This window comes from Methylorubrum thiocyanatum, from assembly GCA_014138645.1.
Lineage (GTDB): Bacteria > Pseudomonadota > Alphaproteobacteria > Rhizobiales > Beijerinckiaceae > Methylobacterium > Methylobacterium thiocyanatum.
The window spans coordinates 330,536-384,448 of the sequence record JACJIB010000007.1 but is presented as its reverse complement, the minus strand read 5'-3'; the positions used below and the strand labels follow the sequence as shown (position 1 = coordinate 384,448).

Here is a 53,913-nt window from a genome sequence, read left to right as displayed (position 1 = left end):
CTTCGCAGGTGGGACGCGCTACGCATCGTATGCAGCGGCCGCGGATCGCAGGGCAATCTTCTTCTCGACCGGGACCTTCCCGACCCCTGCGCCAACACCCCTTGTTGGCCAGCTGGAACACCGGCCGCCGCCGGCGCCTTTCATCGTGGGGACACCTCCGCGGGCAAGGACGGGCACGATGAAGGATTACACGACATCCTTCGGGATCGGCTTCGTGGCGGGAATGCGCACCATGACGGCCTGCGCGGCCTTGACGTGGGCAGCCTCGACCGGCCGGACGCGGGGCGGCTTCATTCCGTCGAGCCCCGAGGCACGCACGCTCGCCACTGCGGCGGCCCTGGCCGAGATGGCGGGGGACAAGATGCCTTCCGCTCCTGACCGCCGTATCCCGCCCTCGTTCGCGGCGCGGCTCGTGATCGGCGCGGTCGGTGGCTTGGCGCTCGCCGGTCAGCCCGCGTCACCCGAGCACGGTGCCTTGGCCGGTGTGGCGGGTGCGCTTGCCGGCACGCTCCTGGGCCGGGCGGTTCGGGGACCGGACTCGCGCACGGCCTCCGGTCGCGCCTGGGGGCTCGCCGAGGATGTCGCTGCTGTCTGCCTCGCTGCGGCGCTGGTCAATGCCGCGGAACCACAGCGGCAGAGCTAGCTCCCGTCAATGCATGGTCCGCTTAGTCTCTCGACATGGCTGGACGCACACCCCGACACCGGAGAAGTCGGAGGTAGATGATCAAGGCCGCGAGGGCAGCGCCTCAACGCCCTCGGCCTCAACCGCCTGCGTCTGGAGGTATGCGATGACATCCGCCCGGTCGAGCGGGTCCGGAAGTCCGCGGAAACTCATGCTTGTGCCCGGCACGAACTTCGCAGGGGCAGCAAGCCAGACGTCCAGCCTCTCCGGCGTCCAGACGCCGCCCAATGACCGGAGCGACCCGGTGTAGCCGAAGCGACGGCTATTGGTGGCGACGGGCTTGCCAACTACGTCGTAAAGGCCGGGGCCGCTTCGGTCGCCGGCCCCCATCCTGACCGTGTGACAGGCGGCGCACTGGCCGAACAATCGGCCGCCTCGCCCAGCGTCGGCCACCCGCATGAAGTCGCCGAAGCTCGGGGTGTCGCCCAGCGAACGGCGGCGCTCTTGGCTATCATCCGAGCAGGCCGTGACGAGGAAGGCCAGTGCGAGCAGCATGGCGTGCTGGCTGTGTGAGGGAAGGCGGAAGGGGCGCGTCACCCGTTCGATCATGTGAACCAACGTCAATCGTAGACATCCGTCCGCCTTCAGAGAGGTCGGACCGGCAAGAGCTTGCCGCGCAGCAGCAGGCTCAGCGTCCTGAGCGCGATCCAGCCGATGATGAGGTTGGCGGCGGCGAACAGCGGGACGGCGAGAGACGCGCTCGGGCCTTCCAGCCCTCGCTCCGTCAGGCGCAACGCCGCGAGCGGAAGGGCCGAGACGCCGAACGTGTAGGCCCAAGCCGCGGGCGAGAACGGCTGCTGCCGCAGCCAGGGCACCAGCCGCACCATGACCAAGGCGTGCAGCAGCGCGTAGCCGAACAGGATCTGGGCCAGCCGGTCGGGCGGTCCGTCGGTGACCGCCAGGTAGGCGACGCAGGCCACCGCGGGCGGCGCCAGGTGCAGCCCGAGCGAGGCCCGCAACGATACGGGCAGGGTCTGCAGAATCAGCCTATGAACGACGACCGATTCGAGCGTCAGCCATGAGAGGAGGCCGGCGCCGAAGAAGAGCAGGCCGAGTTCCTTCATGCCGAACGCGGCGCAGGTGATGGCTGCTACGAAGCCCCCGCCAACCGTAGGCATGTAGAGGATCGGCGTCGTCGCCTCGAAGGCCCGGTCGCCCATCCAGAGGCCTCCCACGCCCCAGACGGCGAAGAGGGTCGTCCCGATGAGCCCTGCCAAAGCCATTGCCCACGCGGCGCCCGGCCAGTGCGGCGCGAGACCCACGCTCGCGATCATGGTGGCGACGGGAGCCAGCGAGGCGAAGAACGACGACGTCGGGTCGCGCACCTCGAACAGGGCCGTATCCCGGTCGTTCAGCCACCGAGCGGCGTAGAAGACCAGCCACGCCGCCCAGACCGCCACGCCGAGGAGCGAGAGCGCCTCGCCCACCCAGGCAGGCGCCAACCCGAGGCGCGCGGCGGCGCGCCAGCCGTTGCCCAGGCCGCAGATCCCCAGGACCATCCCGAAGAAGGTGGCCGGCACCCTGGTCCACCGAAGCCAGGTGAACTCCCGCCGGAGTTTGGCCGAGCTTTCCTCCTCACCGGATGCGCTCACCACGTCCGCCATGTCAGACGACCGTCGAGATCGCGCCGGGCGGATGCGTCAGCAACGTCGCCAGAAGGCTGAGGCCATAGCGCAGCGTCTCGGCGTCCGGTGCCGCGCCAAGGGAGACTCGGATGGCTTCGGGAGCAGGTCCGACAGCGAAGGCATCGCTCAGGATGACCGACAGCCCGAGCTGACGCGCATGCGCCCCGAACTCGCCGCGACGCCAGGGCTCGGGAAGCCGGAGCCAGAGGTGGTGCCCGCAGGAATGGGCCTGGAGGTCGAGGCCCTGCAGGGCCTCGCGGGCGACCGCCTGACGGCGGCCGTTCTCATGCCGAATGGCCGCGACGACCGCGTCGAGCTCGCCCTCGGCGATCCACTGCGAGGCGAGCGCGGCCGTAAGCGGTGAGGCCATCATGTTGATGGCCCGCAGCTCGGCGGCGAGCCGCACCGCCTCGTTCGTCCCAGGCACGGCGACGTAGGCGACGCGGAGGCCCGGGCTGACGCACTTGGACAGCGTCGCGATGTGCCAAGTGATGTCTGCCGCCAGGGAGGCAATGGGAGGTGGGGCGTCGGGCGGCAGCGCGCCGTAGGCGTCGTCCTCGATGACTGCGACGCCGTGCGAACGCGCGACCTCGGCGATTCGTTCGCGGCGCGTCGGCGGCAGCGTCGCGGTCGTCGGGTTGTCGAGCGTCGGCACAAGGTACAAGGCCCGCGGCCGCTCGGCCTTGCAGCTCTCCAAGAATGCGTCCGGGTCGAGCCCGTCGGCGTCGCAAGGCACCGGAACGAGGCGAATGCCGCGGCGCTCGGCGGCCATGCGCAGACCCGGGTAGGTCAGGGCTGGCACGCAGAGCGCATCGCCCGGCCTGAGGGTGGCGGCGAGCACGGCGGCGAGCACGACCTGGGCGCCGCCTGCCACGAGGACGCGGTGCACCGGAAGCGGCCCGAGCCGGCCACCGAGCCAATGCGCCGCCGCAGTACGGTCGGCCATGTTCCCGGCGCTGTCCTGGTACTGCATGCGGTCGAGGAAGCCCGGCGAGCGGGCAAGTCGCGACAAGCCTGCCTCCATACGCTCGGCCAGACGCGCCGTGACCGGCTGAGGCGGCATGTTCATGCTGAAGTCGACGCTTCCGGAGGGGTCCGGCCTGCGCATCTCCTTAGGCGGCGTGGGTCCGCGAACGAAGCTGCCCCTACCGGCTGTGGCATCGATCAAGCCTGTCCGGCGCGCCTCGTTGAAGGCGCGCGTGACCGTGGTGAGGTCAACGTTGAGGTGCTTGGCAAGGGCGCGCTGCGGCGGCAGGCGCACGCCCGGCGGGAGCCGGCCGGCGCGAATGTCCTCGGCCAGCGCCTTCACGATAGCCAGGTACTTCGGGCCTGCGTCGCCAGCGATTGTCGGGTTCCAAGATTCCATCATTGACCCCTGTTCTCGCATCGGTGTATGCATACATACATCATACAGGCAAGGCGAGACGTGGCTTTGTCTAGGAAAGCGCCTCAGAAGCCGCCAGCTTCCACCACGAATGTATGGAAATGTAAGCCATACATTCGGGCCGCGCAAGGCGAACCTTCATGCCGCTGTACGGCAAGCGGTTCAGGAACGTGGACGATGCAAAGGACGACGGATCAATCAATGCTTTCCGTTGGGCTGCGCTGCCGCTGCCCTCGCTGTGGCGAGGGGCGCCTGTTTGACGGCTTCATCACCCTGAAGCCACGCTGCGAGGCGTGCGGCCTTGATTATGGCTTCGCCGACCCGGCCGATGGACCCGCCTTCTTCATCATGATGACGATGGCCTTCCCAGTCACAGCCTTCGGCATTTGGCTGGAGCTCGCCTACGAACCGCCGCTGTGGATCCATGCGCTCATAACGCTTCCGCTTCTCTTGCTGGCCTGCGTTCCGGTCATCCGGCCGCTGAAGGGGCTCTTCATCGCCAGCCAGTACATCAACAAAGCGGGAGAAGGCCGCCTAGCGACTTCGCCAGCGCCAAACACGGGTCCTACGTCCGGGGACTGACCCTGACGCTCCGCCGCGCGGTCCCGGGCGGACACGCGCCGGCGGCACCGCCCGCTGCTGGGCTTGATGTGACTTCATCCTACCTCACGAGGACCGGGACGATGCTCCCCTATGCCGACGTGTTCGAGACCTCCCTCCGGAAGCTGCGCGAGGACGGCCGTTACCGGACGTTCATCGAGCTTGAGCGTAATGTCGGCACATTCCCGGCCGCCGTCTGGAGGCATCCGGACGGCAGCCCCCGGCCGGTCACGGTCTGGTGCAGCAACGATTACCTCGGAATGGGACACAGCCCCGAGGTCATCAACGCCATGCATGCGGCCCTGGACCGCTATGGCGCCGGTGCGGGCGGCACCCGCAACATCTCCGGCACGGCCCATGAGCACGTACTGCTGGAGCGCGACCTGGCCGACCTGCACGGGAAGGAGGCCGCCCTCCTGTTCACCTCGGGCTACGTTTCGAACCTCGCGGCTCTGAGCGTGCTCGGCCAGGTGCTGCCGGACAGCGTGATCCTCTCGGACGCGGGCAACCACAACTCGATGATCGAGGGCATCCGGCGCTCGGGAGTCTCGAAGGCGATCTTCCCGCACAACGACGTCGCCGCGCTCGACAGGCTGCTCGCGCAGTTCGATCCGGAACGGCCCAAGATCGTCGCGTTCGAGAGCGTCTACAGCATGGACGGCGACGTGGCGCCCATCGCCGAAATATGCGACGTCGCGGAGCGCCACGGGGCGCTCACCTACCTCGACGAGGTGCACGCGGTCGGCATGTACGGCCCGCACGGCGCCGGCATTGCGGAGCGCGAGGGCGTTGGCCATCGCATCACGCTGATTGAGGCGACGCTCGGCAAGGCCTTCGGCGTCATGGGCGGCTACGTCGCCGGGCCATCCACGGTCGTCGACGTCATCCGCAGCCATGCGGCGGGCTTCATCTTCACGACCTCGCTGTGCCCGCACCTGGCCGCCGGCGCACGGGCGGCGGTGCGGCACCTCAGGGATAGCCAAGCGGAACGGGCTGCGCAGCAACGAGCCGCGGCGATCTTGATGGCCATGCTGCGCAAGGCTGGCCTGCCGGTCCTGCCGAGCCAGAGCCATATCCTGCCGGTGATGGTCGGCGACGCCCACCTCTGCCGGCGGATCAGCGAGGAACTGCTGGAGCGCCATGGTATCTACGTCCAGCCCATCAACTATCCAACCGTACCGCGCGGCGGCGAGCGGCTGAGGATCACCCCGACTCCCCTTCACACGGATAAGCACATGCGGGCGCTCGTGGGGGCGCTCGTCGAGGTTCGCTCACGTCTGGGGTGGGGCGAGGTCTCGCTGGCCGCCTGACCGCGGGTCCCCTCAGCCTCATCGACATACGCAAGAGATGACCGACATGCTGGCAAACGTTGACGCCCTGCTGCTTGCAAGGTGGCAGTTCGGGTTCACGGTGGCCTTCCACATCGTGTTCCCGGCTTTCTCCATCGGCCTCGCTAGCTACCTGGCAGTGCTGGAGGGTCTCTGGTTAGCTACCGGACGGCAAGTGTTCATCGATCTGTTCCGGTACTGGATCAAGATCTTCGCCATCGCCTTCGCGATGGGCGTCGTATCTGGCCTAGTCATGTCCTACCAGTTCGGCACGAACTGGTCCGTCTATGCCGACAAAACGGGGCCTGTTCTCGGTCCGCTGATGGCCTACGAGGTGCTCTCGGCCTTCTTCCTGGAAGCCGGCTTCCTCGGCGTCATGCTTTTCGGCATGAGCAAGGTTGGCCCGCGCCTGCACTTCCTCGCCACCCTGATGGTGGCCATTGGGACCTTCTTTTCGGCGTTCTGGATCCTGTCCGTGAACTCCTGGATGCAGACGCCGCAGGGTCACACGGTCAACGCGGCCGGCCAGTTCGTGCCGGCCGATTGGTGGGCCATCGTTTTCAATCCGTCCTTCCCCTATCGTCTCGTCCACATGGTCCTTGCCGCCTACCTGACCACCGCCCTCGTCGTTGGCGCGGTCGGCGCCTGGCACCTGCTACGCGACCGCGCGAACGAAGGCGCGCGGACGATGTTCTCGATGGCGATGTGGATGCTCGCTGTCGTGGCTCCCATTCAGATCCTGGCTGGCGACGCCCACGGCCTGAACACACTGGAGCACCAGCCGATTAAGGTCATGGCCATGGAAGGCCACTTCCAGAGCCATCCGGACGGCGCCCCGCTAATCCTGTTCGGCCTGCCCGACCAAGCGGCCGGCACGGTCCGCTACGCGGTCGAGGTGCCGAAGCTGTCCTCGCTGATCCTGAAGCACGGCCTGAACGAGCCGCTGAAGGGTCTCGACAGCGTGCCGCGGGAGAACTGGCCGCCGGTCCCCGTGGTGTTCTGGTCCTTCCGGGTGATGGTCAGCCTCGGCATGCTGATGCTGCTGCTCGGCGTGGCTAGCCTGCTCGCCCGCTACAAGGGCAAGCTCTACGACTGGGCGACATTGCACCGCTTCGCCCTCGCTATGGGACCGGCCGGCTTCGTCGCCGTCGTCGCCGGCTGGATCACCACCGAGGTGGGGCGCCAGCCCTTCACCGTCTACGGCCTCCTGCGCACGGCGGAGTCGGCCTCGCCGCTTCACGCACCCGCCGTCGCCGCATCGCTCATCGCCTTTGTGCTGGTCTACTTCGCCGTGTTCGGGATGGGCATCCTCTACATCCTGCACCTGATGGCGAAGTCGCCGCACCGTGGCGAACACGGGATTGAGCCCGGCGCGCCGATCCGCACCGCTGGCATAACACCCGCGCCGTCGGTCGACCTCGACCGCACCCTCAGCCCGGCCGAGTAAGGAGCCCGTCATGCTCGCCAACATCGACCTGACGGTCGTTTGGGCGCTCATCATCGCCTTCGCCGTTTTCGCCTACATCGTGATGGACGGCTTCGACCTCGGCATCGGCATCCTGTTCCCGGCCTTCCGACCGGGGCACGAGCGCGACACGGCGATGAACTCCATCGCGCCAGTCTGGGACGGCAACGAGACCTGGCTGGTCCTCGGCGGCGGCGGCCTGTTTGCGGTCTTCCCGCTGGCCTACGCGGTCATCATGCCGGCCCTCTACGCGCCAATCATCGCGATGCTGCTCGGGCTGATCTTCCGCGGCGTCGCCTTCGAGTTCCGCTGGCGCGATCCCGGCCACCGGGCGCTCTGGGACGTCGCCTTCACCGGGGGCTCCGTCGTCGCCGCGCTTGCCCAGGGCATCACCCTCGGCGCCCTCCTGCAGGGCATCAAGGTGGAGGGCCGCGCCTATGCGGGCGGCTGGTGGGACTGGCTCACGCCATTCAGCCTGCTCGTCGGTCTCGGCATCGTCTGCGGCTACGCTCTGCTCGGCGCCACCTGGCTGGTGATGCGGACAGAGGGGAGCCTGCAGGAGCGGTCGCGCGCCTTCTCGCTCTGGCTTGGCGCGGCCACGGTCGCCGTCATCGCCGCCGTCAGCGCGGCGACGCCCCTCCTGGAAGGCAAATATTGGGAGCGCTGGTTTTCGATGCCAAGCGTGCTGCTCACTGCCCAGGTTCCGCTCCTCGTAGCGGTGGCGTCGTTCCTGTTCTTCCGCTCGCTACGCGGTGGGGCGGAGAGAACGCCGTTCCTGCTGGCGCTCGGTCTGTTCCTTCTGTCCTTCGTCGGTCTGGGGATCAGCATCTTCCCCGACGTCGTGCCGGGCCGGATCACGATCTGGGAGGCGGCGGCACCGCATTCGAGCCAGGTCTTCCTGCTCGTGGGCGCGTCCGTCCTGATCCCGGTCATCCTGGCCTACACGGCCTACTCGTACTGGGTCTTCCGCGGGAAGGTCGACGCAACGGGGTATCACTGATGGGCATTACCTCCGCTCCCCGACACCCCACACCCCTACCCCTGTGGCGCCGCCTCGTCTGGTTCGCCTCGCTGTGGGCCGGCAGCGTCCTCTCACTCGGAATTGTCGCCGGCATCCTGAGAACTTGGCTGAAGGCGAGCTGACGCACCGCTCTTCGATCCCGGCCTCTCCTCATTCAGAGTTGAACTTCTCATGTCGTCGAAGCCCGTTGTCATGGCCGCCGTGGTGCAGGCCGGGTCGATTCTGTTCGACACCGCGCGGACGTTGGAAAAGCTCGGGGACCTCGCCAGCGACGCCTCCGCGCGCGGGGCCGACCTAGCAGTATTCCCCGAGGCGTTCGTCGGCGGCTACCCGAAGGGGCTCGACTTTGGCGCCACGGTCGGCTCCCGCACGCCGGCGGGCCGGGACGACTTCCTTCGCTATCACGCAAACGCCATCGACGTGCCGGGTCCGGCCACCGAGGCCATCGCCGCCGTCGCCCGCGCCGGGCACCTGTACATCGTCGTTGGCGTGATCGAACGGGCCGGCGGCACCCTCTACTGCAGCGCCCTGACGTTCGGGCCCGACGGCGCCCTTCTGGCACGCCGCCGCAAGCTGATGCCCACCGCCTCGGAGCGGCTCGTATGGGGCTTTGGTGACGGCTCGACGCTGGATGTCGCCAGCACTCCCCTCGGCCGAATCGGGACCGCGATCTGCTGGGAGAATTACATGCCGCTCCTGCGCACGACGCTGTACGCCAAGGGCGTCGAGATCTACTGCGCGCCTACGGTCGACGACCGCGTCACGTGGCTACCGACGATGCAGACCATCGCCCTTGAGGGCCGGTGCTTCGTCGTGTCGGCCAGTCAATACCTCGTCCGGAAGGATTGTCCGGCCGATTACGGTGCGGTCCAGGGCGACAATCCGGCAACGGTCTTGATCCGGGGCGGCTCGTGCATCGTGGGTCCCCTGGGGAACGTCCTGATAGAGCCCGACTTCGAGGGCGAGAGCGTGCGCTTGGCCGAACTGGACCGGGCGGACATCGTCCGCGGCAAGTTCGATTTCGACGTGGTCGGCCACTACGCACGCCCGGACATCTTCAGCCTCAGCGTAAACGAGCGACCGCTCGAACCCGTGACTGTGACGGACTCCGGCGCCCACGCGGCTCGTCCCTAGAAGCCAAGGCCCCCGATTGAAGTCCGCGCAACCGAGAACGGCAACGATGACGACACGGCTTCTCCCCCGCCACGCCCCTTTCGAGAACGATGCCCTTGCCGCGCTCGACCAAGTGCTGGCGGTCGCTTCCCGGGTACAGCGCACGTGGCTCTCGGATTACCTGGCGGCCGGCATCAACCTCCCGGCCCAAAGCACGAGGGATGCGGACGTGTCCGTTGGGGAAGTCGTCGAGTACGTCAATCTCAACTCGTCCCGCTCGGATCATTCGACGATGCACGTGGCGGTCGCCTTCTCAGACGGCGCACCTCCCTACAGGCCGGGATCCGTCCTCGACCTCATCGGCATCGACGGCGAGAGCGTACCCGCGCGCGTCCTGCCGGTCGCGTCCTCGCGCAGGGAGGTCGTCGACGAGGTACACGCGTTGATGCCGGTCGGTGCCGGTGACGCCGCCATTGTGGAGCGCCTTCGCCTCGGCTCGCAGGTGACAGTCAGGATCCGGGAGGACGCCGGGTTCCGCTTGCCGGCCGAGCTGGAAACCGACGTCATCATGATCGGCGTCGAGGCGGGTGTTGCCCCATACCGGGCACTCATCCAGGAGCGGCGCGCGCTCGGGGCAGGCGGGCGCTCATGGCTGTTCTTTGGTGGCCGGCGCTTCACCCATGACTTCCTCTACCAACTCGAATGGCAGGCCGCCCTCGCGGATGGGTCCCTGACCCGGATGGACGTTGCCTTCTCTTATGACCAGCCGGAGCGGATTGGCGTCGAGGACCATCTCCTCGACCGACGGGAAGAACTCGTCGAGTGGATCGAAAACGGCGCGAGCCTCTCAATCTGCGCCGCCCCGAAGAGCGCGAACCGGGCCCACTTCGGGCTCCTGAAGGCTATCGCCGACACTAAGGCCTGCTCGTTGGAGTTGGCCGTCGATCACGTGGCGGATCTGGCGAGCCAGGGCCGCTTCAGCCAGCGGCACCCCTAGCCGCCAAATCTCCCGCAGATTTCTGCATCGTCGCCCCCGATGCTTCTCTAAACCGGTAAAGCCCATGAAAGACGACCGTCAGGTTCTGCCGCCGCCATCCGCGACGGATGGCGGGGGAGACCTTATTCAAGCCGAGCGTGACCAGCTCTCGCGCAACGAGCACATTAAGGAAGCCAGTGGCTACCTGCGCGGCAAGCTCGCTGAGGCCCTCCTGATGCCCGCGAGCGGCGCCGTTTCCGAAGACGACGGCCAGCTCGTCAAATTCCACGGCATGTACCTCCAGGACGACCGGGACCTTAGGCCCGAGCGGATGCGCAAGAAGCTCGACCGTGCCTACGCCTTCATGATCCGGTTGCGGATTCCCGGCGGCGTGCTGACCTCCAAGCAGTGGCTTGTCCTCGACGAGATCGCCCGCTCCTACGCCAACGGCTCCCTGCGGGCGACGACGCGGCAGACCTTCCAGTACCACGGCATCATCAAGTCAAACCTTAAGCGGACGATGAAGGCCATCGACGGGGCGTTGCTCGACACCATCGCGGCCTGTGGGGACGTCAACCGCAACGTGCTCTCCGCTTCCAACCCCTACCAGTCCAAGGCGCATGCGGCCGCCTACGACCTTGCCAAGGCCATCTCGGATCACCTGCTGCCCAGGACGGGCGCTTGGCGCGAAATTTGGCTCGACGGCGAGAAGGTGGTCGGGGGCGAGGATGAGACGGTCGAGCCGATCTATGGCAAGACCTACCTGCCTCGGAAGTTCAAGGTGGTCGTCGCCGTACCGCCTTCGAACGACGTCGACATCTTCGCGCACGACCTCGGCTTCATCGCCATCCTCGACGAGGCAGGCGCTCTGGCGGGCTGGAACGTCACGGTGGGCGGCGGCATGGGCATGACCCATGGCGAAGTTGATACCTTCCCCCGGACGGCCGACGTGATGTGCTTCTGCGAGCCAGGGGACGCGTTGAAGGTCGCCGAGGCGGTGATGACGGTCCAGCGCGACTGGGGCAACCGCAAGAGCCGCAAGAACGCCCGCCTGAAGTATACCATCGAGCGGTTCGGCCTCGACGCCTTCCGCGCGGAGGTCGAGCGGCGCGTCGGCAAGGCTTTCGCCGAGCCCAAGCCCTTCAGGTTCGAGAACAACGGCGACCGCTACGGCTGGACCGAAGGGGAGGACGGTCGCCACCACCTCACCTTGTTCATCCAGAACGGGCGCGTGCGGGACTTCGAGGGAGGCCCGCAGTTGCTGACCGGACTGCGTCGCATCGCCGAGGTCCACCAGGGCGAGTTCCGCCTGACGGCTAACCAGAACGTGCTCGTCGCAAACGTCCCGGTCGAGAAGCGCGCCGAGATCGAGGCGCTCGTGGCCGAGCACGGTCTTACCGCCCATGCCGGGACGCTTCGGCGCAACAGCATGGCCTGCGTGGCGCTTCCGACCTGCGGCCTCGCCCTGGCCGAGAGCGAGCGTTACCTGCCAACGCTCATCGATGAGCTGGAAGCCTGCTTGGTCGGGCACGGCCTCGCGGGGGATGATATCACGATCCGCATGACGGGCTGTCCGAATGGCTGCGCGCGCCCCTACATCGCCGAGATTGGCCTCGTGGGTAAGGGACCGGAGCGCTACAATCTCTATCTCGGCGCGGCCTTCGACGGATCGCGACTGGGCAAGCTCTACGCCGAGGATGTCCACGCCTCAGCCATCGTCGCAACGCTTGACCCGCTCCTGGGCGCTTACAAGGCGGAGCGGGCTGACGGCGAACGCTTTGGAGACTTCCTGCTGCGCGCTAGGCACGTAGCCAGCACGACGAATGGGCCGGATTTCCATGAGCGAACAGGGTCCATGCTCGGTGCCGCTGCCCAGGCGGGATAGCCCTTGGCCTGGGCCCGTCCTTCCACGGATTGGGCGGGCCAGGACCCGCGCTGCGGCCCGAAGAACACAGTTGCGGCTCCGGCGACGTTCGAGGCCGGTACAAGCCGAACCATGTTGCCCTGCTTCACGCGGCAGCCTGCCGGAAGGCGGCCGGCGTGAGTGCTGGGTGTGTCAGATGTAGGTAGAGGCGAGTGCTGGCGACCCTTCGAGGGCATGGGCAAGCACTTCCAGGCCGTGCGTGATCTGCTGCCGGGTCGAGGGGCCGCCGAGGCAGAGACGTACTGCTTCCGGCGGTGTCCCGGCCACGCAGAAGGGGTCGCTGCCGACAACGCCGAGCCCGGCCGACCGTCCCTGGCTGGCGAAGGCCGAGCGCGTCCAGCCCTCAGGCAGCGTGATCCAGACGTGGAAGCCGTGCGGATCGGCGGTGTAGGTCCCAGCCGGAAGCAACGAGGCCACGATGCGCTGGCGGGCGGCCGATTCCTCGCGGACGAACTGGACGATGGCATCCGCCGTGCCGTCCATGATCCAGCGCGTCGTCAGGGCCGTCGAGATCGGCGAGGCCATAACGGTCGCGGCCCGCAGTGCACCCGCGAGCGGCAGGGCGGAACGGGCGCTCGGGGCGACTAGGAAGGCAAGGCGAAGGCCGGCGCCCAGGCACTTGGCCACCCCTGCCACGTAGTAGGTGATCTCGGGCGCGAGTTCGGCAAAACTCGGCGGCGGCGTCGGGCAGATGCGTGCGTAGGCATCGTCCTCGATGATGGTGACGGCATAGCGCCGCGCTACCGCGATGATGGCCTCCCGCCGCGTGCGGGACAGGGTCGCGGTGGTCGGGTTCTGCAGCAGCGGGTTTAGGTAGATGGCCTTCGGCGCGACCTTGGTGCAGGCCGCTGCGAAGGCGTCGGGATCGACCCCGTGGCGGTCCATGGGAAGGTCGACGAGGCGCAGCCCCAGATGCGCGGCGAGCGCGCGGATGCCCGGGTAGGTGATGCGCTCCGCGCAGACGGTGTCACCTGGCCGGGCCACCTGGCCCAGCACGCTGAACAGGGCGCTGTGGGCCCCGGGGCAAATCAGCAGGCGCTCCCGCGTCGTCTCGACCCCGCGGCCCTTCAGCCACCGCAGCGCCGCTTCCTTGTCGTCGTCGGTCCCGCCGAAGCCCTGGTAGCGCAGCATGTTGGCGAGGTCGCCGGAGAGTTCGGCGAACGAGGCCTGCATGCGCGCCCGCAGCGCCGGTGCGTCGGGCTCCGGAGGAAGGTTCATGGTGAAGTCGACCGGTCCGACCCGTGGCGCACCGGCGGCACCCCCTGAGCGGGCAGAGAGGGCCGGATCGATCACGAAGGTGCCCTGGCCGACGCGCCCCTCAATCAGGCCGCGCTTATGAGCCTCGACATAGCCGCGCGACACTGTCGTGAAGTTCAGGTCGAGCGCCTCGGCCAGTGCCCGCTGGGTCGGCAGACGCGTGCCCGGCGTCAGGCGCCCCGTCCGGATGTCATCCGCCAAGGCCTCGGCGATGGCCAGGTAGTGCGGCTTGCCCCAGCGCTTCAGGTCCGGCGTCCAACCCCCGGTCATACCATCCTGGGAGCTCGTCGGCCCTCCCCACTTCATCGCCTTCATCCGCTCTGCGCCTGCACCATCAACATGCGATCAATGTTCGATTGTATGGCTAGCAAGCGTCATACCGCAACAATACCAGAGGATGATGTTCATGGTATCCATACAATGTCAGCAATGGTTGCGCCTCGAACGTGCATATCGTGGCGATGAAATGCGCAGATGCTGCTTCCAGAATGGGCTCCATTCGGTCGATGCGCAACAGCGAAATCGGAATTATTGCTAGCATTATTGTATGCATATTACTTCGGTGCATTGACTGGTGCATTGATCGGCGGGGTTTTGGCACACCGCTTGCCATGAAGGTCCTGTGACCGCTCGCAGCTCTGCCTGTCGCGGCCCATCCTTCAAGGAGCGAGATCAATGCCTGCCGTGAACCGCGAACCCCACAAGAAGGGCGATTTCCTGGTCGACTACGAGGAGAAAGTCTTCGAGGACGTGAAGGCCGAGCCGGGACAGAAGGCGCTGGTCACCTTCCACACCGTCGCGTTCGAGGGATCGATCGGTCTCGTGAACCTGCTCCAGGCCACCCGCCTGCAGCGCAAGGGCTTCGACACTTCTATCCTGCTCTACGGCCCTGGCATCACGCTGGGCGTCCAGCGCGGCTTCCCGCGCCTCGGCGACGAGGCCTTCCCGGGCCACCTCAACTTCAACAACCAGCTTGAGAAGTTCATGGCCGAGGGCGGCAAGGTCTATGCGTGCCGGTTCTCGACCCAGGCCCTGTACGGGCACGGCGAGGCAGCCTTCATCGAGGGCATCCGCATGATCAACCCCCTCGACGTCCTCGACTGCATCCTCCTGCACAAGCGCGACAACGCGGTGATCATCGACACCTGGACCGTCTGAGCGGGCCTTCGAGTCCGTCGACCGGGACGTCGCATCCGGCGGCCGCGCGCGACGCGGCCGCCGTCACAGCCGGAGGATCATCCATGTCAGAGAACCGGATCGTGCGGGCCGCCGCCGTCCAGATCGCGCCGGACCTCGACCGGCCGGACGGCACCCTGGAGCGCGTGCTCAACGCCATCGACGAGGCCGCCGCCAAGGGCGCTCGCTTCATGGTCTTTCCCGAGACCTTCGTGCCCTACTACCCGTACTTCTCCTTCGTGCTGCCGCCGGCGATGCAGGGCGCGGAGCACCTCAAGCTCTACGAGCGGGCGCCCACTGTCCCGGGCCCGTTGACCCAGGCGGTTGCGGCCGCAGCCCGCCGCCACGGCGCCGTGGTGGTGCTCGGCGTGAACGAGCGCGACCACGGCTCGCTCTACAACACGCAGCTGATCTTCGACGCGGACGGGAGCCTGAAGCTCAAGCGCCGCAAGATCACGCCCACCTACCACGAGCGCATGATCTGGGGTCAGGGCGACGGCGCCGGCCTCGACGTGGTCGAGACCGCGGTCGGCCGCGTCGGGGCGCTCGCCTGCTGGGAGCACTACAACCCGCTGGCCCGCTACGCCCTGATGGCGCGCCACGAGGAGATCCACGCGGCCCAGTTCCCGGGCTCGCTGGTCGGCCAGATCTTCGCCGACCAGATGGAGGTGACGATCCGCCACCATGCCCTGGAGGCGGCCTGCTTCGTGGTCAACGCCACCGGCTGGCTCACGGACGAGCAGGTGGCGCAGGTCTGCCCGGACGAGCGCCTGCGCGGCGCCTGCCGCGGCGGCAACTGCACCGCCATCGTCTCGCCCGAGGGCAAGCACCTCGCCGACCCGCTCGGCCCCGGCGAGGGCATCCTGATCGCCGACATGGACCTCGCGCTGGTGACGAAACGCAAGCGGATGATGGACGCGGTCGGCCACTACGCGCGCCCTGAGCTCCTCAGCCTCCTCCACGACGACCGTCCGGCCTCGTTCGTGCACCAGCCGATCCGTTCCCAGTCCGTTTCCCGGAGCCTCGACCATGAGCAGCAGCCCGCTTCCGACGAGCCTTCCCTCGCTCCCGCCGGTCGTGGCGGGCCTGGTCGGGATGCCGACGGAGCGGCTGATCAACGCGTTGCAGTCCTACGGCGTTAGGCTTGCCGACAGCCGCGCCGGGGCGCCGAGCCGCCGCGGCGGGGCGGGCCCCTCCGACCACAAGGCGATGACCATCGCGGGCCGCACCGTGATGGTGCCGGTCCATACCGAGACCGCCTTCGAGTCGCCCTTCCTGGTGCGCCGCCCGGACGCCAACGGGGTCTCGGTGATCGAGCACGACGGCGTGGTGATCGGGCAGGCGACCTTCCCGGGCAAGCCGCGCTTCTACGCGCTCTCTACTTTCGACGGCGTGCCCTACTCGAAGATCGCGGTGCTGCACGGGCGGGACGTGCTGGCGACGACCGTGCTGCAGACCTGCATCCGGTACGCGAGCCGCGCCAAGACCTGCCAGTTTTGCTCCATCGGCCAGTCGCTCGCCGCCGGTCGCACCGTCGCGCGCAAAACGCCCGAGCAACTGGCCGAGGTCGCCCGCGCGGCGGTGCTGCTCGACGGCGTCAAGCACATGGTCATGACCACCGGGACGCCGAACGCCACCGACCGGGGCGCCGCCGTGCTCTGCGAGAGCGCCTTCGCGGTAAAGGCGGCGGTCGACCTGCCGATCCAGGCCCAGTGCGAGCCGCCCGACGACGACCGCTGGTTCGAGCGGATGAAAGCGTCCGGGATCGACGCCCTCGGCATGCACCTGGAGGCCGTCACTCCGGAGGTCCGCGCCCGGATCATGCCCGGCAAGGCAAGCGTGCCGCTGGAGCGGTACTACGAGGCCTTCGCGGCCGCCGTGCCGGTCTTCGGTCGCGGCCAGGTCTCGACCTACATCCTCGCCGGCCTCGGCGACGCCCCCGAGGCCATCTTGGAGATGGCCGAGCGGCTCGTCGGGATGGGCGTCTACCCCTTCGTGGTGCCCTTCGTGCCGATCTCGGGCACGCCGCTGGAGAGCCACCCGGCACCGGGCCCGGACTTCATGCACGCCATTCTCAAGCCGCTGGCGGACATGCTCGCCGGCGCGAACCTGCGCTCGACCGACATCAAGGCCGGCTGCGGTCGCTGCGGCGCCTGCTCGGCGCTCTCTACCTACGAGCGCGCGGGGGCGGCGGCATGATCCTCGAACCCGTCCCGCCGTACCGGCCGAGCCACTTCCGCGTGAAGTTCGCGGTCGCGCCGTGGGAGCGGCGCGCCTGCGCGGCGCTGCGCCGACAGGTCTTCTGCGCCGAGCAGGGCATCTTCGAAGGTGACGACCGCGACGCCATCGACGCGCACGCCATCCCGATCTGCGCCCTCTCGACGCTGGGCGGCGACGCCGACGCCGTCGTCGGCACGGTGCGCATTCACGAGGTCGCGGACCGTCCCGGCGAGTGGTGGGGCTCGCGCCTTGCCGTCGCCAGGGCATTCCGCGGGACCGCCGCCCTGGGGGCCGGGCTCATCCAGGTCGCGGTCTCCTCCGCCCATGCGCGGGGCTGCACGCGCTTCCTCGCCCACGTGCAGGAGCGCAACGTACCGCTGTTCGAGTCCCTGCACTGGAAGAGCCGCGACACGGTAGAGCTTCACGGCCGCCCGCACAGCCTGATGCAGGCGGACCTCGCGGCCTACCCGCCGATGCACGATCCCGAGCACGGGCTCGTCACCTTCCGGCGGGCCGCGTGATGAGCGCGGGCTTCGACCTCCAGGCGCTGGCCCGCCAGATTCGGGACGCGCGCGGCGTCGCCCACAAGCGCGACATCGACGCCGTGGTGGCGCGGCTCGGGCTGGGCAGCCGCCGTTCCGCGGTCCCGGTCGGCGACGATTGCGCCGCCATCCCGGACGGCGACGGCCACTTGCTCTTCGCCATCGAGGGCTTCCTCGACGGCTTCGTCGCCGCCGACCCGTACTTCGCGGGCTATTGCGGGATCATGGTCAACCTGAGCGACGTCGCCGCCATGGGCGGTCGCCCGCTCGCCGTCGTCGACGCCCTCTGGAGCCGGGATGCCGCGTCGGCGGACCCGATCCTGGCCGGGCTGTCCGACGCCGCCGCGCTCTACGGCGTGCCGGTGGTCGGCGGCCACACAAACACCCGCGCGTCTGCCGGCAACCTCGCGGTCGCCGTGCTCGGCCGGGCGGGCCCACGCCTCCTGACGAGCTTCGACGCGGCTCCGGGCGACGACCTCGTGGCGGCCATCGACCTGCGCGGGCGCTTCCGCGAGCCGCACCCGTACTGGGACGCCTCGACCGGCAGCCCGGGCGAGCGCCTGCGTGGCGATCTCGCGCTGCTGCCCGGGCTCGCCGAGGAAGGGCTCGCCTGCGCCGCCAAGGACATCAGCATGGCCGGCGTCGTCGGCACGGCGCTGATGCTGCTCGAATGCTCGGGGGTGGGCGGGCTCATCGACCTCGACGCGATCCCGCGCCCCGACGACGTCCCGCTCGCGCGCTGGCTGACCGCCTTCCCGAGCTTCGGCTACCTCGTGAGCGTCCGCCCCGGCCGCACGCCGGCCGTTCTCGCGCGCTTCGCGGAGCGCGGCATCGCCGCGGCCTCCATCGGCAGGCTGGACGCGAGCCGTGTCGCCAGGGTTCGGCAGGGCGTGGGCGAAGAGGCCGTGGTCTGGGACTTCGTGGCCAGCCCGCTGATCGGCTGCGGCCGGGACGGAGCGGAGGCCACGTCGTGAGCGGCCTGCGCATCGCCATCCTGACCCACTCCACCAACCCCCGCGGCGGCGTGGCCCACTGCCTCGCCCTGGCGGAGGCCCTGTGCGCCCTCGGCCAAGAGGCGGTGGTCCACGCGCCCGACCCCGCAGGCCGCGGCTTCTTCCGGGATGCGGCCTGCCCGACCGTGACGGTGGCCGCCAAGGCCGTCGCCGGCGGGACCGTCGCCCTCGTGCGGGCTCGCATCAACGATTACCTGCGCCACTTCTCGACACCGGCCGCCTGCGACTTCGACGTCTTCCACGCCCATGACGGCATCGGCGGCAACGCGCTCGCGACCCTGAGGCACCGGCGCCTGATCCCGAACTTCGTCCGCACCGTGCACCACGTCGAAAACTTTTCCGACCCGCCGCTCGCGGAGTGGCAAGACCGCTCGATCCGCGAGGCCGCCCGCCTGCTCTGCGTTAGCCGCACCTGGGCCGACTGGGTCGGGCACGAGTTCGGCGCCGGGGCCGACGTGGTCGGGAACGGGGTGGACCTGTCGGCCTATCGCACCGAGCCGACCAAGGCGGACGCGGCCGTGCGAGAGCGCTGGGGTCTCGGCCCCGGGCCGGTAATCCTCTCCGTTGGCGGATTCGAAGAGCGCAAGAACACGCTGGGCATCATCGAGGCCTTCGCCCGCCTCCGTGCGCACCATCCTGAGGCGCAGCTCGTCGTCGCCGGTGGGGCCTCGCTGCTCGACCATGCCAGCTACCGTGCCCGGTGCCGCGCGGCCCTGGCGTCCGCGGGCCTGGTCGTCGACAGGGGCTCGGCCGTCATCGAGACGGGCCCCCTCCCGCAGGCCGACATGCCGGCACTCTACCGGGTCGCTGACGTCCTGGCCTTCCCCTCCTGGAAGGAGGGCTTCGGCCTGTGCGTGCTGGAGGCGATGGCCTGCGGCACGCCCGCCATCGTGTCTCGCCAGCCGCCCTTCACCGAGTACCTGGCGCCGGCCGACGCCCTCTTCGTTGATCCCGCAGACTCGGACGACATCGCCGGCGCGATGGCTGCGGCCCTGTCGCCGGACACCCGAACCCGCCTGCGCGCCTCCGGCCTCGCGCGGGCCGCCGCCCATTCCTGGCGCACCTGCGCGGTGCGCCACCTCGACGCCTACGCGGCCTGCGCCCGTACCCGACAGGATTTGATCCATGCCTGAGATGCGCTTCCATGTCCGCTGGCCCGACGGGCGGCGCGAGGCCTGCTACTCGCCCTCCCTAGTGGTGAAGGACTTCCTCACCCCGGGCGAGAGCTACGCCGTCGACGACTTCGTCGAGAAGACCCGCACGGCCCTCAACATCGCGAGCGAGCGGGTGCGCGAGAAGTATGGCTTCGCCTGCTCGTCCGCCATGGACCAGCTCGTCCGCATCGAGGCCGCCGCGCAGCGGCAGGAGCCCGGCGGCCGCGTCACGGTCGAGTCCTTCGAACCCTGAGCCGAAGCCTTTCCCTTCCCCTCAAGGAGCCAGAGCCATGACCTCCACGACCCCCCACGTCCCCGTCGTCATCGTCGGCGGTGGCCAGGCCGGCCTCTCGGTCAGCTACCACCTCAAGCAGCGCGGCATCGAGCACCTCGTCTTCGAGAAGAAGACCGCCGCGCATACCTGGGCGACGCAGCGCTGGGACACCTTCTGCCTCGTCACGCCGAACTGGCAGTGCGACCTGCCGGGCCACCGCTACGACGGTCCGGACCCGGACGGGTTCATGAGGAAGGACGAGATCGTCGCCTACCTCAAGGCTTTCGTCGCCAAGGTGGACCCGCCGATCCATGAGGGCGTGGCGGTTACGCGGGTCGAGCGGCGCGCGGACGGCCTCTTCTCGGTCCAGACTTCCGAGGGCGGCTACACCACGAACGAGGTCGTGGTGGCCTCCGGCGGCTATCACACCCCGATCATCCCGCGCATGGCCGAGAAGCTGCCGGGCTCGATCACGCAGATCCACTCGAACCAGTATCGCAACCCGGACCAGCTGCCCGAGGGCGAGGTGCTGGTGGTGGGCTCGGGGCAGTCCGGCGCGCAGATCGCCGAGGATCTGCACCTCGCCGGCCGCAAGGTGCACCTCGCGGTCGGTGACGCGCCCCGCTGCGCCCGCTTCTACCGCGGTCGCGACGTCGTCACGTGGCTCGCCGACATGGGCTACTACGAGATGACCGTCGACAACCATCCGCTGCGCGACGGCGTCCGCGACAACACCAACCACTACGTGACGGGCCGCGACGGCGGTCGCGACATCGACCTACGCCGCTTCGCCATCGAAGGCATGAAGCTATACGGCCTGATGGAGGACTACCAGGACGGCGCCCTGCGCTTCCGGGACGACCTCAAGCGCTCGCTCGATGGGGCCGACCGGACCTACAACGGCATCAACGCGGCCATCGACAGGTACATCGCCGAGAAGGGCATTGATGCCCCGGCGCAGGAGCACTACACCCCGGTCTGGGAGCCGGGCGAGCCGGTCACGAGCCTGCCCCTCGAAGGCTCCGGCATTACCAGCATCGTCTGGTGCATCGGCTTCACGCCCGATTTCCGCTGGCTCGACGCCTCGGTGTTCAACGGCGCGGGCAACCCGAAGCACAAGCGCGGCGTCACGAATGAGGACGGCGTCTACTTCATCGGCCTGCCCTGGCTGAACACCTGGGGCTCGGGGCGCTTCGGGGCGGTCGGTCGCGACGCCGAGCATATCGTGCAGGTGATCCAGAAGCGCCTCGGCGCCGACCGGTTCACCCTGAAGTTCGCGGTCTGACCCGACCGACGCTCAAGCCTTGGTTACCCCGCGGCCGGCATCTGTACTCCGGCCCGCAAGCCCGATCCGCGGCGGCACCGTCTCGATAGGCCCGGGCCATCCGAAGCCTGTGCCGTTCCTGCAACAAGCTAGCCATCCAAGCATCATCCAAGGATTCTGCAGTAGACTCTTCTTTATTGCAGTGCAGAATATAAGCATTGATGGAAATACATACAGATTGTACGCATTTCCATGCAATCAAGATCATTCGACTGAACTTTCCATTTAGATGCCGCCGGCGCCGATGCATTTCGGTGAACGCTGGCGGCTGGCCAAAACGAAGACCAAGAAGGGGACCGATGATGCTGATGAAATTCGCGGCCGTGGCGGGAGCGTTCGCCGCGGTCACCCTGAGCGCGACCGCCTCGTTCGCCCAGGCCACCACCATCCCGGGCGAGCAGGTCGGCCTCGCCGTCGGCGCCCCGCTGCCCGAGGGCATCTACGCCATCGACACCTTCATCTACCGGCGAAACGATACCCGCTTCTCGACCGACACGGCGATCAACGTGCCGGTCCTGGTCTGGTCGACCGGCTTCAAGTTCCTGGGCGCCAACATCCAGCCCCTGCTCGCTCAGCCGACCGTGTTCGGGTTCCCCAACAACCCTGCGGGCGTGCCGAACCGCGACTTCTCGGTCAACGTCGGTACCCTGGTCGGGTCGATCTTCGCCTGGGATCTCGGTAACGGCTTCGGCGTCAGCTACCTCGCGGCAGTCCACCTCAACGACCTCGACGCCGGCCGCGGGCTGCCGCAGTTCTCCTCCAACACCTACCGCCAGGGCTTCGCCGCCAGCTACACCGCCGACGGGTGGAACCTCACGGCCAATCTGACCCATAACTTCTACGACTCCCCCGGCCGGTTCGAGGGTGCCGTCGGTCGGGCGATTGGCCCGCTCTACCTCGCGGACGCCCTCCTGCTCGACCTCACCGCGACGAAGAAGTTCGGCAAGTTCGAGATCGGCGCCGTGGCCTACGGGGTGACGGACCTGCCGCTCGGCGGCCGCGACTTCGCGCGCGCCTCCGCGCAAGGCTATACCCGGGCCGGACGCTTCGCGGTCGGCGGCCTGATCGGCTACGACTTCGGGCCGTTCACCGCGCAGCTGATGGTTGCCCGCGACGTCGCGGTCCGGACCCGTGGCACGGAGTCGACCGACGGCTTCATCCGCCTCATCGCGCCGCTCTACTCCGCGCCGAAGGCCGCCGAGCCCGTGCCCGTCAGCCTCGTGCGCAAGTATTGAGGAACGTTCCCGCGGCCCGGCGTCCCGTTTGGAGGTGACGCCGGAGGCGCGGCCGAGATCGAAGTGCACTCCTTCCCAAGGATCACGCTTCGACAGGGACCGGGTGGCCAAGTCTCAACAGCTACCACCACCCGGTCCCGCCCTTTCCCGAAGGAGAAGGCCGTTGGGTCTGCACATGAGGCTCGAAGGGGCCGACACGCCCCTGACGGATGCCTGCCGCCATGTCCTGGGCATGCCGCATCTCTGCCCGAGCGGGCTTTCCGAGAACTGGCTCTGGAAGGAGCTGGGACACAGGCACTGGGGTTTGATCGCCAAGGCGCTCGGCAGGGCCGAGGCCGGGTTCGGGCCGGTGGGCGAGCCGCCCGTCTACGCGGCGTTCCGGAGGATCTCCCTGCAGAGGGGCGACCTTGGCAGCGTTCGGGAGAACGACGCGTTGGAGGTGCGCTCGACGGTCACGTACCTTTCGGAGACCCGGGTCGTAAGCCGGCACGTCGCGGCGTGCCGAGACCGGCTGGTCGCGGACGTGGAGATGACCTCCGTCTTCGTGAGGCGCCAGGCCGAGGGCGTGAACCGTTCCATCGCCCGGGTGAGGATCGAGGGCCGGGGGCACGCCAAGCCCGTTCTCGCGGCCATGCCCATTCAGCCGTCCATCACCGAGCACGAGTTTCTGGAAGCTGTCGCGGCGCCGGAAGAGCGCGAGCTCGGAACGATGGTCGTCGAGCCATGTCCTCACCTAGACTTCAACGGGGCCGGCCTCCTGTACTTCAGCAGCTTCGTGGCCGCCGTTGATCGGGCCGAGTGGCGCTTCCTCGGGAGCCGCTCAGGCAACTACGCCACCCGTGTTCGTCGAGCTTTGTTCCACGCGAACGTCGAAATGGGTGACAGTCTTTTGGTGCGGATGCTGGCTTCGGGCCACGAGGCGAGTTGCTGCCATCGTGCGCTTCTGTCAACGGAGGATGGTAAGCTACTGGCGGAGATAGTAACGCGCCGCATCACCCTTTAAATGATACAAGAGTCTGTTGGTGTCACGCTGATTTGAACCGGACTATATGGCGGGCGTACAGGGTGAATCAAGATTGGCGAGTAGATAGTTGGCTCCTGGGCATTGCCAACCTCCGGCGCGTTGTTGTCAAGTTCTGCTACTACGTCGATAGCGGACCTTCGCGTACGAAGAGTCGGATGTCTGCTAATGGCGCGTAGCTGACCAGTCGGCATGCTAACTCCTGACCCCTTTCGGACCTTCCTCCCTGCCTCTTCGGACGTCCGCTCTGAAGAGAAAAGCGGATCTGAAAGCGGCGGCCATGACATCAGCATGTCATGGCCCATTTTCCTCCCGTGCCATCGCCCTCGTCCAGATCCCGTCAGGTCTTTGTCTCCTTTGCAGCGGTCGCCGGCGCCGGCAAACGTACCTCGTCGCGGTACGACCGCACTCGGAGACGGTATGGATGCGTGCCGGCGCCTCCGTGAGCTTGCCGGCCAGGGCCGGGTTCGTTGCCTCCGCCCCTTACCCCTTCGTGTCGCGCTTCGGGTCGACGTTGCCGGGTGCGGCGCCTTCCGCCGGCGGAAGGTTATTCTTTACCAGGTACTTCACCCCGTGCTGGAAGGAGAGGTCGTTGTTGCCTCGGATGTCGACGCTGTAGGCCTTCTCGGGAGCGTCGCTCCGGAGGTCCTTCACGTAGACATTGATGTTGAGGATGAGGTTCGAGACCTTCTGGATCTCGCCGGTGATGGCGACGTCCGCGCCGAGCCTGCGGGCGTAGTCCTCGGCGCAGCCCCCGCACTTGCGCAGGTCGGCCCCCTTGGCGACCTCCTCCTTCACCGGGTCCGTCGAGACAAGCCTGTAGCGGCCGGAATCCTTGAGTTGGGCCCGCAACAGGTCGCTGATCGGGCCCAGCCTGGCCACGTCCTCGTCGGTGGGTCCCTGGGCGCCGAGGTTGGCCAACTGGAAGTCGAAGACCGCCGCCCTCGGCGGCTCGGCCTGCGCGGCGGTGGCACCGAGCAGCGCCGACAGCGGGACGGCGAGGCGTGCGAGAGCCCTCATGGGCGTTCCTTCCGTAGGGTTGCCTTGATCGCGCGAGACGCGATCTCGTGTTCGTGGACCAAGGCTATCGCCCCTCAGGGAAACTCGACACAGCGGATTGCCCGCCGATCCTTGGGCAAATCGCACGAGATGCCCCGCCCGCCTATGCGGGCCGCCCATCCCGCCCTTATGCTTCCGCTGACGGGAGGATGGGAATGGCCGAGGTCGGTGGGGGGACGGCGTCGCCCGCGAGGGGGCGACGCGAACTGAACCTCAAATGGGCCCTCGTCCGCCGGATCCTCACCGTCGGGCTGCTCTGCGTGGTTGGTGCGACCGCGGTCGTCATGAACAACGTCGCCGCCGGGGCCCGGCTGCGGAACGAGGAGGTCGCGGCGACGGTCGAGAAGCAGCTCCGGCTGCAGCTCTTCCGCATCGACACGGCGCTGGACCGCGCCGAACGCTTCCCCGACTGGCAGGCGGTCACCAGCCATCCACTGAGCTCGGGCCAGTGCGTTTCCCTGATCCAGGCCGACCCGCCGCGCACCAACTCGAACTGCGTCGGCGTCGACGAGCGCGGCACGGCGCCTTCTTGGTTCGTCCATGCCTACCGGCTGCTCTTCCTGAGCCAATCGAACATCGAACGGCCGCTCCTGCATCGCGGCGTCGATAGGGGGCGCATCGTGGTGACAACCGACCCCGACGCCGTCACCCGGCAGGCGTGGGGCGAGCTCTCCCGTCTGCTCGGGCTGCTGGCGGCCCTCGTCGCGGTGCTCTGCCTGCTCGTCTTCGTCGTCGTGGGGCATGCCCTGCGCCCGACGGGGCAGATCCTCGCCGGCATCAATCGCCTCGCCGACGGCGACCTGTCGAGCCGGTTGCCGCCCTTCGACCTGAGCGAACTCCAACGCATCTCGGAGGTGTTCAACGGGATGGCCGAGCGCCTGCAGACCACGACACGGGAGCGGGCCGAGCTTGCCCGGAGGCTCGTCGACGCGCAGGAGCGGGAGCGCGGCCACATCGCGCGCGAGTTGCACGACGACGTCGCCCAGCGCCTGACCGCGCTCACCTTCCTGGCCCGCTCGATCAAGGACGGCGTCGGCGCGACGAACCCGGGCGTCGCGGCCGAAAGCGCCGAACTGGCCGCGATGGCGGCCGGCACGATGAGGTCGCTGCGCGACGCCTTGGTCCATCTCCGCCCCCCGGAGATCGACGACCTCGGCCTCGCGGTAAGCCTGCAGGAACTGGTCGCCGAGCATAACCGCCGGCACGCGGGACGGATGGTCTTCGCCCTGCGCACGGACGGGGACCTCGACGCGCTGCCGGCCGAGACGGCGGCGCATGTCTACCGGATCGTTCAGGAAGGTCTCACCAACGCGGTTCGCCACGCCGAGGCCCGCAACGTCGAGGTCGCCCTTGCTACGGCCCCGACCGGCGAGGTCCACCTGACGGTCACCGACGACGGGCGCGGCGCGGCGCCGGAGGACCTGCGCCGGCTTGGGACGGGTTTCGGTCTGATCGGTATGCGCGAGCGCGTCTACGCCCTGAGTGGCCGGATGACGACTGAGGCCGGCCCCGCGAGCGGACTGCGATTGCGCATCAGCTTCCCGACTGAGCTTAAGACGAGGGCCGTGCCATGACGGGGAAGCGCATCCGGGTGCTGGTCGTCGACGACCACGCCGTCGTCCGGGAGGGCTACCGGCGCCTCCTTGAGAAACAGCCCGACATCGAGGTCGTCGCCGAGGCCGAGGACGCGGGCGCAGCCTACCTCCGGTTCCGGGAGACCGCGCCGGACGTCGTGATCATGGACATCAGCATGCCGGGCCGGGGCGGCATCGATGCCATACGCCAGATCCGGCAGTTGGATTCCGAGGCCCGCATCCTCGTCTTCAGCATGCACGCCACGGTCAGCTATGCCGTCCAGGCAATCCGTGCCGGCGCGCGCGGCTACATCACGAAGAGCAGCGCCTCGGACCTGATGGTCGAGGCGGTGCGGAACGTGTTCCGGAACAAGCTGACCCTCTGCGCAGAGATCTCGGAAGCCCTGGCGACCAGCCGCCTGGAGGACCAAGCGTCCGCCCTCGATCAGCTGTCGCCCCGGGAGTTCGAGGTGCTGCGCATGATCGTCGACGCGAGGTCGACCGAGGAGATCGCGGTCGCCTTCCACCTCACGCCCAAGACCGTCGCCAACTACCACTACGCCATCAAGTCCAAGCTCGGCGTCTCGTCAGACATCGACTTGGTGTACTTCTGCATGCGGCACGGCATGGTCACGCCCCTGGGAGCCCGATGAGATGATGCGCGGCGCTGGCCCCCGCGCCTCGGTGCGACGGCCTGCACCAAGTGCCCGTTATCCGGCGGCGTCGACCAGTTCGGTCGGAGTTGCCTCGGGCGGTTTGGGCAGGCTCGGGACCTCGCAGCCCGTGGCGCAGCAGCGCCCGGGTTGTTTGGAGACGCGCTGGCCCTGGTCGAGGACGCCGCGGTCGAGCAGGCTCTCGACGAGTGCGACCTTCTCCATGACCGGGTAGTTGCGCCAGATCTCCCGCTTCATCGCCTCGGGCGAGCCGCCCCCGTGCAGCGAGATCACCGAGTACCAGCCGGCCTGGTTCGACACGGTCAGGTCCTCGATGAAGCGCGCAACCTCCAGGCGCCGGTCGGCCGGGATGTCGGCGCGCCCGCCCAGCACCTCGGCCAGCGAGGCGGCCGTCTCCGGGTTGTGGTCCTCGTCGGGCCCCGGCAGCGCCACGATCAGGCCGCCCGAGACGGCGTGGGCGAGCTTGTGCATGTCGTAGATCTTGGTGGCGAGCAGGAGCTTGCCGATGTTCGAGAACACGGCGTCGGGCATGACGGAGCCCGCCGGATCCTTCGCGCAGTAGACCGAGGCGGCGACGCCGCAGGCGTAGAAGCCCTCCGTGATGGTGATGAGCTCGACCATCGCGTCGCGGATGTGCCCGTGGCGGTCGGGGTCGAGGCCGTTCGCCTCAATCATCAGGGCGCCGGCCCCGATCAGCAGGTCGCCGAAGCCCGCGCGCGCGCCGATGCAGGAATGGCGGTGGTGGGTGGCGTAGGCGGTGGTGAGAAGGCCGCCCTCCTCGGTCTCCCCGGCCAGGAAGACGCGGTCGTGGGGTACGAACACATCATCGAAGATCACCACCCCGGTCGACTGCCCGTACTTGGCCGAGAACTTGGCTGCCGCCTCGCCGGGGCGTCCGGCCGGTCGGGCCACGATGGTGACGCCGGGCGCGTCAACCGGCACGGCGCAGCAGACCGCGAAATCCGCATCCTCCGGCATGTGGGTGCGGCAGGGCATGACGAGGAACTCGTGCATGTAGGGGGCACCGGTCACGATGGCCTTGGTGCCGCGGATGACGATGCCGTCCGGTCGCCGCTCCGTGATGTGGACGTAGGCGTCCCGGTTGGCCTGCTGACCCGGACGCTTCGCGCGGTCGCCCTTGGCGTCCGTCATGGCGATGCCGAGGGTCAGGTCCCGGTCCTGCACGTCGTGCAGGTAGGCCAGGAAGCGCGGGCCGTAATCGGTGCCGCGAGCCGCGTCGGTCCTCCGGGTCGCCTGATAGAGGCCATTGAGGGCGTCATGGGCGAGGTAGCGCTGGGCGCAGCCCGAAACCTTGCAGACGAGGCGGACCGCTTCGAGCTTGGCGAGCAGGTCGGTCGACGTCTCGTCGATGTGCAGCATCCGGTTGACGGTCTTGCCCGAGGTGCCCTGGCGTGCGGTCATCAGCGCAGCGTGCTCGGACCGATGGGCGAAGTCGTAGGTCACGCCGACGCCGTTGATGCCGGGCGCGAGCAAGGGCTCGTCGGCCACGCTCTCGACCCGTCGGCCATTGACGAAGACCCGAGGTTTGTAGGCGCGCAGGGACTCTCGGTATGCGGCGGCGTCCATCAGCATGGCTTCCTCCTTCGCCTTATGTTTTAATTGTCGAACGGTGTTAGATTTTCTGTCAAGGCTCATTTGCAAGTGGAAGGTCCGACATGGCGGTGCGACGGGCGGAGCGACGGCAGGCGGTCAGCGAGCACAAGCGTGCGCTGATCCTGGAGGCGGCCCGCGAGGTGTTCGCGGCCGAGGGGCTCGAAGGTGCGAGCCTGCGCGCCATCGCGACGCGGGCCGGCTACACGCCTGCGGCGCTGTACTTCCACTTCGACTCGAAGGAGACGATCTACGCGGAGGTGCTGCGGGGCTCGCTCGCCGCGCTCGGTCGGCACGTCGACGAGGCGGTGCAGAAGGCGCGGGGCGCCGATAGTAGGCTGCGCGCCGCCGCGATGGCCTTCTTCCGTTTCTACGCGGAGCGACCGCGCGATCTCGACCTGGGCTTCTATCTCCTCCGCGGCGGCATGAGGCCGAAGGGGCTCGGCCGGGAGCGCGACGAGGCCCTCAACGCCAACCTTGAAGCGGCGCTGCGGCCCATCGCCGACGCGGCTCAGGCGCTCGGCGCCCCGCGATCGGAGGCGGAGCTTCTGATGGTCGACACATTCGCGCACGCTACGGGGGTGCTGCTCCTGCTTCACACCGGACGCATCCGGATGTTCGGCGCGTCAGCGTCCGAGCGCATGGAAACCTATGTCGACGACAGCATCGGCCGGCTGACCCGGGGAGGCCGGTGATGCTCACCCTTGACCGCGAGAGCTCAGCCCTCCTCGTCATCGACTTCCAGGGCCGGCTGATGCCGCATATCGCGGATGGCCCCGCCGCCGTCGCCAACGCTCGCCGCCTCCTCGACGCCGCGGCGCTGCTGAAGGTCCCCGTGCTGTTCACGGAGCAGAACCCGGCCGGGCTTGGGCCCACGGTGCCGGAACTCGGGCCGACGGGTCCGACCGCGCATAAGATGACCTTCGACGCCGTTCGCGAGCACGGCTTCCTGGATGCCCTGCCGGCCGAGAAGACTCTCGTGGTGGCCGGCTGCGAGGCGCATGTCTGCGTGCTGCAGACCGTGCTCGGGCTCCTGGCGCAGGGTCGGCGGGTCTTCGTCGTCCGCGACGCTCTCGGGGCGCGCCGGGCGGAGAGCAAGGAGACGGCGCTCCGCCGGATGGAGCGGCACGGGGCCGAGACCGTCACCACCGAGATGGTGGTGTTCGAGTGGCTCGCCACCTGCGAGCATCCCCGGTTCCGCGAGGCCGTCGCGCTGATCAAGTGACGGCCGCATTGGGGCTGAGGGCCGTTGGACTTCCGAGGTCCGGCCTTGAGGCCCAACCAGAAGCCTCGCTATCGTCGCAAGCGGTCGGATCGCACCCCGATCAAACGGGACTGTCGCACAGCTTCTTCCAGGGTTCAGGTCCTACATCTGGGACCAGCGGCCGGCCGCAAGCTTGGGCGTTCTGAGGTCATGCTATCACCGTCAGGTCCGACCACGGATCAACAGCAGACCAGCCGCTGCGCAAGAGTGAAAGTCTGCATGTGGCGCATAGCCGAACCGGCGGCATGCGAACACCTGACCCGTTCTGGACCTTCCATCCTTCGATCTGGATGGCAGGACGTCGACCTCGGCGGCTGGCTGCTGCGCCCCGGGCTTGGCCTTGCGCATCCTGATGCCGCGCAGCGTGTAGGGCGCCAAGTCGTTGATGCTGTCCACGGGCGCGACCTGCAGGTCGACGGGCGTGAGCTCGTCCCGGCCGACCGACTCTGTCACGACGGTGATCCTGAAAGCCATGCCCGGCAGGGTGCCTCAGACCCCTGCAACCGGCGAGCCGCGTCCGAGGGCGACTTTTTCGGGTGCCCTGGCTCTCCCCCCGTTACTCCTACGCGCGGCAACGTAGATCCACAGGCAGGCAACGCTTTTCCAATGACGTGACGCGTCGCGGTTTTGGCCCGGTTTTCCACAGCGCCCAGGACTTCGTTGACGCTACGCACAGCCTGCCGTTGCGGAGGCGGGGTGGAACTGAATCTATGGGGGCGAGACAGAGGGGAGACGGGTCATGGGCCATGCACGCGCAGCCACGGGCGAGATCGGCTTCGGCCTTGGCGCGGCCCTGCTGGCGGTCGACGGCGCCTTCCGGCAGGCCCGCGAGGCGCAGGCATGGGCCCGTGCCGACGCCGCGGCAGAGCAGGCCGTCCACGCCCTCGGCCAGCGCCTGCTCCGCTCCCAGGCGAGCGAGCGCGCCCTGATCGCCCGCATCGCCGAGCTTGAGGCCGAGGTCCAGGCCCAGCGCGCCCGTGCCTGCCGGGCCGAGGGGCAGCTTCTCGGGCTCCGGCGCCGGGCCGCGGCCTGACGGAGGACGCACGTCGGCCCCGCTGCGTCCTCGCGCGGCCGCACAGGGCAAGGGACGAGACAAAAGAGAGGGCCCGCCGGGAGGTTCCGGCGGGCCCGTTTACGTCCGGGGGATGTGAGGGGGGATCAGGCGACCCGGCGGCGATGCTGCCTCTCCACGTGCGCGAGGAGATCCCGCATCGCCGCGTCCCCGCGCTGGTCGCGGTAGGGCCAGACGTACGCCGGCTCCGCCTCCTCGGACGCGTCCTCCTCTAGCCGCGTCACAGATTCCTGCCCCGCCGCGTCCGCGCGGAGGGGCGGCAGGCCGGGCAGGTCGGCGCCGCCGCTGGCGAAGGCCTGGGCCTCGTACGGCATCGTCTTCGCCAGCACGGCGAGCTCGTCGCGCCCGAGGCTCGCGAGCCAGACCTGGACCTCGTCGCTCAGGCCGGACACGTCGATGGCCGGGCCGGCGCCAGTGAGGTGGCGGGCGTGCATGACGAGCGCGACGCCCGTGGGATGCAGCGCCCGGCTGCCTCCGACATGCGGCACGGCCTGGGCCGCGGCGGGGGCGGCCGCTGCGCTGGCGTCGAGGTAATCGGCGGCGGTGGCGGTCGCCGGTAGCACGGGATCCGGCCGGGCGACGGAGCGGAGGATCCACCGACCCGCCTCGAACACGAGGACGGGCACGAGGACGACCGCGCGGAGGGCGGAGGCGAGGACGGCGAGGAGGCGCATGACGGGATCCTTGTGGCTGTTGCCGTCCCGATGATCACGCCGCCGGCGAAAGGGACAACGCGGCCTGCCCCGGGGGGCGCGGCGAGAAGATCTGCAGGAGCAGCCGGTTCGGGAGCTGGCGCTGGTGCACGCGCAGCAAGCGGAGCGCGTGCGAGGTCTGCTCCACGGTGAGGCGGTCGAGCCCGGCCAGCACGTGCCCGTCGCATGTGGTCGACTTGGACCACCCGACCCCGTTCTGGAGCAAGGCCCAGTCGGCGTCGAACCCTGTGATGTGGCGGACCCCTGCCAACGCGGCCGCCTGGATCTCGGGATCCTCCGCCCGGCCCATCTCGGGCTTGTGGAGGGCGGCGGTCCGCTGCTCCGACCGGGCGACGTTCCGGGCCGCCTGATCGACGAGATCGAGGAGCCGGACCGCGTCGGCACGGTCGAGATCGGGCCGGGCGAGGAGCCCTTCCGCCTCGTCGATCAATACGGCCTTGCCCCAGCTCCACCGCCGGTCGCGAAGCGAGACCCTGGCGGCGACCCGCGCGGCTTCGATGTAGAGCCTGTCCCGCTCCGTACGCTCGGCCTCCTCGCGCGCCTGGCGCTCGCGGCGCTCCTCCTCCAGGCGCGCGGCCTCGACCTGCGCCTGGGCGGCGCGCTCGGGCAGCGAATCGATCAGGCTCTGCAGCGCGTCCCGGTCGAGGTCCCGCCGCTCCCAGAACAGGACGCTCCCCCTCTCCCACGCGTAGCCCGCCTCGGAGAGTTCATCCGTCGCGAGGCTCCAGGCCCTCTCGAATGCACGCGTCGGGGCGGCCGCTCTGGAGAGCTGGCGCTCGCCTCGGCGCGTGACGACGATCCGCGGCGGCCCCCACCGCAGGCCGAAATGCTCGGGCGGCCCCTCGAAGGCCGGCTCCACCGCGACCTCGTCCTCGATCCCATCAGGCATAACGATCTCCACAACTCGGCTGAACTGCTGCCAGTATAATCCCGCACGCGGCGCCGACAACACCCGTATTTACCTCACGATTTCCTCAACATGGTGCGGTAATAAGCGTTGTTGAAATGGCGCCTACCTGTTTGATGCAGCAATATGCACCCAGAAGGACTGATTGCCATGAACAGTGTTCAGAAAAACATTTAACCTTAGGGGGCCTGACCCCCTGGAAATCTTCGAGCCTCCGATCCATCATCTCATCAGCCGAGTTGCGGAGAAGAAGAGCAGTGGTCGTGGAGCTCACACAGGCGGAGGTGATCGAGCGCCTCAAGAGCAGGGTCGCGGAGCGCGTCTCGCAGCAGGCCGTCGCCGTGGAGGCCGGCGTCTCGCCACAGCACCTGAATGACGTCCTGCACGGCAAGCGGGACATCGGGCCGGCGATGCTGGCTCTGCTGGGGGTCCAGAGGGACGTGCGGTTCGTCGCTGCGGAGGCGCTGTCGTGAACCGGGATCCGGGCGGCCGTCCGCCCTGCCGCATCCCGAGAGCACGCTGCGAGCGCTACATCGCGGAGGGGCTGACGCTTGCCCAGATGGCCGCGCGCGAAGGCTGGTCGGTCTCGACCGTGCAGAAGCACTTGCTCGCCCTCGGGCTGCGCATGCCGTCTCGCGCCCGAGTGCGGGTCGAGGACCTCCTCTCGATCATGGCCGGTGACGAGACTGTCCGTGACGTCTGCGAGCGCCTCGGCGTCACCCGCGCCGCCGTCCATCAGCGGGCCCACCGCCACGGCCTGGACCTCGGCGTTCGCCGCGGTCGCCCCTGCACCCGCCAGCTTACCTTCTTCTTCCGCGAGGCCGCATGAGCGCGACGCATCCCCTCCTCGAAGGCCTCGACGCCCTCACCGGCGCTCCGCTCCGGGACCGCCTCGTCAAGGCGCGCGAGCTCGCGCTGGCGGCGGCCGCCGGCGACACGGCGCACCCGGTCTACGTCACCCTGATCGAGCAGCAGGCCCTCGTCGTCGCGGCGATGCGCGCAGCCGTCGGAGCGGTGGTCGCCGCGCTGCCGGAGACGGCCGCTCCCGCCCCGGTGCAGCCCGCCGCGGCTCCCGCGCCCCACCCGGCGCCGATGCCCCCGGTGCCCACCCCGCGGCCGGCGGCCGCCGCGCCCGCGCCGAGCCGGCTGAGTGCCCTGAAGCGAAAGCCCGTCGAGGACGGCCCGCCCGAGCAGCCCGAGCCGGCGAAGGCCGCCTGGCAGTCACCCCCGCCGCCCAAGCCCCAGCTAGGCTGGTCCACGATCCAGATACCGGATGACGGGGCGCCGCGCCGGCGGATCGAGCCCGGGACCAAGCTGCCGCACAAGTTGGACACGCCCCCGCCGCTGCTCGATCCGGGGGACGCGGACATCCCGTGGTGACCCCGCCGCGCAGGGCGCGGCCTCCCCGGACACAACCGCTCGCGGCCAGGCCACGGCCGTAACCCCATCTCAGGATCTGCCGTGAAGACCGAAGCCCCCCAGATCGACCCCCGAGCCCTCGCCGTCCGCGACTGTGTGGAGGCGAGCCGCCTTTCGTACCGCGCCGCCCGTGTCCTCGGGCACGAGGCGGTCTCCGAGCTCCTCTCGTCCCTCGATCCGCCCGCCTACGATGAGGAGGACGAACGCGCCCAGACGGACGAGGAAGCGGCCGCCGCTCACCTCGCCGGCCTGGAGGAGCTCGCCCGCGAGGCGGCGCCGGACGCGGACGGGCCCGACGACATCGAGGAGATGGAGGACGGCACGATCCGGGTCACGTCCACCGGCTTCGCCGAGATCGCCGGAATGACCTACGGCACCGCTTGCTGGTGGTTCCGCACGACCGGCCTCAAGGGGCAGGTGGACCTCGAAATGATCGAGCAGGTGCTGGCTGGCCAGGAGGCGAGGTGGCGGCGCCACGCCGGCACCGAGGCGACAGAGCTCGCGCGCATCCTGAAGGGCGTCCGCCGTTACCTAGCCGAGTATGCTGGCAAGCGCGCTGCGGAGGCCGCGGCCCGCTATGGCCTGATGAAGGCCCTGGCGAAGGCCAGGGTGACGCTCGCCGCGGACGAGATCTCCGCCCTCGTGTCGCAGGTCGTCGATACCCGGGGGAACGCCTGATGCGCGCCTTCCTGCAGACGACCGCCGGGACCGTGGGCGCGAGCATGGTCACCGCCGCCGCCCTCACCCTGATCGCCGCCGTCGTCGCCGAATACGGCGGCGTCCTCCTCTGGGCGGGCGCCGTCATGGCCGCGGTCGGGCTGGCCTGGTGGGCCGTGTTCTTCCTCGTGCTCGTCGTCGGCCACGCCGCCGGCGTCCTCGAAGCCGACCGCCCGGAGGCCGCCTGCGGAGACCCCTGAGAAGCCGGACCTCACGCCGACGGAGGCGGCCGCCGTCCGCAAGGGGGCATGCCAGGCCGTCCAGGAAATCGGAGCTCGCGGACGTCGGGACGCTCGCGCCCGTGGGGGCCGAGCTCCGCGAGTTGGCGAGGAAAATCGACACCATGCACCAGGAGGATCCCGCCCATGGCTAGGCCGACATCCCTCACGGCGCGCGCCCGCGAGGCGATCCTCGACGCGTGGGCCGCCGGCCGGACCGCGGTGCAGATCGCGGTCACCCTGGGCCTGCCGGCGTGGCAGGTCCGGAACGCCGTCTCGCTCGCCCGGCGCCGGGGCGCCCCCCGCGCCGCGCTCCGGAACGCGGGCGCGGCGTGGGGGTCGGAGCCCGTCGTCTACTCCTCGTCGCGCGCGTACCTCGACGCCTCCCTGGCGAGGATCCGCCGGCGGACGCAGGAATGGCAGCAGTCCGAGATGGGGCGGCGCATGGCGGCCGTCGCGGTGCCGCCGGCGGAGGCTCCCGATGCGTGACGCTTCCCCGGCGGTCTCGCCCGACCTCCTTCCCAACCTCACTGGCCTCAATGGTACCGACGCAGCCGCCGAGCTCCCGGCGCTGCGGGCGGGCGAGCCGTGGCTCGACACGTCCATCGCCGGCCTGCAGTTCTACGACTACGGCCTGACGGACGAGCTCACGGGCGAGCCCCTGATCCCGGTCGCCGGCGACCACCTCCACCTCGTGCGCGAGCCGGCGAACCCGTACGATCTGAACGCCGTGGAGGTGTGGCGGCGGAACGGGATCCGCCTCGGGCACCTGCCGCGATTCGTGGCGGCCGAGGTGGCGGGTCCGCTCGACGCCGGCGTCGCGCTGCGGACCTACGTCGCGAACGGGGGCGACGGCGAGGCCTGGTCCGCCAGGGAGCTGCTCGTCGGGCCCGCGGCGGCCGCCCTGCACGGCAAGCACATCGACCGCGTGCGGCGGGAGGCGTTCGCCGCCTGGGAGGACGAGGAGCGCGCTCGCCGTGTCCGCCAGGACCGGCCGTCCCGGGAGCGCGGCCGGGCGTTCGCCAGCGAGCAGGCCGGGCGGCGGCAGGCGCGGCTGCTGCAGGCTGTCAACGCGTTCGCCCGGCTGCCCCTGGAGATCGAGCCGCCTGAGGTCGGCGCGGTCCGCGAGGTCTACGCCATCCAGGAGGCCCTCGGGTGCTCGCGGTCGACCGCGTTCCGGCTCGCCCGGGCCGCCGGCGTCGAACCGAAGCTCCACTATCGGGGTTGGTACTGCGACGGCGCCACGGTCACGGTGACGTCCGAGCTCGTGGAGGCCATGAAGGCATGGGCGGCCGCGCCGCGGACCCGGCTCACCCGTTACACCCTTCGGTCCGCACGGTGAACGCGGTAAACGGGACGTGAAAGGCGCGACCGGCATTTGACGCGATTCGCGCCGGGTCGATTCATGCGGCCCTGATACGCCTGTCCTCCTGGAAGAGGAGGACAGGATGGCGCGGATTTCATTTGCACCGGCGCGGGCGACGTCTGTCGAGATCGCCGGCCAGAGGGTCAAGATCCCGGTCTGGGGGGATCCGCGGTGCCATGAGAACTGGATCAATCACCCTCTGTACAAGCCCATTCTCAGGCATATGGACAGTGAACGGGATCACACGCACGGCTGGGAGGTCATCCTGATAGGCTCCGGCACCGACAAGCCGTGGCTGATCTCCAAGTGGCCGTTGGGGCCTAGAGTGCGGGGGATCGGCCCCCACATCCTCGGCCCGCACCGGCCGTGGATGCTCGTCGCGCCCCCGGGGCACGATACCCGGCTCTACGTCTACCCATCGCTGCAGGAGGCCGTGAACGTCATCCTCAACCCGCCCGAGGAGCGGGCCCGCGGGCGCCTCGGGCGGTTCGCCGAGTATGGCGATGACGCGCCTGCGATGGAGGGGATCTAGCCACGGTCCTCGATGCCCTGGAGTTCCTCGGGCCACGTGTTCGCGAGCGCCATGGCGTCGAGGATCTCGGTCAGCGTCACCGGCCGGAAGTCCCAGACGTCTACGCCGACGTCGCAGGACCGCCGGGTGCCGGGGAGGCTGCCGTGCGTGTGCCCGAACAGATGGATCGCCCCATGGTAGATCCTGTTCCAGGCCCGCATTGGGTAGTGGCAGAGGGTGACGTCGTACCGATGGCCGCCGGCGTCGACGGCAATACGGCGCAGGTCCGCCGGCTTCGAGGACCACGGCAGGCGGATGGTCCGCTTGGCATCGTGGTTGCCGATGATCAGGTGCTTGCGACCGCGCAGGCGCCGGAACGCGCGCTCCAGGGCGGCGGCATCGAGGCCGAGGGCGAAATCGCCAAGGACGTAGACGTCGTCGCTGGCGCGCCGGACGGTCGCGTTCCAGCGGGAGATGATCGCCTCGTCATGCTCCTCGATGGAGGCGAACGGGCGGGGCCTGGCGACGGCGCTCGTCAGCAGTGTCGCGTGGCCCAGGTGCAAGTCGGCGCAGAAGAAGGTGGTCACGGGCAGCCTCTAATCGGGAGGCTGCGCGCGCGGCGTCACGCCTCCGTAGGGACGGGGATGAGCGGGAGCGGCGCGGGTTTTCGCATCGGGACCTCGGACAGGAATCGCCACCGTGGCACGGCCGGGTTACTGAACCCCTGGCCGGGGGCCTAGCGTTATCGGATCCGGGGCAAATTCTTCACGAGCTATGCAGGGCGGCCGCCTCCGCCTCGTAGGCGGCGAGGATCGCTGCGACCCAGGCGGACATCCCCTCCGCCTTGAGGTCGAGGCGCTGCGAGTGGATGTAGTGGCGCAAGGTGATGGCCTGCGCGAGCTCGCGCTCCTGCCCGGGATCCCCCTTCACCGACGGCGGCCGGTGCGCGAGGATGGCCGACGCCGCCCCGCCGAGCCGCTCCATGTCGAGATAGGCGGCGAGCGTCCGGCGCACGTCATGGGGCGTCCACGGGCGGATGTCGTGCTGGGCGAACAAGTCGCCGGCCGGGCGCCCCGTCCGTCCCCCGCCCTTGGTCGCCTTCTCCTTCCCCTGCATCCGATCGAACCACTGCGTCATGCCGACGGGCGTCACGCTCTTGCCCGGCAGGCGGCTCGGGAACAGGTGGGGGCTCGTCGGGTCGGTCCGGTGACGCCGAATGGCGGCCAGCGCCTCGGGCGGGACCGGCACCGCGTGGGGGCGGCCGCCCTTCATCTCGGCCGCGGTCCACGACCAGATCTCCCAGCCCGGCCGCTCCGGCCACGGCCTCACGGTCTTCCGGAGCGTGCCCGTCAGGGCGCCGGCCCGCTGCCCGGTCAGGACGACGGCCCACAGCGCCGCGAGCATGCCGGGCGCCGTCTCCTTGCCGGTGGCGCCAAGCGCCTTGTGCCGCTCCGCCAGGGCGAGCGTGCGGCCGAGCTCCTCCAGGGTCGGCGTCCGGTCCCGGGGCGTGGAGGCCCACTCGACTTCAAGCTCGTCCTGCCACCAGGGATGGCCCCGCAGGCCGGTGAGGTGGCCGTGGAACCGCTTGCCCCAGGAGAGGCACGCCTTCACCGCTTCGACCGTGTCGGCCGCGGCGCTCAGGGTCCGCGCCTTCGCCACGCGGTCGCGCACGGCCAGCATGTCCCGCTGTGCCAGCGAGGCGACGAGCCGGTGCCGCAGCGGGCCCTCCGCCGCCCGGAGCAAGTGGCGCTCGAACTGCGCCGACCAGCGGGGCTTGAGGGTCGGGAGCTTCGCCGCGAGGAACTGGTCGATGAGGTCGCCCCACTGCCAGGGCCCGTCCCGGAGCCGGTCCTCGTCGGACTGGACCTCGACCTCGACTGGATAGGCCGCGTCGAGGGCGTCCTCCATGGACATGCCCCGGGCCTGCGCCGCCTCGAACACCCGCGCGTCCACGCTCGGGTCCCGGCCCTCCTTCAGGGCGAGGCGGGCCCGGTCGGCGGCCACGCGCGCGGCGTCGACGGCCAGCGCCTCGATGTCCCCGAGGCGGACCGTGCCGGCGCGGTGCTTGAGGAGCCAGGTCCCGGACCGGCGCGTCACCCGCAGCACGAGGCCCTGGCATTCGGTGTCGGCGAGGTCGAGGCCGCGGCCCTGCAGAGCGTCACCGGCGATCAGGCGCCGGGCCTTCGCCACGTGCTGCTGGGTGAGGCGGGTCCGCTCGCGCGCCGCGTAGGAGCCCCTGGAATTCGCCGTCGCCATTCGATCGTCAGCCCGGATACCACGGGGATACCACGCCCGGCTTTGGGGGGCGGCGCAACGGTGCGGGCTACCGAGAGGCGGGAAAAGGCTATATCGATCAAGGCCAGGGTTAACGATAGACAGATCAGCCGGCGCGGCGCGAAGTAGACTTATCAGCTTCCCAAGCTGAATGTCGTCGGTTCGATCCCGATCGCCCGCTCCAATCCCCTCAAGCACTTAGCCGGGGACCGTGGTACGCCAGAAACCGAGCGTACCACCAGCGTACCACCATCAGACCAGATGCACGGGCCTTGCGGCGCGCCGATTCGAGGGCGATCTTCCCCGGCATGCGGGATGGCAAACCCCTCGTCACGCACCCGCGAAGAGGGACCGGAGGCCGCTCCGGGTAGTGGGTCAGTTTGAAATCCGCCTCGCTTGACCCGGCCTTGGTCCCGGCGGGTGCCCGTGGCATGGTCGGGGAATGATACTGGAAGCCGAAGCAAAACAGGGCGAAGCCTGGACGCCAGTCAGCCCGGCTGAAGCCACGTCGCTGAGCGGAGTACCCCTCCGCTGCCCAGCCTGCCACGGGGCTGTTGCGCCCTGGACTGGCGTCGGCGGCAAACCGCACTTTGGGCATCTCGTTGCGCATACGGGCTGCAAGCTCGCCTACAATTTCGCCGGCACCCAAACCCGTCACCCGGACGCGCTGCTATGACCACTCCCAGGCGTCCCCGCGATCCCAACCAGCTCGCCAAGTTCATCGTGGATGCAGTGACGGGCGATGAACAATCGACTCGACAACCTGAGAATGCTGTTCCAGTCTCTCCCGCAACCGAGTTCGCACGAAGCGGCGGCTTGAAGGGAGGAAGAGCGCGGGCTGAGAGTCTATCGCCCGAAGAACGCTCGCGTATCGCTCGTCAGGCCGCCGCCGCAAGGTGGCGCAAAGATGACAGCTGAAATTGCGGTTTTAAATAAGTCTGCTGTCGCGTTGGCTGCGGATAGCGCCGTAACAATTGGCAGAGGTGCGTCGGCAAAAATCTACAATAGCGTCAGCAAGATATTTGAACTACATGAGTCTGCTCCAGTAGGAATAATGATTTACGGCAGGCTTGATTTTATGGGCCTACCCCTCGAGACAATCATTAAAGAATACCGACGACAGTTGAGTACAGACACTTTTCCCAAGATAGTCGATTATAAAGATGACTTTATAAAATACCTGTCCGGGAAAGTGCCGGTAGACAAGCCTGATAAAGATCAAATCGTGCTCATGATTACTGCTGATATCATTGAGGAGCTCACCCAAAAAATCGATGAAAAAATTTATCAGGAGATAGACCGCCAAGGTAAGTACCTGAAGAGCAAAAATAATATTATAGCTCAGGGGGTGATAAAAGAAAAAACAGATGAACTTGGTGTCTTGAAAAGATTGCCCTACGCCTCCAAGGCGTATATCGGAATGATTGAGGCTGATTACGGCCCTTCGATAAATCGAGCTGTGTCGCTATTTTTTAATCGAATAGTTCCAAGTCAGAAAACAAGGGAAGCTCTTCATAAGTTAGTGGTTATGGCTTTATCGTGTGAGCACCTTTCATCTTACAGCAGTGGCGTCGTTATTGCGGGGTTTGGCGACGACGAAAGGTGCCCGTCCTTAGAACGATTTGAAATGGAAGGAATAATCGGCAACAATTTGAAGTACGTAGAAGGGGCATCGGTTGATGTAGGTCGCCGCGGTCCCCACGCTGAGGCTCTTGGATTTGCTCAAAGTGATATGATCGACCGCTTCATGCACGGCATTGATCCGGAGCTCTACGAGTTTAGCCAGGAAATCATAAAACAATCAATTGAGCAGATTTCTGAGGAACTTATTGCAGCATTCACAGGTAGCACTTCAACGGGCACTGGCCTCCCGGCGGCCGTTGTGTCAATTATAGAAAAAATCAAGGCCGACCAGCTGAAGGAGCTCGAAGCGTACAAGCAAAAAGAGTACACCAAGCCTATCTTCGATATGATTAGGCACATGCCAAAACAAGAGCTTGCCAATATGGCCCGTGCACTCATTGAGCTTACCTCGCTTAAGCGCAAGGTTTCTAGGGAGCAAGAGTCAGTTGGTGGTGATGTTGATGTTGCCGTTATATCAAAGTCAGAGGGGTTTGTTTGGGTAAAGAGGAAGCACTATTTCCCGCCGGAGCTAAACTCTCGGTTCTTTGCGCGGAGATATAAACAAGCGGAGAATTAGTAATGACGGCAAAGCTTCTCAAAACGGGCACTAAGGATGAGAATGCTGTGGAAATTCCGCGTGATCTGCAGACATTTCTTGACAAGCCGTCCGTCTCTGCGTCGCTTGACGCTGAGCTTGCAACAAAAAGCGTCATGGATCGTCATCGCAACGAGCTGCGAAGCGCGGTAAGGAAATTGACCCATTCTGCTTGACAGACAAGCATAAGGGTCATATTGAAGGAGGGCCATGAACAAGCTCTCCTCGGCCGACCGTGCGCGCGTCCTGCACCTCCTCTGTGAGGGCATGTCGATCCGCGCGGTGGTGCGGACGACGGACATCAGCAAGAACACGATTGCGAAGCTGCTCGTGGACGCTGGCAAAGCGTGCGCCGCCTACCACGACGAGCACGTTCGGGGCGTTCAAGCGAAGCGGGTGCAGGTCGATGAGATTTGGGCCTTCACCCACTGCAAGCAGAAGAACGTAGCGACCGCCAAGGCGTCGCCGGACGATGCTGGCGACGTGTGGACGTGGACGGCCATTGATGCCGACACCAAGCTCGTGCTGGCCTACCTCGTCGGCGGCCGGGACGCCGAGTACGCTAACGCGTTCATGCTCGACGTGGCGGATCGGCTGAAAGGCCGGGTGCAGCTCACGTCCGATGGGCACAAGCCGTACCTCGAAGCCGTTGAGGGCGCGTTCGGCGCGGACATCGATTTCGCCGTCCTACAGAAGACCTATGGCACGGCTCCTGAGGCCAAACAGGGCCGCTACAGCCCGCCGATCTGCACGGGCGCCATCAAGCGTCAGATCGAAGGCCAGCCCGATCCTGAGCACGTCTCCACGTCCTACGTGGAGCGCCAGAACCTCACGATGCGGATGCACATGCGCCGCTTCACCCGGCTCACGAACGCATTTTCTAAGAAGGTGGAGAACCACGCCTACGCCGTGGCGCTGCACTTCATGTATTACAACTTTGTCCGAGTCCACGCGAAGCTGCGGGTAAGCCCTGCGATGGCGGCGGGCATCACCGACCGGCTTTGGGAAATCAGCGATATTGTGGCGCTGGTCGAGGCAAGAGATGCGGGGCCAGCGAAGCGTGGCTCCTATAAGAAATCTGTTAGACATCCGGTTTAGTCGTTGGGAAAAGATTGCGCATTTCGTCGAAGCTTTTCACATTAAATGCCGTAATCCGAGTTTTGTGAAACAAGCGCTGAATAGGGAGCATTCTTCTTAGAGTATTATAGTCCGCTCCATTTTGCTCAAGATAGTTTCTTGTCTTTATATGACCGCTTAGAGCGTCAAGGAACAAACTTACCGCCTTTGGCGGCAGCTTTTCATTCAGTGGAAAATACATCTGCTTCCACATATTGACGAACACAAGCCCGCCCTTTTGCACTGTGCCTTCCAGCAGTGGGCTGACTGTGACGATGGCATGCTCTGACTCATCGGTATCTACCCAAAAATTACGAATACTTTGCACCTGATTGTCATCAATCATCAGGCCATTTGGGCCTGTCATAACATCCAGTAACGGCTTTACTACGTTATCTATGTCAGCGGATCTGTCGGTTTCGTAGCGATTTTGTTCATGGAGAAACAATTCGATAGTAATCTCAACATCGTCCGAAAATAAAAATGGTATTTTATTGAGTTCTTCAGAGGTTGATTTAAGTAAGCCCTCCCGCCGCTGCTTCTTGCCTTGTTTTGAAAGTGGGGCATCGTTCAATCGGAAGCTGATGCTCCGTTTGTTGGCGTGGATTATGCCCATAGGTAGCTCCGCATCAATCGCGCCATGCTACCGCATGCCTCGTGGGAGACAAAAATTCAAACTGACCAACTACCCCGCTCCGGCACACCTCGACAACGCCATGCGTGCTATCCCGGGCGCCATGGAGATCACCCGCATCCCCGCCGAGGACCTCGCCGCTCGCCAAGCGGACCTGCTCGCGCCCGACGCGAGCGTCTGGGCCGGCACCGGGTGGCGCCCCATCATCGACGAGGCGCTGGCGGCGCTGGCCGGGCATCCCGTCGTCGTCACCGCCGTGCGGGACCACGGGGCCGGCCTGCGGCTCGGCGTGCGCCCCCGGGAGGCGTGGACGGACGAGGCCTACGCCGTCGCCGGGCGCGTCGTCGACAGCGCCCGCGACCGCAGCCGGGAGACGTGCGAGGCCTGCGGCGCGCCCGGCCGGCCGCGCATCCCCGGGCCCGGCGTCCGGTGCGACGCGCACGCGACGGAGCGCTAGCGCCAGACCCTGGCCGTGCTATCCCGGGCGCCATGGAGATCACACTACAGTACGTGGACCCGGAGCTCTGGCCCCGCCCCGAGGGATGGACCGCCGTCGGGCTCGTCGGCCACCTCGCACTCGCCTACGACCCCGAGCGTCAGCCGTTCCTCGTCGGCGAGGGCGAGCCGATCCCGCTCGAACGCGACGTCGTCAACCACGCCCTGGTCGCCGCGGTGGATCGCGCCGGGATGAAAGTCTGGCCGGGCGGCTGGACGCATGCGCTGCCGGCCGCCTTCGGGCTCAACAAGCGCACGACGCAACGCGACCGCATCGAGCGCCAAGGGCTCCACCCGGCGGTCCTACTGGCCCTCGGCCAAGCCGCCACCCACTCCGACGCGGACGGCATCGGCGGGCTCCTCGTCGCCATCGCGTCCTACGCCGACCGGTACGGCGACGGCTATGGCGATCTAGGAGTAGCCCTAGACCGCGCGGAGGACGCCGCGGGCAAAGCCGCCGACATCCTGCGCAGCGTCCGCAGGCCCAGGAGCTTGCGCAACCGCGATGGATTCGGATGACGATCCTTCAGGCGGTAATGTCCCGTTAACAGGTAGGCGTTATCAGGGGTGCTCGTCCCGGCTCGGTATTTTGCCGTCACTGGGGCCATCGGAGTGTCCCGGAATGAAGAAGCCCCCCAGGGCGGCTTTCGCGCCGACGCGCGAGCTCTACGCCTGCACCGCATCCCTCATCAACGACAGTATCGCCCAAGACGGCGCCGCATGGGTCCGCCACGCGCGCGCCATCGGACCGAAGCTCGACTTTGCCGGCGACACGCCGACGGACCGCGTCGTCGACGAGTTCCTCGCCGGCGTCGCGCGGACGTTCGCCGACTGCTTGGCCGCCGGTGAAACGCCGGAGGCCAAGGCGTTCCTTGGCCGGCGCCTCGTCGACCATCTCCACCTCGGCGAGCAGGTCCTCGCCGACGAGGACGGATTCGACCGCCCCGGCCTGCCGGAAATCCTCGGGCGCCTCGCCTTCTACGCTCTCGCGCTCGGCATGCGGCAGGCGCGCCAGTACGCGCACGACCGCGCCATCGAGCTCGCGCGGATGTCGCCGCCGGGCGACGCGATGCACTACGTGGCGCACGGCTTGAGCCTGCTGACGCCGCTGCACCCCTGCTTCCTGGCCTCCGAACTCTCGCCGCGCGGGCTATGCCTCGCCATGAGCCACGCCCTCGCGCTCGGGCTGGAGCACCTGCCCGGGATCATGCCGGCCGCGGCGGCCGCGCCCCTCGACGTCGAGGAGGAGAACGAGGACTGCCAGGGCATCGTCCGCTGGCGTCAGGGCCCCCCGCCGCGGCCGCGTCCCAAGGCCGAGCCGTTCGCCAAGGCCGCGGAGCCTGTCGAACCCGGCGCGGTCATCTTCCCAGCGGAGATGATCGAGCGGCACAAGCCCGACCACAGGCGGGACATCAAGGCTGCCCTCGGGCCGGCCCTGGGGGCGCACCTGCGCCACGTCCCGGTCCCGCGGGATTGGGCGGCCTGGGCGCGGGAGCGGCAGGAGGGGTTCCCTTGGGCAGGGGAGGCCATCGAGGCCTTCCGCGAACTCCAGGGCAACCGGGAGCACTTCGGCGGCGCCGTCCTCGGGCTGGTCGGCACGACCGGCTGCGGGAAGTCGACCCTTGCGGCGGAGCTCGTCACGAGCAGCGGCCTGCACCTCGTCCGCTACAACGCAGACGCTGCGAGTGAGAACTCCTTCCTGGGCACCCCCGCAAGGTGGGTCTCGGGCCACCTGGGCATCCCCGAGGATGCCCTGGCGAAGGCCATGGCGACGTCGGCCGGCGTTATGGTTGACGAATTGGAAAAGGCCTCGGGTTCGCGCAACTCCAACGGGGGGCGTCTCCACGATGGGTTGCATGGCGTTTGGGAGGATTCGACCGCACGTGCCTGGCACTCGCAGTTCCTCCTTCACCCCATCGACGTCAGCCGGCTCGTCTACGTCTGCACGCTGAACGACGACACGCTGCCCGCGACCCTTCGCGACCGCATGCGTCTGGTTCGGGTCCCGGAGCCCGGTCCGGAGCACCTCGGCGTCCTGGCGCCCCGGCTGGCCCGGGCGGTCTGCCGGGATACCGGGCAGGACGAGCGTTTCGGCGACCTCGACGGCGACGAGCTCTCGGCCCTGGCCGACGCCTGGCGGGGGGGCTCGATCCGCCGCCTGCGCCGCCTCGTCGAGATCTGTCTCCGGAGCCGCGAGAGCGGCCCCGCGGCGATGCCCCGCCACTGAGGCGGTTCGCCGTGACGCTCCTCCAGCCACCCAGCCACGCGGGCCAGCTCCGCGTCAGCAGCGTGCTGCTCGCCTCGGCGCTCTCCCGCGCCGGCGACGACGCCCTTCTCGCCGACGGCGTCCGCGTCGTCGCCGACATGGCGGCCCGCGTGGCCGCCGGCGAGCTCGACGCCGAGGCGGCCGCCGCCGACGCGGGCCGCCTCGCCCGCTCCCTCACCCGTTCGGGATCGCGCCGCGACCCCGCCTGACGACCTTCCCACCCAAGGAGAAAACCATGGCCGAACCCAACAAGAAGCGGCGGCGGGCGCCCCTTGTCACGTCCGCAGACTGCGAAGCACTGCAGGCGGTCTACGCCCTCTCCGCCAACGCCGTTCATCGCATCGACGCCGCCGCGCGGGCGGGCATGATCTGCGAGCTCCTGGCGGGCGCGCACATTAAGCGCGTCGTCCGCGCGATCCGGCTGGCCGTCCGCGGGCAGATGCCGCCGGCCCAGGCCGCGCTCGAAATCGCGCAGTCCGAGTACGAGGCATCCCGCAAGGCCCCGCTGCATGCCCATGACGAGGCCACCAGGCCTGCCGTTCGCGAAGCGGTGCGCCAGAAGCCCGTTCAGCAGCCGCCGTGCCCGCCCCAGCCCTTGCGTCGGCTGCATCTGCCGACGCCCAACCCGGCGTGGCACATGAAGGAGCAGGGCGACGAATACGACCAGGCCATGGAGGAGTACCTGGCCATGGTCCCCGATGGCCCTTTCGAGGACGACGAGCCGGACGACCGCAATGCCGCGTAGCGCCGCTTCCGCCGCGGCCGCCCGAATAGGACGGCCGATCCCGGGCGCGCGTTCGTGCGCGCCCCGACCCGGCCAGCCCGGCTCCTCCATCCCCGGCGCGTCCCCCCGCGCCGCCGTCCCGCCCCTCCCGGAACGCCCGCCATGACCACCGAGAACCCGTCACCCGTGCACGTATTCTGGAACCGGGCGCGCCGCGTCTGGTCCATCCGCAGCGGCCGTTTGGTCGTCGACCGTCGCCCCTCCCTGGCGCTCGCCGGGTGCGTCATGCGCGCGAGCGAGGCCGGCCGCCTCCGTTGCCAGGCGGCGGCGCGTCGCGAGGTCGTCGCGACCATCGTCGGCACCCTGTCCGACGGCGCCCGGCCGGCCGACGCCATCCGCATCGGCTACCGGCCGACCGAGCCTGGCTTCCGGCGCCGCGACACGGACGAGATCGTCACCTCCGCCGACGCCGTCTGGTTCGAGCCGGACGGCACCGCCTGGGCCCTCGCCCCCACCCCTTCCCCGGAGACCCACCAGTGATCACGACCCTCCTCGACCACGTCGCCATCCGCACGGTCGTCATCCCCGTCATCGCCACGGCCTACGCCGCGACCATCCCGCCGAAGGAGAAGCCCTTCCCCTCGACCGGCGACCGCTTCCTCATGTCCGTGCGCGGGCCCGTCGCTGGTGGCCGCGCGGGATTCGCTCGGGTCTACGCCTCCCCCGCGGGCCGGGACCGCTGGACGACGACCGTGACGTGCGGGACCGTCGACGCGCGAGGCCGCGAGCGCATCGAGCTCCAGGCCCCCGGGGAGGCGTGGCGCGACCGGGACGGGCTCGGCGGGACATGGACGCCCCTGGGCGGCGGCGGCCGCTACGGAGAGCGCCAGCTACGCGTCTGGTCCGTCACGCGCCAGGACGGCCTCGACGTGACGGTGGCGATGGCCGGGCCGTGCCCCTCCGGCGCGGGCGACGTCTCTTCGGGCGACTGAGGCCCTCGTGCCCTGGCGCTAGGCACGGGATCCCCGATCATCCCCGGCGGAGGACCTTGGCATGGACAGGACGTTCGCGACGACGCTGGCGCTGTGCGCCCTGGGGCTGGCGGTGACGGGATGGGCCGCCGTGCGACCGAGGCGACGGCGCCGGCGACCGCGGCGAGCCCGATCAGGGCGGCAAGGGGCTTCCGGCGCATCAGTCCGCGTCCCGCTCGGCATGGAGCCGGAACTCGCGCAGACGGTGCCTCAGGGTGCGGTGCAGGCGGGCGTTGGCGCGCTGGTAGTCCTCGGGCTCCCAGCCGGCGTAGAACTCGGTCTCGGTCGCGACCGGGACGAAGAACAGGAGCCGGTCGCCGGAGACCCGCGCCACGGACGCGGTCGCCGTCAGCTCGTGCCCGTCCGGGACGGCCCGGCAGGTTTCGTCGCCGATCTTCACCAGGCTGAAGTAGAGGCGGCTCGCGGGGACCATCAGGCGTCCCCCCGCGGAGGCTGGCAGGCATGGTAGCCCTTGCCGCGGACGACGGCGCGAAGGTCGCCCTCGGCGCGGGCGGTGGCGACGACGCAGTAGACGGCCTTCCGCGAGAGGCCGAGAACGGCGTCGATGGTGGTGGCGGACGCGTCGGGCCGGGACGACCAGGCGTCGAGCACGGCGTCGCGGTGGGGAGCCCGGGGCGCGCCCATTAGTGCACCGCCCCGGCCTTGGGGAGGACGAGGCCCTGCATGGCGAGGATCGGGTCCTACCCGAGGCAATCGCAGAACCAGAACAGGCGCTCGAAGCCCAGCCGGCGCAGGCGGTCCGGGCAGCGGCTCTTGATGTCGCTGAGGTCCCGGCGGAGCTGGCCGATGTTGCCCACGCTGTCGCCGAGGGCCACGCGGACCTGCTCGGTCGTCATCCGGGAGACGATGGGGGCGATGACGTTCGCCATCGCGACCCGCGCGCTCAGGCTCGACGGCGAGCGGCGCTTGCGCGGGTCGTCCAGCCGGTTCGGGGGCGCGCTAACGCCAAGGGCGGCGGTTTGATCTATGCAGGAACGCTGCGCGCGCGACCCGGATTCGCAAAGGGGAGCGCAACAGGATCGTGCGCGACCGCGTCGCTTTGCGCGGTCGAAACCATGCAGACGTCGGAAGGACGGGCTCGCCTAACCTTGGCAGCCCGTCCCCGGGGCGCGTCAGCCTCAGACGCGCGCCGCGGCCTCCCAGGACCACGGGGCGGGCGCCGGCAGGGCCATCAGCCGCACGCGCGCCCCGTCGAGGTCCCTGCTGGGTGGCCCGAGCGCGAGGATCACGAGGCTGTCCGCACGCTCCCGGGCATCGTCGTCGGGCTCGCCGGCGAGCAGTTGCCCGGCCGAGACGAGGGCGCGACGCGAGGCGCCGCCCCGTTCGTCGTCCCAGGCCCCCAGGGCGGCGTACTCGCCTTCGCCGCGCCATCCTTTCAAGATCATGCGCAGGGCAGCATGGCCGGCGGCCGCGGCGGCCGCGGCGGGCGGGGCCGGGAGCGGCGCGTGGTTCTCAGTGAGGTAGGTGACGCGCCCGTAGCGGTACTGCCGGCGACCGTGGGGGTTGGCCGGCTTGGCGCCCCCGTACCAGGCGTCGAGGGCGCGCTTGCGGGCAGCCTGGAGGGCGCGGTGCCGCAGGAGGTCGTCGCTGACGTGGTCGATGACGAGGGGGCGGTTCATGCCTCGCCTCCCGGGAGCAGGTGCCGCAGGAAGTCCGGGACGTCGGCGTAAGCCTCGTCGGAAACGATGACGCCCGCCGGGCCGGTAAGGGCCGAGCGGGCGTCGGTGTCGTCACAATGGGGTGCAATGCTCCGAACAAGGACATCATAGCCCTCGACCGGGCTAGCCACAACAGCACCGGCCCCGACGTCACCGCGAGCGCACGCGTCAATGGACCCGGTCGAACCGTAAGGGTTTTCAGGGCGGGTCTTGGCGGGGCGCGGGGCGGCCTTGTCGAACCCCGTCCGCCTCGACGGCTTGCGGGGACGGCCGGGCTTGGCCTTGGCCGCGGGCTTGCCGATGGCGGCGACCTGCCGGGCTTCGCGCTGCGCCTTCTCGACCTGCGCGACCGACACGCCCTCCTCGGCGGCGACGGCGGCAACGGTCATGCCTGCTGCACGCTTGGCCAAGGCCCGCTGCCCGAGGGCGAGGCGCGCGGCCTGCGTCGCGTCGCGTGGCTTGGCCCCGGCGGCCTTGCGGCGGCCTTGCGACCGCGCCGCCTCCCGCTCCCGCTTGACGCCGTCGGAGAGGAGAACCCGCAGGTCGAGGTCCTTGTCCTTCATCTCGGCCACGGTCACGCCGAGGTCGCCCACGAGGTGCCGCGGGTTCAGCTTGTACCGGGGGTCGCTGACCTTGCCCCCGCCGCGCGGGTCCATGCGTCCTGAGGCGGCGCGCTGGGCCTTGCGGACGGCGGCCTTCGCATATCCCCGGGCCTCCCGCTTGGATAGGCCGCAGAGGGGCGCCAGACGGTCGACCTCCGCTTCGAGCTCGCGGACGGTCATCGTCCATGCGGCCGCCTTGACGAGCGAGAACAGCCACAGGTCGCGCTCGCCGCGGTGCACGGGACGGCCCCGGAAACGGCGCTCAAACAGTCTGGTGAGGTCCCGGTGGACGGCCCGCGCGAACGTCTCGTAGGTCAGCTTCGGGGGAGGCACCACGATCCCAGCGGCCTTCCTGGCGGCCCGCTTCTCCGCCTTGGCGGCGCGCTCGCGGGCCTGGGTCTTCCGGTGCGCGGCGACCTGCTGGGGCGTGTACGGCAGGACCGCCGCCCGCAAGACGTCGAAGGCGTAGCGCTCAAGGTCCCCGAACGTCGTCGGCCAGACGATGCGGGCCGGCACCGAGTTTTTCTCGTTCTGCACCCCCGGGAGCTTGAACGCCATCGTCGGGTTCGAGGCGCCGCGGTCGGGCCCGAAGTCGTCGAACTCGGTCAGGATACGCTTCTGCATGGCTAGCCAGACCGGCAGGGCCGAGGGCGACTGCCGGGTGTGGAGCCAGGACACGAGCAGCCCCTGGCCGCTGGCGAGGACGTAGGACGGCATCGGCCACCCGAGGTCCTCGCACCGCTCCACCACCGCGGCGGCGACCTCCTCCGGCGGGCGCCCGCGCCAGGCCACGCGGTTGTAGTAGTCGAGGTCGACCCAGCAGGCGTTCAGCCCGGCCAGGTTCCAGGTCGCCTTGCACGGGGAGAGCCGGTGCGCGTCCGGGTCCTTCGGGTCGCGCCGGAACGAGTTCATCGTGATGGAGAACGGCTCCAGGACGTCTACGACCCTGCGGAGCTCGTCCCCCGTCGCGCCGCCGTTGGCGGTCTTGTACCCCCGCGTACCGTCCCGCTTCGTGTACGTGTCGCGGTAGGCCATGACGACGACGCCGCGCGTGTCGTGGGGGTGGAGCATGGCCGCGTAGGACGGCCCGCGCATGTTCTCGGTTCTGAGGTCGGCGAGGCCCGGCTCGAACACGGCCGTCGGCTGGCGGCGGTAGCCGAGCGGGCTATCGAACGCGCTGAAACGCCCAGGGCGGGCCGCCTGTGCCCCTTCCGGGGCGAGGATGGTGTCGGACAAGTTCGAAGCATCTCCCGTCTGGAGAGGCTCGCGAGGCACCCCTGCCCACGAACCCCCGGCGCCGCGCAAATCGACCGGCATGGGGATGGTGCAGCTCACGACTGCACAGGTCAAACGGGTGGGACGGCTCGTCCCGTTCTAAGAGGAGGACCCAGAGACTCCCCCTTCGGGGGAGCATAGTTATTGACCCGGTCGAACCGTAAGGGCTCGCGGACGCGGGACGGGATCGTAGGAATTCCGGACGGGCGCAAGGGTTTGACGTGGGACGAGCACGAACCGTGCCCCGGGAAAGGCCATTCGATCCTCGCGACGCACCTGGTGGGATGCATGGTCGAGAAGCAGGATGGTCCCCATGACCGACACCGCCCCTTCCCGCGAGACGTCCGCCGCCGCCCGCCGCCGCATCGCCGCCGCCGACCGTGCCCGCGAGTGGCGCGAGCGGCAGCGCGAGACCGAGGCCGCTCGCGTCGCCGAACTCGACGCCCTAAAGGCCGAGGTCACGTCCCTACGAGCTGAGCGCAACCGGCTGCAGGCCGCCCTCGGGAAGCCGGGCGCCACCGGCATCGACGAAGACCTGGCGCGTGCCTTCGTCCGGATGGGTGGTATCCGCCGGTCCGCGGCCGGCCCGCTCGCTATCGCCAACCCGAAGGTCGACGTAGCCGACGTCATTGCGGTTGCCGGCTACATCCGCTCCGGCGGCCGCCCTGCGGGACAGACGGCCTTCGACGCCGCCCGAAAGCGCGTCCTGGAGCGGCTTGCGCAGTTCCTCCCAAGCCCCGGCGAGGCGTAGGGACATCACCGATGAGAAGTGGCGGATGAAGTTGGGCTTCCTCAAGGAGCCGCCGCCGTTCGCCGAGGTCTTCGTCCTGCCCGGTCCGTCAAGCTCACGGGAGGCGCGATCTCGGAGGAGATGTGCGACCGGCATGAGGAGGCACTGCACGGGAACTCGCAGGCCGCGGTGCGGGGCCTGACCAAGGCCGTTAACGCGTGGGCGCGTGCGATTGACGCCTTCATGGCCGAGCGGATTGACGCCGAGCGCTGGCGGCGCGACCGCTTCCGCAGGCTGATGCGTAGCTAAGGGACCGGACGGCCCCCCCCCGGGGGTGGCGCGTCACCCCAGGGTTGGTGCGCTGCCGTGACGTCCTGAGGTCGCGTGGATCGACGCCGCGCGGTGACGGCGCGACCGTAGCCCGAAAGCCGTCAGGCGAGCTTCGCAGTGGCACCTTCGGAGCGAACCTGTGCGTTGGTGGGGCTACCCGATGAAAGTGCCTTCAGGTTGACCAGGAGGTTCACACGGCATTCCTCGATTGGAACTTGAAGTGCCTCAGCCAGCCTGGTGACCGCGCGCTCGACGTCGGAGGGCCGACGGGGTTGGCCGCCCTCGGCCGTGAAAGGGCCGTCGGTCTCCGTCAACAGCCTGTCGGCCGGAAGGCCCCTAACCAGCTTCCGCCCCCGTTCGGTCGCTAGCATCTCGCTGTTGACCGAGAAGAAGCAGCCGAGGCCGGCGGCCCGTGCGGCCTCGGCCACGGAGCCCGTGAACCAGTGGAGGATGACCGTCCCTTTTGAGGGCGGCAGGTGCTCCTCGACCATTTCGAGCACTTGGCGCGCGGCTCGCACGGAATGGACCGAGAGGATCTTCCCGCCCTCCGAGGCGCATGCCTTCAGGATGCGCCCGAACACGTCCTTCTGCCGGTCGAGGCTGCGGTAGTGGCGGGGGCTTGCGTCGAGCCCGACCTCGCCGACATAGCGGGCCTCGGGCAGGTGGCGTTCCCAGACGTCGATTTCCCGCCACCGCTCCTCTACGAGTTGCGGGTGGAGACCGAGCCCGGCTCGGACGTATCTGGTGGTCGCGGCGAGGTCGCGGTTCCGCCGCCAGGCGGCAGGCGTCGTGGTCACCGCGAGGGTGTAGACGCCCTCGCGGTCGCACTCCGCGACCAACCTCTCGAAGTCCGGGTAGAGGTCCAAGTGGCAGTGGAAGTCGATCAGGCGCCCCGTCACGTTCGTTCCGGCATCGTCGCTAGGAGGTTGTGACGCCCTGCAGCAGGCGACCGACCTCCCTCATACCACGCTCGTAGACGCCGATCAGTCCGTCGAGGTTCGCGACATCCTCGCGCAGCGGCCCCGGCTTATGGACGAGGATGCGGGAAAGCCCCGGGTCGCGGGAAAGCCGGTCGAGTGCGTACTGGTACCCGCGGATCTGCTTTCCATCCTTCTTCTTCGCCGAGAGCGGTTGGGCGGTGAGGTCCTCACAGCGGTATCCAGTCGGGTCGTTCCCGGTGCCAAGGGCCGCCTCGATGGCGGCCCGCCGGATGATGCATGGGACGCAGGTGCCGCAATGGTTCTTGCCATCTCGGTTAAACCGCTTGACCGAGGGATGCGCACACGAGACCGAGAGCGGTATCAGGTCCCGCAGGATGCCAAGCATGGCGCATCCCGCCACCATCTCGCCTTTCGTACAATCCCAATACGGGTTCGTGACGGTGCCCGGGATACCCACGGCACGCAGGAGGTCGTTCCAGCGGCGAAGGTAATACGGGTGCGTCGTCCGCGTGCTGTTGGAGCCTATCCGCGTGGGGTCGAGCGGCACGTTCAGTGCGATCAGTCCGTTCTCCGGGATGCGGATGTCGAATGGCCCCGTGAGCCCGGAGCCCGCGAATGCACCTAGCGCAAGGAACAGGAACGACCGCCCCCTCGTCGAGTCCTCGCTGCCGGCGATCAGCCCACGCTTGAAGGCCAGCGAGTACCGCAGCCCTGTCAGCGGCCCCTTCCGGTTCGTGGGCCGTGCCCCTGCGACGGCGTCCACCATCGCCTGGAACAGCGCTCCCTGTGGGCCACTGACAGCGCCGTCTCCCCGGTGGCTCACGAAGAGCGGGTGGGCATGTCCGGCCAGGGTGTCCAAGGCCCCGATCAGGCTATCGAGGCCGCCCGAGTAAAGGGAGACGCCATCGAAGTCGGGGGCATCGACGTTCGGAAGGGCGGCGGGTGAGACGCTGGCGAACGCTTGCGGCCGGGGACGGAAGCGCGCCTCCCAATGGTCGCCCGTCAGGAAGCGCAGCATCCCCTCCAGCACAGGTGCAGCAGCTTGCCATCGGGCGGGATCGGACACTGGAACCTCCAGCCGCAACTCGCGGGTCCACGCGTCCTGCGCGTTGGCCGCCCGGCTGACGCGGGTGTCGAGGGCGTGAACCAGCACGGCCAC

The 53,913-nt window shown here is 68.6% G+C and carries 62 protein-coding genes and 1 tRNA gene (1 of these 63 running past the window's edge); 44 read left to right on the top strand and 19 right to left on the bottom strand.

Translation table 11 applies throughout. The annotated features are described in order from the left end of the window. The first annotated feature begins 178 nt into the window (after window positions 1-178). Entirely contained in the window at window positions 179-643 is a 465-nt protein-coding gene (locus HNR51_RS20705; protein WP_182556184.1) for a hypothetical protein, read from the top strand. Window positions 644-724: 81 nt separating this feature from the next. Here HNR51_RS20705 and HNR51_RS20700 read toward each other — a convergent pair whose 3' ends face one another. From HNR51_RS20700 to HNR51_RS20690, 3 genes are read right to left on the bottom strand one after another with little or no spacing between them, the layout of a single operon-like run. Further along, window positions 725-1,231 (bottom strand): c-type cytochrome, encoded by a 507-nt coding sequence (locus tag HNR51_RS20700; protein WP_182556183.1) that lies wholly within the window; start codon window positions 1,229-1,231, stop codon window positions 725-727. 35 nt (window positions 1,232-1,266) lie between these two features. After that, window positions 1,267-2,286: a dicarboxylate transporter/tellurite-resistance protein TehA gene (gene tehA, locus HNR51_RS20695; protein WP_182556182.1), complete on the bottom strand. Its 1,020-nt coding sequence runs from the start codon at window positions 2,284-2,286 to the stop codon at window positions 1,267-1,269. A gap of 1 nt (window position 2,287) precedes the next feature. After that, complete coding sequence (locus HNR51_RS20690; protein ID WP_182556211.1) at window positions 2,288-3,676, bottom strand: aminotransferase-like domain-containing protein; 1,389 nt, start codon at window positions 3,674-3,676, stop codon at window positions 2,288-2,290. 192 nt (window positions 3,677-3,868) lie between these two features. Between HNR51_RS20690 and HNR51_RS20685 the strand changes: the two genes are divergently transcribed. The 8 genes from HNR51_RS20685 (at window position 3,869) to HNR51_RS20650 (ending at window position 12,079) form a co-directional block, all read left to right on the top strand. Continuing rightward, complete coding sequence (locus HNR51_RS20685; protein ID WP_182556181.1) at window positions 3,869-4,273, top strand: DUF983 domain-containing protein; 405 nt, start codon at window positions 3,869-3,871, stop codon at window positions 4,271-4,273. A gap of 101 nt (window positions 4,274-4,374) precedes the next feature. Then, window positions 4,375-5,601, top strand: a complete 1,227-nt coding sequence (hemA, locus tag HNR51_RS20680) for a 5-aminolevulinate synthase (RefSeq protein ID WP_182556180.1) — start codon at window positions 4,375-4,377, stop codon at window positions 5,599-5,601. Window positions 5,602-5,647: 46 nt separating this feature from the next. Further along, the gene (locus tag HNR51_RS20675; RefSeq protein ID WP_182556179.1) at window positions 5,648-7,066 is read left to right on the top strand and encodes a cytochrome ubiquinol oxidase subunit I; all 1,419 of its coding nucleotides are present in this window, start codon (window positions 5,648-5,650) and stop codon (window positions 7,064-7,066) included. Window positions 7,067-7,076: 10 nt separating this feature from the next. Next, window positions 7,077-8,084 (top strand): cytochrome d ubiquinol oxidase subunit II, encoded by a 1,008-nt coding sequence (gene cydB, locus HNR51_RS20670; RefSeq protein WP_182556178.1) that lies wholly within the window; start codon window positions 7,077-7,079, stop codon window positions 8,082-8,084. Continuing rightward, a complete protein-coding gene (locus tag HNR51_RS20665) occupies window positions 8,084-8,227 on the top strand; it encodes a DUF2474 domain-containing protein (RefSeq protein ID WP_182556177.1) in 144 nt (47 codons plus the stop codon). The genes cydB and HNR51_RS20665 overlap by 1 nt, the downstream gene beginning before the upstream one ends. Before the next feature lie 49 nt (window positions 8,228-8,276). Further along, entirely contained in the window at window positions 8,277-9,239 is a 963-nt protein-coding gene (locus tag HNR51_RS20660) for a nitrilase-related carbon-nitrogen hydrolase (protein ID WP_182556176.1), read from the top strand. A gap of 46 nt (window positions 9,240-9,285) precedes the next feature. Next, complete coding sequence (locus tag HNR51_RS20655; RefSeq protein WP_182556175.1) at window positions 9,286-10,215, top strand: ferredoxin reductase domain-containing protein; 930 nt, start codon at window positions 9,286-9,288, stop codon at window positions 10,213-10,215. Between the two features lie 64 nt (window positions 10,216-10,279). Continuing rightward, entirely contained in the window at window positions 10,280-12,079 is a 1,800-nt protein-coding gene (locus HNR51_RS20650) for an NADPH-dependent assimilatory sulfite reductase hemoprotein subunit (RefSeq protein WP_182556174.1), read from the top strand. 171 nt (window positions 12,080-12,250) lie between these two features. Here HNR51_RS20650 and HNR51_RS20645 read toward each other — a convergent pair whose 3' ends face one another. Then, a complete protein-coding gene (locus tag HNR51_RS20645) occupies window positions 12,251-13,645 on the bottom strand; it encodes an aminotransferase-like domain-containing protein (RefSeq protein ID WP_182556173.1) in 1,395 nt (464 codons plus the stop codon). Between the two features lie 405 nt (window positions 13,646-14,050). Between HNR51_RS20645 and HNR51_RS20640 the strand changes: the two genes are divergently transcribed. The 10 genes from HNR51_RS20640 to HNR51_RS20595 all read left to right on the top strand — a co-directional run bounded on the left by HNR51_RS20640 (window position 14,051) and on the right by HNR51_RS20595 (window position 23,316). Beyond that, entirely contained in the window at window positions 14,051-14,533 is a 483-nt protein-coding gene (locus tag HNR51_RS20640) for an MSMEG_0572/Sll0783 family nitrogen starvation response protein (protein WP_012452016.1), read from the top strand. A gap of 83 nt (window positions 14,534-14,616) precedes the next feature. Further along, a complete protein-coding gene (locus HNR51_RS20635; protein ID WP_182556172.1) occupies window positions 14,617-15,693 on the top strand; it encodes a Nit6803 family nitrilase in 1,077 nt (358 codons plus the stop codon). Next, the gene (locus HNR51_RS20630; RefSeq protein WP_182556210.1) at window positions 15,647-16,750 is read left to right on the top strand and encodes an MSMEG_0568 family radical SAM protein; all 1,104 of its coding nucleotides are present in this window, start codon (window positions 15,647-15,649) and stop codon (window positions 16,748-16,750) included. Before HNR51_RS20635 ends, HNR51_RS20630 begins: the two co-directional genes overlap by 47 nt. After that, window positions 16,747-17,292: an MSMEG_0567/Sll0786 family nitrogen starvation N-acetyltransferase gene (locus HNR51_RS20625; protein WP_182556171.1), complete on the top strand. Its 546-nt coding sequence runs from the start codon at window positions 16,747-16,749 to the stop codon at window positions 17,290-17,292. The genes HNR51_RS20630 and HNR51_RS20625 overlap by 4 nt, the downstream gene beginning before the upstream one ends. Then, on the top strand, window positions 17,292-18,287 hold the full coding sequence (locus tag HNR51_RS20620) for a sll0787 family AIR synthase-like protein (protein ID WP_182556170.1): 996 nt from the start codon (window positions 17,292-17,294) through the stop codon (window positions 18,285-18,287). Before HNR51_RS20625 ends, HNR51_RS20620 begins: the two co-directional genes overlap by 1 nt. Further along, the gene (locus HNR51_RS20615) at window positions 18,284-19,459 is read left to right on the top strand and encodes an MSMEG_0565 family glycosyltransferase (protein WP_182556169.1); all 1,176 of its coding nucleotides are present in this window, start codon (window positions 18,284-18,286) and stop codon (window positions 19,457-19,459) included. The genes HNR51_RS20620 and HNR51_RS20615 overlap by 4 nt, the downstream gene beginning before the upstream one ends. Next, window positions 19,452-19,733: an MSMEG_0570 family nitrogen starvation response protein gene (locus HNR51_RS20610; protein WP_182556168.1), complete on the top strand. Its 282-nt coding sequence runs from the start codon at window positions 19,452-19,454 to the stop codon at window positions 19,731-19,733. The genes HNR51_RS20615 and HNR51_RS20610 overlap by 8 nt, the downstream gene beginning before the upstream one ends. Before the next feature lie 37 nt (window positions 19,734-19,770). Then, window positions 19,771-21,039, top strand: a complete 1,269-nt coding sequence (locus HNR51_RS20605; protein WP_182556167.1) for an MSMEG_0569 family flavin-dependent oxidoreductase — start codon at window positions 19,771-19,773, stop codon at window positions 21,037-21,039. A 338-nt stretch (window positions 21,040-21,377) separates the two neighbouring features. After that, window positions 21,378-22,313 carry a transporter gene (locus tag HNR51_RS20600; protein ID WP_182556166.1) on the top strand — a complete coding sequence of 312 codons (936 nt, stop codon included), beginning with the start codon at window positions 21,378-21,380 and terminating at the stop codon, window positions 22,311-22,313. Window positions 22,314-22,476: 163 nt separating this feature from the next. Further along, the gene (locus HNR51_RS20595) at window positions 22,477-23,316 is read left to right on the top strand and encodes a Pnap_2097 family protein (RefSeq protein ID WP_182556165.1); all 840 of its coding nucleotides are present in this window, start codon (window positions 22,477-22,479) and stop codon (window positions 23,314-23,316) included. Between the two features lie 501 nt (window positions 23,317-23,817). Here HNR51_RS20595 and HNR51_RS20590 read toward each other — a convergent pair. Continuing rightward, on the bottom strand, window positions 23,818-24,354 hold the full coding sequence (locus tag HNR51_RS20590) for a DUF3280 domain-containing protein (RefSeq protein ID WP_182556164.1): 537 nt from the start codon (window positions 24,352-24,354) through the stop codon (window positions 23,818-23,820). A 194-nt stretch (window positions 24,355-24,548) separates the two neighbouring features. On the opposite strand from HNR51_RS20590, the gene HNR51_RS20585 reads away from it, so the two are divergent. Beyond that, window positions 24,549-25,967, top strand: coding sequence for a HAMP domain-containing sensor histidine kinase (locus HNR51_RS20585; RefSeq protein ID WP_182556163.1), 1,419 nt, complete (start codon window positions 24,549-24,551; stop codon window positions 25,965-25,967). Next, window positions 25,964-26,620, top strand: coding sequence for a response regulator (locus tag HNR51_RS20580; protein ID WP_182556162.1), 657 nt, complete (start codon window positions 25,964-25,966; stop codon window positions 26,618-26,620). The genes HNR51_RS20585 and HNR51_RS20580 overlap by 4 nt, the downstream gene beginning before the upstream one ends. Window positions 26,621-26,677: 57 nt before the next feature. Here the strand turns inward: HNR51_RS20580 and HNR51_RS20575 are convergent, their stop codons facing one another. Next, entirely contained in the window at window positions 26,678-28,228 is a 1,551-nt protein-coding gene (locus HNR51_RS20575) for a 4-hydroxyphenylacetate 3-hydroxylase family protein (protein WP_239681439.1), read from the bottom strand. A gap of 89 nt (window positions 28,229-28,317) precedes the next feature. On the opposite strand from HNR51_RS20575, the gene HNR51_RS20570 reads away from it, so the two are divergent. Beyond that, on the top strand, window positions 28,318-28,947 hold the full coding sequence (locus HNR51_RS20570) for a TetR/AcrR family transcriptional regulator (protein ID WP_182556160.1): 630 nt from the start codon (window positions 28,318-28,320) through the stop codon (window positions 28,945-28,947). Next, the gene (locus tag HNR51_RS20565) at window positions 28,947-29,477 is read left to right on the top strand and encodes an isochorismatase family protein (RefSeq protein WP_182556159.1); all 531 of its coding nucleotides are present in this window, start codon (window positions 28,947-28,949) and stop codon (window positions 29,475-29,477) included. The genes HNR51_RS20570 and HNR51_RS20565 overlap by 1 nt, the downstream gene beginning before the upstream one ends. Before the next feature lie 201 nt (window positions 29,478-29,678). Here the strand turns inward: HNR51_RS20565 and HNR51_RS20560 are convergent, their stop codons facing one another. Continuing rightward, window positions 29,679-29,969: a hypothetical protein gene (locus HNR51_RS20560; protein ID WP_182556158.1), complete on the bottom strand. Its 291-nt coding sequence runs from the start codon at window positions 29,967-29,969 to the stop codon at window positions 29,679-29,681. Between the two features lie 286 nt (window positions 29,970-30,255). Between HNR51_RS20560 and HNR51_RS20555 the strand changes: the two genes are divergently transcribed. Continuing rightward, window positions 30,256-30,549: a hypothetical protein gene (locus tag HNR51_RS20555; RefSeq protein WP_182556157.1), complete on the top strand. Its 294-nt coding sequence runs from the start codon at window positions 30,256-30,258 to the stop codon at window positions 30,547-30,549. A gap of 125 nt (window positions 30,550-30,674) precedes the next feature. Here HNR51_RS20555 and HNR51_RS20550 read toward each other — a convergent pair whose 3' ends face one another. Next, entirely contained in the window at window positions 30,675-31,262 is a 588-nt protein-coding gene (locus tag HNR51_RS20550) for a hypothetical protein (protein WP_182556156.1), read from the bottom strand. Between the two features lie 34 nt (window positions 31,263-31,296). Next, entirely contained in the window at window positions 31,297-32,190 is an 894-nt protein-coding gene (locus HNR51_RS20545; RefSeq protein ID WP_182556155.1) for a hypothetical protein, read from the bottom strand. 281 nt (window positions 32,191-32,471) lie between these two features. Here HNR51_RS20545 and HNR51_RS20540 point away from each other — a divergent pair, with 281 nt between their 5' ends. The 8 genes from HNR51_RS20540 (at window position 32,472) to HNR51_RS20505 (ending at window position 36,460) form a co-directional block, all read left to right on the top strand. Beyond that, the gene (locus HNR51_RS20540; protein ID WP_182556154.1) at window positions 32,472-32,681 is read left to right on the top strand and encodes a helix-turn-helix domain-containing protein; all 210 of its coding nucleotides are present in this window, start codon (window positions 32,472-32,474) and stop codon (window positions 32,679-32,681) included. Further along, complete coding sequence (locus HNR51_RS20535) at window positions 32,678-33,037, top strand: hypothetical protein (RefSeq protein ID WP_182556153.1); 360 nt, start codon at window positions 32,678-32,680, stop codon at window positions 33,035-33,037. Before HNR51_RS20540 ends, HNR51_RS20535 begins: the two co-directional genes overlap by 4 nt. Next, a complete protein-coding gene (locus tag HNR51_RS26565; protein ID WP_210280157.1) occupies window positions 33,034-33,588 on the top strand; it encodes a hypothetical protein in 555 nt (184 codons plus the stop codon). The genes HNR51_RS20535 and HNR51_RS26565 overlap by 4 nt, the downstream gene beginning before the upstream one ends. 81 nt (window positions 33,589-33,669) lie before the next feature. Next, a complete protein-coding gene (locus HNR51_RS20525; RefSeq protein WP_182556152.1) occupies window positions 33,670-34,305 on the top strand; it encodes a hypothetical protein in 636 nt (211 codons plus the stop codon). Next, entirely contained in the window at window positions 34,305-34,544 is a 240-nt protein-coding gene (locus HNR51_RS20520; RefSeq protein WP_182556151.1) for a hypothetical protein, read from the top strand. Before HNR51_RS20525 ends, HNR51_RS20520 begins: the two co-directional genes overlap by 1 nt. 165 nt (window positions 34,545-34,709) lie before the next feature. Continuing rightward, window positions 34,710-35,051 carry a hypothetical protein gene (locus HNR51_RS20515; RefSeq protein ID WP_182556150.1) on the top strand — a complete coding sequence of 114 codons (342 nt, stop codon included), beginning with the start codon at window positions 34,710-34,712 and terminating at the stop codon, window positions 35,049-35,051. After that, window positions 35,044-35,904, top strand: coding sequence for an HIRAN domain-containing protein (locus tag HNR51_RS20510; protein WP_182556149.1), 861 nt, complete (start codon window positions 35,044-35,046; stop codon window positions 35,902-35,904). The genes HNR51_RS20515 and HNR51_RS20510 overlap by 8 nt, the downstream gene beginning before the upstream one ends. A 247-nt stretch (window positions 35,905-36,151) precedes the next feature. Beyond that, window positions 36,152-36,460: a hypothetical protein gene (locus HNR51_RS20505; RefSeq protein ID WP_182556148.1), complete on the top strand. Its 309-nt coding sequence runs from the start codon at window positions 36,152-36,154 to the stop codon at window positions 36,458-36,460. Here HNR51_RS20505 and HNR51_RS20500 read toward each other — a convergent pair. Further along, entirely contained in the window at window positions 36,457-37,026 is a 570-nt protein-coding gene (locus HNR51_RS20500; RefSeq protein WP_239681437.1) for a metallophosphoesterase, read from the bottom strand. The genes HNR51_RS20505 and HNR51_RS20500 overlap by 4 nt on opposite strands. Before the next feature lie 178 nt (window positions 37,027-37,204). Continuing rightward, a complete protein-coding gene (locus tag HNR51_RS20495; RefSeq protein WP_182556147.1) occupies window positions 37,205-38,695 on the bottom strand; it encodes an integrase arm-type DNA-binding domain-containing protein in 1,491 nt (496 codons plus the stop codon). Window positions 38,696-38,826: 131 nt separating this feature from the next. Between HNR51_RS20495 and HNR51_RS20490 the strand changes: the two genes are divergently transcribed. The 4 genes from HNR51_RS20490 (at window position 38,827) to HNR51_RS20480 (ending at window position 42,029) form a co-directional block, all read left to right on the top strand. Further along, a tRNA-Gly gene (locus tag HNR51_RS20490) sits at window positions 38,827-38,897 on the top strand. A gap of 258 nt (window positions 38,898-39,155) precedes the next feature. Next, on the top strand, window positions 39,156-39,389 hold the full coding sequence (locus HNR51_RS27045; protein ID WP_488168550.1) for a hypothetical protein: 234 nt from the start codon (window positions 39,156-39,158) through the stop codon (window positions 39,387-39,389). Window positions 39,390-39,620: 231 nt separating this feature from the next. After that, window positions 39,621-40,913 carry a hypothetical protein gene (locus tag HNR51_RS20485; RefSeq protein ID WP_162940504.1) on the top strand — a complete coding sequence of 431 codons (1,293 nt, stop codon included), beginning with the start codon at window positions 39,621-39,623 and terminating at the stop codon, window positions 40,911-40,913. A 228-nt stretch (window positions 40,914-41,141) separates the two neighbouring features. Continuing rightward, complete coding sequence (locus HNR51_RS20480; protein WP_108939651.1) at window positions 41,142-42,029, top strand: DDE-type integrase/transposase/recombinase; 888 nt, start codon at window positions 41,142-41,144, stop codon at window positions 42,027-42,029. Here the strand turns inward: HNR51_RS20480 and HNR51_RS20475 are convergent. Continuing rightward, the gene (locus HNR51_RS20475; RefSeq protein WP_182556146.1) at window positions 42,013-42,621 is read right to left on the bottom strand and encodes a RusA family crossover junction endodeoxyribonuclease; all 609 of its coding nucleotides are present in this window, start codon (window positions 42,619-42,621) and stop codon (window positions 42,013-42,015) included. The genes HNR51_RS20480 and HNR51_RS20475 overlap by 17 nt on opposite strands. 142 nt (window positions 42,622-42,763) lie before the next feature. Between HNR51_RS20475 and HNR51_RS20470 the strand changes: the two genes are divergently transcribed. From HNR51_RS20470 to HNR51_RS20440, 7 genes are all read left to right on the top strand, one after another. Next, window positions 42,764-43,138 (top strand): hypothetical protein, encoded by a 375-nt coding sequence (locus HNR51_RS20470; protein WP_162940503.1) that lies wholly within the window; start codon window positions 42,764-42,766, stop codon window positions 43,136-43,138. Window positions 43,139-43,191: 53 nt separating this feature from the next. Next, window positions 43,192-43,695 (top strand): hypothetical protein, encoded by a 504-nt coding sequence (locus tag HNR51_RS20465; RefSeq protein WP_108939648.1) that lies wholly within the window; start codon window positions 43,192-43,194, stop codon window positions 43,693-43,695. A 103-nt stretch (window positions 43,696-43,798) separates the two neighbouring features. After that, window positions 43,799-45,403 carry an AAA family ATPase gene (locus HNR51_RS20460; RefSeq protein WP_108939647.1) on the top strand — a complete coding sequence of 535 codons (1,605 nt, stop codon included), beginning with the start codon at window positions 43,799-43,801 and terminating at the stop codon, window positions 45,401-45,403. Window positions 45,404-45,414: 11 nt separating this feature from the next. After that, window positions 45,415-45,651, top strand: coding sequence for a hypothetical protein (locus tag HNR51_RS20455; protein WP_108939646.1), 237 nt, complete (start codon window positions 45,415-45,417; stop codon window positions 45,649-45,651). Window positions 45,652-45,677: 26 nt separating this feature from the next. Next, the gene (locus HNR51_RS20450; RefSeq protein WP_108939645.1) at window positions 45,678-46,187 is read left to right on the top strand and encodes a hypothetical protein; all 510 of its coding nucleotides are present in this window, start codon (window positions 45,678-45,680) and stop codon (window positions 46,185-46,187) included. Between the two features lie 141 nt (window positions 46,188-46,328). Beyond that, a complete protein-coding gene (locus HNR51_RS20445) occupies window positions 46,329-46,706 on the top strand; it encodes a L5-gp82 domain-containing phage-derived protein (RefSeq protein ID WP_108939644.1) in 378 nt (125 codons plus the stop codon). Beyond that, window positions 46,703-47,158 (top strand): hypothetical protein, encoded by a 456-nt coding sequence (locus HNR51_RS20440; protein ID WP_108939643.1) that lies wholly within the window; start codon window positions 46,703-46,705, stop codon window positions 47,156-47,158. Before HNR51_RS20445 ends, HNR51_RS20440 begins: the two co-directional genes overlap by 4 nt. 199 nt (window positions 47,159-47,357) lie before the next feature. Here the strand turns inward: HNR51_RS20440 and HNR51_RS20435 are convergent, their stop codons facing one another. The 5 genes from HNR51_RS20435 to HNR51_RS20415 all read right to left on the bottom strand — a co-directional run bounded on the left by HNR51_RS20435 (window position 47,358) and on the right by HNR51_RS20415 (window position 50,714). Continuing rightward, window positions 47,358-47,630 (bottom strand): hypothetical protein, encoded by a 273-nt coding sequence (locus tag HNR51_RS20435; RefSeq protein ID WP_108939642.1) that lies wholly within the window; start codon window positions 47,628-47,630, stop codon window positions 47,358-47,360. Continuing rightward, a complete protein-coding gene (locus HNR51_RS20430; protein ID WP_108939641.1) occupies window positions 47,630-47,842 on the bottom strand; it encodes a hypothetical protein in 213 nt (70 codons plus the stop codon). Before HNR51_RS20430 ends, HNR51_RS20435 begins: the two co-directional genes overlap by 1 nt. A 56-nt stretch (window positions 47,843-47,898) precedes the next feature. Continuing rightward, window positions 47,899-48,087, bottom strand: a complete 189-nt coding sequence (locus HNR51_RS20425; protein WP_108939640.1) for a hypothetical protein — start codon at window positions 48,085-48,087, stop codon at window positions 47,899-47,901. 249 nt (window positions 48,088-48,336) lie between these two features. Next, a complete protein-coding gene (locus HNR51_RS20420) occupies window positions 48,337-48,837 on the bottom strand; it encodes a hypothetical protein (protein ID WP_108939639.1) in 501 nt (166 codons plus the stop codon). Next, window positions 48,834-50,714, bottom strand: coding sequence for a hypothetical protein (locus HNR51_RS20415; RefSeq protein ID WP_108939638.1), 1,881 nt, complete (start codon window positions 50,712-50,714; stop codon window positions 48,834-48,836). Before HNR51_RS20415 ends, HNR51_RS20420 begins: the two co-directional genes overlap by 4 nt. Window positions 50,715-51,066: 352 nt before the next feature. On the opposite strand from HNR51_RS20415, the gene HNR51_RS20410 reads away from it, so the two are divergent. Beyond that, window positions 51,067-51,504 carry a hypothetical protein gene (locus tag HNR51_RS20410; protein ID WP_162940501.1) on the top strand — a complete coding sequence of 146 codons (438 nt, stop codon included), beginning with the start codon at window positions 51,067-51,069 and terminating at the stop codon, window positions 51,502-51,504. A 410-nt stretch (window positions 51,505-51,914) separates the two neighbouring features. Here HNR51_RS20410 and qatD read toward each other — a convergent pair whose 3' ends face one another. Together qatD and qatC are read right to left on the bottom strand one after the other, a co-directional pair. Continuing rightward, window positions 51,915-52,712, bottom strand: a complete 798-nt coding sequence (gene qatD, locus HNR51_RS20405; RefSeq protein ID WP_108939636.1) for a Qat anti-phage system TatD family nuclease QatD — start codon at window positions 52,710-52,712, stop codon at window positions 51,915-51,917. Between the two features lie 19 nt (window positions 52,713-52,731). Next, window positions 52,732-53,913 carry the 3' portion of a Qat anti-phage system QueC-like protein QatC gene (gene qatC / locus HNR51_RS20400; protein WP_108939635.1) on the bottom strand. It continues 195 nt past the right edge of the window, so the window shows 1,182 of its 1,377 coding nt (coding positions 196-1,377); the start codon falls outside the window, past its right edge; the stop codon is at window positions 52,732-52,734.

Bases quoted from the DNA above. Each gene is read 5' to 3' on its own strand.
- HNR51_RS20705 (WP_182556184.1), top strand. From the start codon at position 179: ATGAAGGATTACACGACATCCTTCGGGATCGGCTTCGTGGCGGGAATG.
- HNR51_RS20700 (WP_182556183.1), bottom strand. From the start codon at position 1,231: ATGATCGAACGGGTGACGCGCCCCTTCCGCCTTCCCTCACACAGCCAG.
- tehA (WP_182556182.1), bottom strand. From the start codon at position 2,286: ATGGCGGACGTGGTGAGCGCATCCGGTGAGGAGGAAAGCTCGGCCAAA.
- HNR51_RS20690 (WP_182556211.1), bottom strand. From the start codon at position 3,676: ATGATGGAATCTTGGAACCCGACAATCGCTGGCGACGCAGGCCCGAAG.
- HNR51_RS20685 (WP_182556181.1), top strand. From the start codon at position 3,869: ATGCAAAGGACGACGGATCAATCAATGCTTTCCGTTGGGCTGCGCTGC.
- hemA (WP_182556180.1), top strand. From the start codon at position 4,375: ATGCTCCCCTATGCCGACGTGTTCGAGACCTCCCTCCGGAAGCTGCGC.
- HNR51_RS20675 (WP_182556179.1), top strand. From the start codon at position 5,648: ATGCTGGCAAACGTTGACGCCCTGCTGCTTGCAAGGTGGCAGTTCGGG.
- cydB (WP_182556178.1), top strand. From the start codon at position 7,077: ATGCTCGCCAACATCGACCTGACGGTCGTTTGGGCGCTCATCATCGCC.
- HNR51_RS20665 (WP_182556177.1), top strand. From the start codon at position 8,084: ATGGGCATTACCTCCGCTCCCCGACACCCCACACCCCTACCCCTGTGG.
- HNR51_RS20660 (WP_182556176.1), top strand. From the start codon at position 8,277: ATGTCGTCGAAGCCCGTTGTCATGGCCGCCGTGGTGCAGGCCGGGTCG.
- HNR51_RS20655 (WP_182556175.1), top strand. From the start codon at position 9,286: ATGACGACACGGCTTCTCCCCCGCCACGCCCCTTTCGAGAACGATGCC.
- HNR51_RS20650 (WP_182556174.1), top strand. From the start codon at position 10,280: ATGAAAGACGACCGTCAGGTTCTGCCGCCGCCATCCGCGACGGATGGC.
- HNR51_RS20645 (WP_182556173.1), bottom strand. From the start codon at position 13,645: ATGACCGGGGGTTGGACGCCGGACCTGAAGCGCTGGGGCAAGCCGCAC.
- HNR51_RS20640 (WP_012452016.1), top strand. From the start codon at position 14,051: ATGCCTGCCGTGAACCGCGAACCCCACAAGAAGGGCGATTTCCTGGTC.
- HNR51_RS20635 (WP_182556172.1), top strand. From the start codon at position 14,617: ATGTCAGAGAACCGGATCGTGCGGGCCGCCGCCGTCCAGATCGCGCCG.
- HNR51_RS20630 (WP_182556210.1), top strand. From the start codon at position 15,647: ATGCCGACGGAGCGGCTGATCAACGCGTTGCAGTCCTACGGCGTTAGG.
- HNR51_RS20625 (WP_182556171.1), top strand. From the start codon at position 16,747: ATGATCCTCGAACCCGTCCCGCCGTACCGGCCGAGCCACTTCCGCGTG.
- HNR51_RS20620 (WP_182556170.1), top strand. From the start codon at position 17,292: ATGAGCGCGGGCTTCGACCTCCAGGCGCTGGCCCGCCAGATTCGGGAC.
- HNR51_RS20610 (WP_182556168.1), top strand. From the start codon at position 19,452: ATGCCTGAGATGCGCTTCCATGTCCGCTGGCCCGACGGGCGGCGCGAG.
- HNR51_RS20605 (WP_182556167.1), top strand. From the start codon at position 19,771: ATGACCTCCACGACCCCCCACGTCCCCGTCGTCATCGTCGGCGGTGGC.
- HNR51_RS20600 (WP_182556166.1), top strand. From the start codon at position 21,378: ATGATGCTGATGAAATTCGCGGCCGTGGCGGGAGCGTTCGCCGCGGTC.
- HNR51_RS20590 (WP_182556164.1), bottom strand. From the start codon at position 24,354: ATGAGGGCTCTCGCACGCCTCGCCGTCCCGCTGTCGGCGCTGCTCGGT.
- HNR51_RS20585 (WP_182556163.1), top strand. From the start codon at position 24,549: ATGGCCGAGGTCGGTGGGGGGACGGCGTCGCCCGCGAGGGGGCGACGC.
- HNR51_RS20580 (WP_182556162.1), top strand. From the start codon at position 25,964: ATGACGGGGAAGCGCATCCGGGTGCTGGTCGTCGACGACCACGCCGTC.
- HNR51_RS20575 (WP_239681439.1), bottom strand. From the start codon at position 28,228: ATGGACGCCGCCGCATACCGAGAGTCCCTGCGCGCCTACAAACCTCGG.
- HNR51_RS20570 (WP_182556160.1), top strand. From the start codon at position 28,318: ATGGCGGTGCGACGGGCGGAGCGACGGCAGGCGGTCAGCGAGCACAAG.
- HNR51_RS20565 (WP_182556159.1), top strand. From the start codon at position 28,947: ATGCTCACCCTTGACCGCGAGAGCTCAGCCCTCCTCGTCATCGACTTC.
- HNR51_RS20555 (WP_182556157.1), top strand. From the start codon at position 30,256: ATGGGCCATGCACGCGCAGCCACGGGCGAGATCGGCTTCGGCCTTGGC.
- HNR51_RS20550 (WP_182556156.1), bottom strand. From the start codon at position 31,262: ATGCGCCTCCTCGCCGTCCTCGCCTCCGCCCTCCGCGCGGTCGTCCTC.
- HNR51_RS20545 (WP_182556155.1), bottom strand. From the start codon at position 32,190: ATGCCTGATGGGATCGAGGACGAGGTCGCGGTGGAGCCGGCCTTCGAG.
- HNR51_RS26565 (WP_210280157.1), top strand. From the start codon at position 33,034: ATGAGCGCGACGCATCCCCTCCTCGAAGGCCTCGACGCCCTCACCGGC.
- HNR51_RS20520 (WP_182556151.1), top strand. From the start codon at position 34,305: ATGCGCGCCTTCCTGCAGACGACCGCCGGGACCGTGGGCGCGAGCATG.
- HNR51_RS20515 (WP_182556150.1), top strand. From the start codon at position 34,710: ATGGCTAGGCCGACATCCCTCACGGCGCGCGCCCGCGAGGCGATCCTC.
- HNR51_RS20510 (WP_182556149.1), top strand. From the start codon at position 35,044: ATGCGTGACGCTTCCCCGGCGGTCTCGCCCGACCTCCTTCCCAACCTC.
- HNR51_RS20505 (WP_182556148.1), top strand. From the start codon at position 36,152: ATGGACAGTGAACGGGATCACACGCACGGCTGGGAGGTCATCCTGATA.
- HNR51_RS20495 (WP_182556147.1), bottom strand. From the start codon at position 38,695: ATGGCGACGGCGAATTCCAGGGGCTCCTACGCGGCGCGCGAGCGGACC.
- HNR51_RS27045 (WP_488168550.1), top strand. From the start codon at position 39,156: ATGATACTGGAAGCCGAAGCAAAACAGGGCGAAGCCTGGACGCCAGTC.
- HNR51_RS20485 (WP_162940504.1), top strand. From the start codon at position 39,621: ATGACAGCTGAAATTGCGGTTTTAAATAAGTCTGCTGTCGCGTTGGCT.
- HNR51_RS20480 (WP_108939651.1), top strand. From the start codon at position 41,142: ATGAACAAGCTCTCCTCGGCCGACCGTGCGCGCGTCCTGCACCTCCTC.
- HNR51_RS20470 (WP_162940503.1), top strand. From the start codon at position 42,764: ATGCGTGCTATCCCGGGCGCCATGGAGATCACCCGCATCCCCGCCGAG.
- HNR51_RS20460 (WP_108939647.1), top strand. From the start codon at position 43,799: ATGAAGAAGCCCCCCAGGGCGGCTTTCGCGCCGACGCGCGAGCTCTAC.
- HNR51_RS20450 (WP_108939645.1), top strand. From the start codon at position 45,678: ATGGCCGAACCCAACAAGAAGCGGCGGCGGGCGCCCCTTGTCACGTCC.
- HNR51_RS20445 (WP_108939644.1), top strand. From the start codon at position 46,329: ATGACCACCGAGAACCCGTCACCCGTGCACGTATTCTGGAACCGGGCG.
- HNR51_RS20435 (WP_108939642.1), bottom strand. From the start codon at position 47,630: ATGGTCCCCGCGAGCCGCCTCTACTTCAGCCTGGTGAAGATCGGCGAC.
- HNR51_RS20430 (WP_108939641.1), bottom strand. From the start codon at position 47,842: ATGGGCGCGCCCCGGGCTCCCCACCGCGACGCCGTGCTCGACGCCTGG.
- HNR51_RS20425 (WP_108939640.1), bottom strand. From the start codon at position 48,087: ATGGCGAACGTCATCGCCCCCATCGTCTCCCGGATGACGACCGAGCAG.
- HNR51_RS20420 (WP_108939639.1), bottom strand. From the start codon at position 48,837: ATGAACCGCCCCCTCGTCATCGACCACGTCAGCGACGACCTCCTGCGG.
- HNR51_RS20410 (WP_162940501.1), top strand. From the start codon at position 51,067: ATGACCGACACCGCCCCTTCCCGCGAGACGTCCGCCGCCGCCCGCCGC.